Annotated in this window: 48 protein-coding genes and 1 pseudogene (1 of these 49 only partly in view); 18 read left to right on the top strand and 31 right to left on the bottom strand. The window is 33.0% G+C overall.

Annotated features, from left to right (window positions below):
- The 5 genes in view from AABD74_RS08880 to AABD74_RS08900 are tightly spaced (at most 38 nt apart) and all read left to right on the top strand, a layout consistent with a single transcriptional unit that may run on beyond the window.
- Nucleotides 1–1130, top strand: the 3' portion of a protein-coding gene (locus AABD74_RS08880) for a lipopolysaccharide biosynthesis protein (RefSeq protein ID WP_406845282.1). It extends 286 nt beyond the left edge of the window; 1130 of the gene's 1416 nt are visible here — the last part of the coding sequence; its start codon lies beyond the left edge, outside the window; it ends in the stop codon at nucleotides 1128–1130.
- Complete coding sequence (locus AABD74_RS08885; RefSeq protein ID WP_406845283.1) at nucleotides 1127–2020, top strand: RibD family protein; 894 nt, start codon at nucleotides 1127–1129, stop codon at nucleotides 2018–2020. The genes AABD74_RS08880 and AABD74_RS08885 overlap by 4 nt, the downstream gene beginning before the upstream one ends.
- A 3-nt stretch (nucleotides 2021–2023) precedes the next feature.
- The gene (locus tag AABD74_RS08890; protein WP_406845284.1) at nucleotides 2024–2971 is read left to right on the top strand and encodes a hypothetical protein; all 948 of its coding nucleotides are present in this window, start codon (nucleotides 2024–2026) and stop codon (nucleotides 2969–2971) included.
- 15 nt (nucleotides 2972–2986) lie between these two features.
- Nucleotides 2987–3361, top strand: coding sequence for a 6-pyruvoyl trahydropterin synthase family protein (locus tag AABD74_RS08895; protein WP_406845285.1), 375 nt, complete (start codon nucleotides 2987–2989; stop codon nucleotides 3359–3361).
- 38 nt (nucleotides 3362–3399) lie between these two features.
- The gene (locus AABD74_RS08900; protein ID WP_406845286.1) at nucleotides 3400–5094 is read left to right on the top strand and encodes a sulfatase-like hydrolase/transferase; all 1695 of its coding nucleotides are present in this window, start codon (nucleotides 3400–3402) and stop codon (nucleotides 5092–5094) included.
- 662 nt (nucleotides 5095–5756) lie between these two features.
- On the opposite strand, the gene AABD74_RS08905 is transcribed toward AABD74_RS08900, so the two are convergent.
- From AABD74_RS08905 to AABD74_RS08935, 7 genes are all read right to left on the bottom strand, one after another.
- Complete coding sequence (locus tag AABD74_RS08905; RefSeq protein WP_406845287.1) at nucleotides 5757–7730, bottom strand: KUP/HAK/KT family potassium transporter; 1974 nt, start codon at nucleotides 7728–7730, stop codon at nucleotides 5757–5759.
- 280 nt (nucleotides 7731–8010) lie between these two features.
- The gene (locus AABD74_RS08910; RefSeq protein ID WP_232681651.1) at nucleotides 8011–8652 is read right to left on the bottom strand and encodes a porin family protein; all 642 of its coding nucleotides are present in this window, start codon (nucleotides 8650–8652) and stop codon (nucleotides 8011–8013) included.
- A gap of 60 nt (nucleotides 8653–8712) precedes the next feature.
- A complete protein-coding gene (locus tag AABD74_RS08915) occupies nucleotides 8713–14841 on the bottom strand; it encodes a M4 family metallopeptidase (protein ID WP_406845288.1) in 6129 nt (2042 codons plus the stop codon).
- Nucleotides 14842–15216: 375 nt separating this feature from the next.
- A complete protein-coding gene (locus tag AABD74_RS08920; RefSeq protein ID WP_406845289.1) occupies nucleotides 15217–16830 on the bottom strand; it encodes a hypothetical protein in 1614 nt (537 codons plus the stop codon).
- A 191-nt stretch (nucleotides 16831–17021) separates the two neighbouring features.
- Nucleotides 17022–17216 (bottom strand): hypothetical protein, encoded by a 195-nt coding sequence (locus AABD74_RS08925; protein WP_406845290.1) that lies wholly within the window; start codon nucleotides 17214–17216, stop codon nucleotides 17022–17024.
- 31 nt (nucleotides 17217–17247) lie between these two features.
- Nucleotides 17248–17850, bottom strand: a complete 603-nt coding sequence (locus AABD74_RS08930; RefSeq protein ID WP_406845291.1) for a dihydrofolate reductase family protein — start codon at nucleotides 17848–17850, stop codon at nucleotides 17248–17250.
- A gap of 110 nt (nucleotides 17851–17960) precedes the next feature.
- Nucleotides 17961–18590, bottom strand: coding sequence for a hypothetical protein (locus tag AABD74_RS08935; RefSeq protein ID WP_232681656.1), 630 nt, complete (start codon nucleotides 18588–18590; stop codon nucleotides 17961–17963).
- A 405-nt stretch (nucleotides 18591–18995) separates the two neighbouring features.
- Here AABD74_RS08935 and AABD74_RS08940 point away from each other — a divergent pair, with 405 nt between their 5' ends.
- Nucleotides 18996–19790 carry a zinc-dependent peptidase gene (locus AABD74_RS08940; RefSeq protein ID WP_232681657.1) on the top strand — a complete coding sequence of 265 codons (795 nt, stop codon included), beginning with the start codon at nucleotides 18996–18998 and terminating at the stop codon, nucleotides 19788–19790.
- On the opposite strand, the pseudogene AABD74_RS08945 reads toward AABD74_RS08940, so the two are convergent.
- The 6 genes and pseudogenes from AABD74_RS08945 to AABD74_RS08970 form a co-directional block, all read right to left on the bottom strand.
- Nucleotides 19780–20139, bottom strand: a pseudogene (locus AABD74_RS08945) (MBL fold metallo-hydrolase); the annotation flags it as partial. The gene AABD74_RS08940 and the pseudogene AABD74_RS08945 overlap by 11 nt on opposite strands.
- A gap of 152 nt (nucleotides 20140–20291) precedes the next feature.
- Nucleotides 20292–21038 (bottom strand): hypothetical protein, encoded by a 747-nt coding sequence (locus AABD74_RS08950; RefSeq protein ID WP_232681658.1) that lies wholly within the window; start codon nucleotides 21036–21038, stop codon nucleotides 20292–20294.
- A gap of 70 nt (nucleotides 21039–21108) precedes the next feature.
- Nucleotides 21109–21573, bottom strand: coding sequence for a DUF962 domain-containing protein (locus AABD74_RS08955; RefSeq protein ID WP_406845292.1), 465 nt, complete (start codon nucleotides 21571–21573; stop codon nucleotides 21109–21111).
- A 58-nt stretch (nucleotides 21574–21631) separates the two neighbouring features.
- Nucleotides 21632–21937 carry a hypothetical protein gene (locus AABD74_RS08960; RefSeq protein ID WP_406845293.1) on the bottom strand — a complete coding sequence of 102 codons (306 nt, stop codon included), beginning with the start codon at nucleotides 21935–21937 and terminating at the stop codon, nucleotides 21632–21634.
- Between the two features lie 5 nt (nucleotides 21938–21942).
- Nucleotides 21943–23175, bottom strand: a complete 1233-nt coding sequence (locus AABD74_RS08965; protein ID WP_406845294.1) for a TMEM143 family protein — start codon at nucleotides 23173–23175, stop codon at nucleotides 21943–21945.
- 381 nt (nucleotides 23176–23556) lie between these two features.
- Nucleotides 23557–23787, bottom strand: coding sequence for a hypothetical protein (locus AABD74_RS08970; RefSeq protein ID WP_406845295.1), 231 nt, complete (start codon nucleotides 23785–23787; stop codon nucleotides 23557–23559).
- A 93-nt stretch (nucleotides 23788–23880) separates the two neighbouring features.
- On the opposite strand from AABD74_RS08970, the gene AABD74_RS08975 reads away from it, so the two are divergent.
- A complete protein-coding gene (locus AABD74_RS08975; protein ID WP_406845296.1) occupies nucleotides 23881–24279 on the top strand; it encodes a hypothetical protein in 399 nt (132 codons plus the stop codon).
- A gap of 213 nt (nucleotides 24280–24492) precedes the next feature.
- Here AABD74_RS08975 and AABD74_RS08980 read toward each other — a convergent pair whose 3' ends face one another.
- From AABD74_RS08980 to AABD74_RS09015, 8 genes are all read right to left on the bottom strand, one after another.
- The gene (locus AABD74_RS08980) at nucleotides 24493–24960 is read right to left on the bottom strand and encodes a hypothetical protein (RefSeq protein WP_406845297.1); all 468 of its coding nucleotides are present in this window, start codon (nucleotides 24958–24960) and stop codon (nucleotides 24493–24495) included.
- Nucleotides 24961–25314: 354 nt separating this feature from the next.
- Nucleotides 25315–25869 (bottom strand): REP-associated tyrosine transposase, encoded by a 555-nt coding sequence (locus AABD74_RS08985; RefSeq protein WP_406845298.1) that lies wholly within the window; start codon nucleotides 25867–25869, stop codon nucleotides 25315–25317.
- Nucleotides 25870–26389: 520 nt separating this feature from the next.
- On the bottom strand, nucleotides 26390–27286 hold the full coding sequence (locus AABD74_RS08990; protein ID WP_232681665.1) for a hypothetical protein: 897 nt from the start codon (nucleotides 27284–27286) through the stop codon (nucleotides 26390–26392).
- Nucleotides 27287–27549: 263 nt separating this feature from the next.
- A complete protein-coding gene (locus AABD74_RS08995) occupies nucleotides 27550–28146 on the bottom strand; it encodes a glycoside hydrolase family 19 protein (protein ID WP_232681666.1) in 597 nt (198 codons plus the stop codon).
- Nucleotides 28147–28311: 165 nt separating this feature from the next.
- The gene (locus AABD74_RS09000) at nucleotides 28312–29529 is read right to left on the bottom strand and encodes a hypothetical protein (RefSeq protein WP_406845299.1); all 1218 of its coding nucleotides are present in this window, start codon (nucleotides 29527–29529) and stop codon (nucleotides 28312–28314) included.
- A gap of 2 nt (nucleotides 29530–29531) precedes the next feature.
- Nucleotides 29532–29939, bottom strand: a complete 408-nt coding sequence (locus AABD74_RS09005; protein WP_406845300.1) for a hypothetical protein — start codon at nucleotides 29937–29939, stop codon at nucleotides 29532–29534.
- A 179-nt stretch (nucleotides 29940–30118) separates the two neighbouring features.
- On the bottom strand, nucleotides 30119–30829 hold the full coding sequence (locus tag AABD74_RS09010) for a LytTR family DNA-binding domain-containing protein (RefSeq protein WP_232681671.1): 711 nt from the start codon (nucleotides 30827–30829) through the stop codon (nucleotides 30119–30121).
- Nucleotides 30802–31563: a sensor histidine kinase gene (locus tag AABD74_RS09015; protein WP_232681672.1), complete on the bottom strand. Its 762-nt coding sequence runs from the start codon at nucleotides 31561–31563 to the stop codon at nucleotides 30802–30804. The genes AABD74_RS09010 and AABD74_RS09015 overlap by 28 nt, the downstream gene beginning before the upstream one ends.
- A 421-nt stretch (nucleotides 31564–31984) precedes the next feature.
- Between AABD74_RS09015 and AABD74_RS09020 the strand changes: the two genes are divergently transcribed.
- From AABD74_RS09020 to AABD74_RS09040, 5 genes are all read left to right on the top strand, one after another.
- On the top strand, nucleotides 31985–32974 hold the full coding sequence (locus AABD74_RS09020) for a hypothetical protein (RefSeq protein ID WP_406845301.1): 990 nt from the start codon (nucleotides 31985–31987) through the stop codon (nucleotides 32972–32974).
- Between the two features lie 30 nt (nucleotides 32975–33004).
- Complete coding sequence (locus AABD74_RS09025; protein WP_232681674.1) at nucleotides 33005–33217, top strand: hypothetical protein; 213 nt, start codon at nucleotides 33005–33007, stop codon at nucleotides 33215–33217.
- A 238-nt stretch (nucleotides 33218–33455) separates the two neighbouring features.
- Nucleotides 33456–34985 (top strand): SulP family inorganic anion transporter, encoded by a 1530-nt coding sequence (locus AABD74_RS09030; RefSeq protein WP_406845302.1) that lies wholly within the window; start codon nucleotides 33456–33458, stop codon nucleotides 34983–34985.
- Between the two features lie 651 nt (nucleotides 34986–35636).
- Complete coding sequence (locus AABD74_RS09035; protein ID WP_232681676.1) at nucleotides 35637–36545, top strand: AraC family transcriptional regulator; 909 nt, start codon at nucleotides 35637–35639, stop codon at nucleotides 36543–36545.
- Nucleotides 36546–36636: 91 nt separating this feature from the next.
- A complete protein-coding gene (locus AABD74_RS09040) occupies nucleotides 36637–37476 on the top strand; it encodes an oxidoreductase (RefSeq protein WP_406845303.1) in 840 nt (279 codons plus the stop codon).
- Nucleotides 37477–37885: 409 nt separating this feature from the next.
- Here the strand turns inward: AABD74_RS09040 and AABD74_RS09045 are convergent, their stop codons facing one another.
- The 10 genes from AABD74_RS09045 to miaB form a co-directional block, all read right to left on the bottom strand.
- Nucleotides 37886–39088 (bottom strand): ectonucleotide pyrophosphatase/phosphodiesterase, encoded by a 1203-nt coding sequence (locus AABD74_RS09045; protein ID WP_406845304.1) that lies wholly within the window; start codon nucleotides 39086–39088, stop codon nucleotides 37886–37888.
- A 304-nt stretch (nucleotides 39089–39392) separates the two neighbouring features.
- On the bottom strand, nucleotides 39393–41024 hold the full coding sequence (groL, locus tag AABD74_RS09050; protein WP_232681680.1) for a chaperonin GroEL: 1632 nt from the start codon (nucleotides 41022–41024) through the stop codon (nucleotides 39393–39395).
- Between the two features lie 137 nt (nucleotides 41025–41161).
- Complete coding sequence (locus AABD74_RS09055; protein ID WP_232681681.1) at nucleotides 41162–41518, bottom strand: four helix bundle protein; 357 nt, start codon at nucleotides 41516–41518, stop codon at nucleotides 41162–41164.
- Nucleotides 41519–41601: 83 nt separating this feature from the next.
- Nucleotides 41602–41877, bottom strand: coding sequence for a co-chaperone GroES (gene groES, locus AABD74_RS09060; protein ID WP_012023920.1), 276 nt, complete (start codon nucleotides 41875–41877; stop codon nucleotides 41602–41604).
- A 140-nt stretch (nucleotides 41878–42017) separates the two neighbouring features.
- A complete protein-coding gene (gene secG / locus AABD74_RS09065; RefSeq protein ID WP_232681682.1) occupies nucleotides 42018–42356 on the bottom strand; it encodes a preprotein translocase subunit SecG in 339 nt (112 codons plus the stop codon).
- 4 nt (nucleotides 42357–42360) lie between these two features.
- Nucleotides 42361–44070, bottom strand: coding sequence for a tetratricopeptide repeat protein (locus tag AABD74_RS09070; protein WP_406845305.1), 1710 nt, complete (start codon nucleotides 44068–44070; stop codon nucleotides 42361–42363).
- Nucleotides 44071–44174: 104 nt separating this feature from the next.
- Nucleotides 44175–44681, bottom strand: coding sequence for an LptE family protein (locus tag AABD74_RS09075; RefSeq protein ID WP_232681684.1), 507 nt, complete (start codon nucleotides 44679–44681; stop codon nucleotides 44175–44177).
- 100 nt (nucleotides 44682–44781) lie between these two features.
- Nucleotides 44782–46041, bottom strand: coding sequence for a sigma-54-dependent Fis family transcriptional regulator (locus AABD74_RS09080; RefSeq protein ID WP_232681685.1), 1260 nt, complete (start codon nucleotides 46039–46041; stop codon nucleotides 44782–44784).
- 120 nt (nucleotides 46042–46161) lie between these two features.
- On the bottom strand, nucleotides 46162–46533 hold the full coding sequence (locus AABD74_RS09085) for a GxxExxY protein (protein ID WP_232681686.1): 372 nt from the start codon (nucleotides 46531–46533) through the stop codon (nucleotides 46162–46164).
- Between the two features lie 95 nt (nucleotides 46534–46628).
- Nucleotides 46629–48074 carry a tRNA (N6-isopentenyl adenosine(37)-C2)-methylthiotransferase MiaB gene (miaB, locus tag AABD74_RS09090; RefSeq protein ID WP_406845306.1) on the bottom strand — a complete coding sequence of 482 codons (1446 nt, stop codon included), beginning with the start codon at nucleotides 48072–48074 and terminating at the stop codon, nucleotides 46629–46631.
- 689 nt (nucleotides 48075–48763) lie between these two features.
- Here miaB and topA point away from each other — a divergent pair.
- The 6 genes from topA (at nucleotide 48764) to gldN (ending at nucleotide 57443) form a co-directional block, all read left to right on the top strand.
- Entirely contained in the window at nucleotides 48764–51277 is a 2514-nt protein-coding gene (gene topA, locus AABD74_RS09095) for a type I DNA topoisomerase (protein WP_406845307.1), read from the top strand.
- A 3-nt stretch (nucleotides 51278–51280) separates the two neighbouring features.
- Complete coding sequence (locus AABD74_RS09100) at nucleotides 51281–52432, top strand: formimidoylglutamase (RefSeq protein WP_232683200.1); 1152 nt, start codon at nucleotides 51281–51283, stop codon at nucleotides 52430–52432.
- Nucleotides 52433–52695: 263 nt separating this feature from the next.
- Nucleotides 52696–54099 (top strand): gliding motility lipoprotein GldK, encoded by a 1404-nt coding sequence (gene gldK, locus AABD74_RS09105; protein WP_232683199.1) that lies wholly within the window; start codon nucleotides 52696–52698, stop codon nucleotides 54097–54099.
- A 71-nt stretch (nucleotides 54100–54170) separates the two neighbouring features.
- Nucleotides 54171–54815, top strand: a complete 645-nt coding sequence (gene gldL / locus AABD74_RS09110) for a gliding motility protein GldL (RefSeq protein WP_232683198.1) — start codon at nucleotides 54171–54173, stop codon at nucleotides 54813–54815.
- Between the two features lie 52 nt (nucleotides 54816–54867).
- Nucleotides 54868–56409, top strand: a complete 1542-nt coding sequence (gene gldM, locus AABD74_RS09115; RefSeq protein WP_232683197.1) for a gliding motility protein GldM — start codon at nucleotides 54868–54870, stop codon at nucleotides 56407–56409.
- 44 nt (nucleotides 56410–56453) lie between these two features.
- A complete protein-coding gene (gene gldN, locus AABD74_RS09120) occupies nucleotides 56454–57443 on the top strand; it encodes a gliding motility protein GldN (protein ID WP_232683195.1) in 990 nt (329 codons plus the stop codon).
- Nucleotides 57444–57671 lie beyond the last annotated feature (228 nt).

Here is a 57671-nt window from a genome sequence, read left to right on the forward strand (position 1 = left end):
ATCTGTGCGGCGATCTGTTCTTTCATTTAGCTTTTAAAAACAATTTTTCGTTTTTTCCTTATACTTTTATAATGATGTTATCGCTGTTTGTCAGCATGTTAAATGGCTTCTATTTTCTCTATTTGCAGAATAAATTTGAAGCTAAGAAGTATAGCTTATATTTTATTGTCAATATTTTACTTACACCAACCTTGCAGTTATTATGTATAAAAATATTTAAATTAGGGTTTTTATGGTTTTTGTTTTCGTCGCTTTGTGCTAACCTGATTATGCTTTTGTTGATTATTTTTAATAACAGGCAGCTTTTTAAAATTGAATTTTCAAAACCAGTTATTAAAGAAGCACTTCTGTTTTCGTTACCATTTATTCCGTTTTTGATATTATATAATTTAGAAAATCAATTAGACAGATTTTTTATAGAGAAGTTTTTGACACTTGAAGATTTGGTGCGTTATTCAGTTTTGTTAAGCATTTCAAGTACTATTTTTATATTGTTTAATAGTCTGGATAATGCAATAAGACCGGAATTATTTTCGATACTTTCTAAAAAAACGGATGGTTTTGAATTGTTAATTCAGGAAAAAATGGATTTTTATCTTTTAGTCGGTCTTATGGTATTAAGCTTTTTATCGGCTTTTGGCATAAATATTCATTGGTTTTTAAATCATCCAAAATATAATGGTATAAGTTTATATTTCCCGATAGTAGCCCTTGCATTTTTGCCGTTAATTTTATTGCGTTTTTTAGGACTGATTTTAATGTATGAAAACAAAATTAAAAAGATTAATTATTTTGCAGCTGGTAAAATAGTATTGATGGCAATTTTGTTTTATTTTTTAATACCTCTGCTGAAAATTAATGGTGCGCTAATGACGATTGGAATTTCAAATTTGTTGAATGTTTGTGTTTTTTACAAGATTATTCAAGCAAAAATACTTCCCGGTCGAAAGATATATTTTTATGTCAGCCTATTTGTATTATTAAATAGTGTGATATTATTTTTGGATAAATCAACACTTGCACCTACGATAGCTATTTTTCAATTTGGTCTTTTTGTTTTGATATTTCTGATGAAATATCAAAAAGAATTAAGAAAACAATGGCAACCATATAAAAATAATTTAACATGAAAGTTAAGCCTGCCTATTGGGATTTGTTATTAAATATAAAAGAAACCTATCAAAGCATTGATGTATCAACAGAAACGCTGAGCATTACTTATGAATATAATGTAATAAAAAGTACAGATTCATCTTTGTCAGAATATCTGGCAGTTATTTGTTTTTATCCTGATAAAGAAAAAGAAGCTTTTTTTAAAGTTTTATATAGTGAGACTTTTCCAAAACAGCTAAAAAAAGTTTTTAAACTGTATTTGGGCTATATATTAGTAAACAAATATTCTAAAATACCTTTTACCTGTGTTCATGTGGCACAAACTATTGATGGTAAAATTGCGACCATGTCCAGAAAATCCAAATGGATTGGCAATCAGGAAAACTTAATTCATAACCACCGAATAAGAGCACTGGTTGACGCAATACTTATTGGTGGTAATACATTTAGGATTGATAGACCGAAGCTGGATGTGAGGCATGTAAAAGGCAAGAACCCTATTAAAGCCATAATTGCAAATTCACCTTTGGAACTTGAAGATTTAACACCGGGCAAAACATACCTTTTTAGCTGTAAAAACTTGTCCTATAATCATATGCCTCCCGATGTAGAGGTAGTTAATATTAATGATGGAACGGAGTGTATACCTATAAAATCATTATTAGAAGTTTTGAAACAAAATGGTGTACATTCTGTTCTTGTAGAAGGAGGAGCTTTAACGATTAGAAGATTTATTGAAGATAAAATGCTGTCAAGAATAGAATTTCATATTGCTCCAATGTTATTTGGTTCAGGTAAAAATGGAATTGAATTGCAGGAAATTCAAGATTTAAACGAGGCAATATGTTTAAATAATCCAAAGTATTATAATATAGGAAATGCTATCATGATAGTTTCAAATTTATAATTTATGAGAGTAAAGGCATTTTGGCATAACGATAAAAACACATCAGAAATAAAAACTGAACAGCTTAATTTTAGTAATATAAATCAAGCTGTTACAATGCGCGCCAGGTATTCTTCAATAAGTATAGGTACAGAAAAACTCGTTGCTAACGGCGAAATACCCCTAGATCTTTATACTAAAATGAAAGTGAATTACATGGGGGGGAGTTTTGATTTTCCTATAAAATATGGCTATTCATTAGTGGGAGAAACTGATGACCATAGATGGGCGCATGTCATGCACCCGCATCAAGATCAAATTATTGTTAATGATGATGATTGTTATTTTTTCTCTCAGGAAGACATAGATCCTGTCGCCGCTACCCAGTTTTCTAATCTCGAAACGGTAATTAATGCCATTTGGACATCTAAAGTAAAACAAACAGATATTGTTTTAGTTTGTGGTACCGGAAGCGTTGGTATTTTATTGGCTCAAACAATAAAAAAATATATTGGAGCGACAGTATTTGTTCAGGAAATAAATCCGGTTAAAAAAGAAAAATTAAAAGACTTTGGGTTTGATTTATGTGCAGATAATCTCGAATATGATATTACATTTAATGTGTCAGCCAACCAAAAAGGCTTGCAATATTGTATTGACCATACAGTTGAAGAAGGAAAAATAATAGAGTTAAGCTGGTACGGAAATAACCCTGTTTTACTGCAATTAGGCGGAAATTTTCATTATAAAAGACTGCAGATTATTAGTTCACAAGTATCTTCAATACCACATGAGAAAAAAGAGGTTTATAACTTTTTAAGTCGAAAACAATTAGTAGGGCATTTACTTAAAACTATTGATTATAAGATTTTTATATCGAACACAATTCTCTTCGATGAACTACCTCTTTATTTTGATCAAATTAGAAAAAACAAACCTAATGAAGACTTCATAACTATAGTAAAATATTAACCCAAACATAAAAATATGTATTTTGTAAAAATTAGAGAAAGCATGATGATTGCCCATTCCTTAAAACATCCTTTTTTTGGACCGGCACAAAATGTTCATGGAGCAACGTTTGTAGTAGACGTAACATTTAAAACCACAAGCCTTGACAAACATAATGTTGTAATTGATATTGGTCTGGCGCATAAAGTAGTAAAAGACATATTGTCAAAACTTGATTATCAAAATTTAGACGATTTAGATATTTTTAAAGGTAAACTTACCACCACAGAGTTTATAGCCCGATATATCTATGACGAGGTAAGCTTAAAGGTAAAATCTTATTTTGAAGGTAAAATCAGCGTTTCAATAAAAGAAAACCCTAATGCATGGGCTGGCTTTGAAGAGAATTAATACAACGACAGGCCTTACAAGGCATAATAAACAATAATATGATTGCAGTTACTATTTATTTATTCCTTAATTTTTTGCTATTTGTTCCTTTGTATTTCTTCAATAAAGAAACCTCAACCTTTTTACCTATAAACCAAATATTCGGGCAAAAAAGCTTGCGATTAGCAGGTAGAATATTATTTGCACGAATGAATAAAGACATATTTCGATTAAACTTAGAGTTCACAATAGTTATACTCTTGCTGTCAATATTAAAAAAATATATTAATTTTCAATATGTAGCTACTCCATATCAAATATATTATATACTTACTTTAATCGTATTTTACTATCACTATAGTATTTATGGTATTTACTATACTTTTCCTGCTATAAATTCTGATTTTCAGTTAATTATGCAAGGTTTGAAAATTGCATGGGCTGGCTATAAAAAACAATTACTACTTGGTATTGGTGTTTTTTTAATTTTATTAGTTCTTATTATTAAGTTAAACACCATAATGCTTGCACAAATTCAAAATACAAATGTCATAATATTACAGATACTTGCATCAATTATTGTATTGATACCACTTAGACACTTTTTTTATCGTCGCATAAACTATATTTATTTGCAGACAGAGAGTAACTTTGTACACTATTCGGGCATGGGAATTCAGGCTCTTTTATTTTTAATTAGTTCTAATATCTTTTTTAGTAAAAAAGTAAAGAGTGAGATGGTTTTAATACCTCAGATTTATAACAAAACTAAGTTTATACTATCGCGAGATCAAACGCTAAAGCAAAGTCCTAACATCTATTTTATAGCCTTGGAATCCTACGGAGCCATTTTATACGAAAACGAAGCCTATACCCAGCCGTACATTCAACTATTGGAAACCATGAACCAAAAAATTCAAAGTGACCAATGGCACGCGGCAAGTTTCTTATCAAATTCACCTGTAAGCGGCGGCGGCTCATGGATGGCATTTTTTTCCGTTCTTAAAGGCATACAAATAAAAACAGATTCCCTTTACCGTAAATTAGTCCTGCTAAGGGATCAATATCCTGTGCAATCCATTTTCACCGTATTAAGAAAATTTCAATACAGAACCTTCTTAGTTTCGGGAATTGGAGGATTTGAAAATTTAAAAGTGCCATGGAAAGAATTTTTAGAATTTGCAGATGTACAAGATGTCGTTACCCACAAAGATCTCAATTATACAGGTCCATCATTTATTTTTGAGTCAGCACCAGATCAGTACTTTCTAAATCGTTCAATTCAAATTATGAAAGAAAAGAATCAGGGTAAGCCTCTCGCTTTTTTTGTAGAAACGCTCAATTCTCATTATGATTTTTATACCCCCACCGTACTTCTGGATCAATGGGAAGACTGTAATATCACTTCTTTAGAGCATTACAGACCAACTGATCCAAAAAACAATAATAAAGAGAATTACTTTGAAGCCATTAAATATCAATTAATGACCATTGAAAACTTAATTTTAAACGAGTCGGAAGATACTATTTTTGTCATTTTCGGAGATCACCAGCCGCCAATGATAACAACCGATCAAAACTCGTTCAAAACCCCTGTACACATCATTTCAAAAAACAAAGATTTTATTGCATTATGGCATCAAAAAGAATTTTCAAAGAGCCTCGTCATCGACACTGAGAAAACACCAATCGTCCATCATCACGAATTAAAAAACTTATTTCTAGAATGTTTTTTGAAGCAATATTCAGTATAAGGCCATGTGATTTCGGTAGATATAGTATCAATTAGATGTTTATAGATGATAAAAACAAAAACCTATTTCGTTACGAAATAGGTTTTTCATGTCTTTTTTAGATTCTATAAAAATTTTAAAAGGAAGAATAATTACATCTTATTTAGAATCTTCAAATCTTCAAGTAAATGGTTCGAACTCTGTAACCATCACGGGTGCAAAAAAATTAAAAAGCCCGTAAAATATTGATTTCACAGTTTTTCTCCATACTACTTACATTCTGAATGTTTAGCGTATGCGGAGAGACGTTCAAATTAATTGCTTATACCTATGATGTTATAGGCTCGCAATTTTTAAAATAGATGCAAAAAATAGTATAATAGTATAAGAAATAATTAACAAATGGGCAGATGTTAATTTCTTTCCCTTCCGGGTTAAATTTGTGCTGCCTTTTTTACTACCCCGAATGTCTTTTTTCTCTAGCTGATTCATAATGATTTAGGTTTTTCAGGATAATAACAAACATAGTACCTTTAATTTGTTTTTATTCTAAATCACTCATTATTAACAGTTTACTTTTTTGGATAATTTTCTGTCACCAAATAAATACTATCAAAATGATAATATGTTTCTCAAAATGAATGGTTTAAGAGGAAAGACTAAATTAATTTTCGATATAATCCTCAGATATTTGCTGGATGCTTTGTGGAAGATTTTCTTTTTAATTTAGAACCTTTATGAAGAGTTACAACTAATGGATATTTTTCTATTATAAGATTACTTTGATCCAAACCAAAATTAATTTCTTCTTTTACTGCCAAATATTTTAAATTGTAGTAGCTTTTCATAATAAAATTTTTCCAAAACGGCATATTGTTATCATAAGACAAAAAGCTGTCCCTTACAACAAATTTAAAATCTCCTATAGAGGAAGAGTGTTTGTATTTGAACTCATTACTTTCCTGAAGATTAACTTCTTTATTTTTAATCATTTCTTTTACCACTTCTCTAAAGAATAAATCAAGCCGTGGTTCTTCGCGAAATCCTAAATCAAAGTTTATAAAGTATATATCATCTTTTACAATTGTATCAATCTCATAATTTACTCCATAAGGTTCGTCCAGAACATTGACATGAACAAACCAATAATTGTCTGCGCGTTTTGGAGTACCATAATTAAATATAGAATTTATTAAGTTTTTCTCCAGTTTGTGCAGGCTTTTTGAATAGGTGAGAAATACAATATTAGTTGCATATTTTGGGATACTGGTATCTGTGCTTAATTGTTGGAGTGAAGGGAGATAATTTGCTATATCTGTGAACTCCATGAGTGCAGATTTTGTATTCTGGCCTTTCCACCAAATGTACATAATTATGAAAAGCGTAAATCCAATAACTAACGTAATCCATCCGCCTTCACCAATTTTTTGAAGATTGGCAATAAGAAAACTAAATTCGATGCAGACAAAGAGTGAAGTAATGAGTATTACCCAGACTATCGGTACTCTTTTAGCGCGTAAGTAGTAATAAATTAGTAGGGTGCTCATAATCATGGTAAGCGTTACACTTAATCCAAATGCAGCTTCCATTTTGGTGCTTTCCTTAAAATGGAGCACCATAAAAACACAACCCATCATTAAAAGCCAGTTTATGGCAGGAATATAAAGCTGTCCTTTAATGTTTCCTGGAAATAACACTTTATGCCTTGGCCATAAACCAAGACGAATAGCTTCATTAATCAAAGTAAAGCAGCCGCTGATCAGGGCTTGTGAGGCAATAATAGTAGCGGCTGTAGCAATAATCAATGAAAGCCAGAATATTTCCTGAGGAACGATATGATAAAATGGACTAACATTGCCAATAGTTTCTCCTACATGCCCCATAAGCCATGCGGTTTGTCCGGCATAACATAAAATAAGTGCTATTTTTATAAAAACCCAGCTGATACGTATGTTGTTTCTGCCGCAATGCCCCATATCACTATAAAGTGCTTCTGCTCCGGTAGTACATAAAAAGATGCTTCCTAAAAGCCAAAAACCTTTTGGTTCAAGAACTAACATTTTATATGCATAATATGGGTTTAGAGCTTTTAATACAGCAAAATTTTCACTTAAGGAAATGGCTCCGATTACGGCAATAAAACCAAACCAAACTACCATTGCAGGCCCAAAAACTTTACCAATTTTATCTGTACCAAATTGCTGGAATATAAATAGACCAATTAAAATTCCAATAATTACAGGTACGGTATTAAAGCCGGGAATTACATTCTGTACTCCCTCAATAGCCGATGCAACAGATATTGGAGGAGTAATAATACCGTCAGCCATTAAGAATGCGCCTCCGGCCATAGCAGGAAAAATAAGCCATTTTCCCCAGTATCTTCTTATTAGAGCATATAGAGATAAAATACCTCCTTCACCATTATTATCTGCCTGCAGTGTTATAATGACATATTTTAGGGTTGTCTGAAAAAAAAGGGTCCAAAAAATACAGCTTAAACTCCCGAGAGCTATGCTTTCAGTAATGATACGGTTATGAAAAACGGCATTGAGTGTATATAGGGGTGAGGTTCCAATGTCTCCAAAGACAATTCCTATAGCAATAAGTGAACCTGCGAAGGTTATTCTTTGGTGAAAAGTGGCTGTATTGTGCATTGATGGTTTTTATTCAAAAATAATAATTTTAACTAAAAACATTGAACTTTAATTAAATAATATAAAGACTTGTTGTTAAAAATAATAGTTATATTGCAAATTCAGGTGATAATTGATCACTCATTTCCAATAAAAAGTGATTAAACATGTACATACATAAACTCGCACCAGTAGTGCGAGTTTTTAATTAAGAAATTTGGATTTAGTTTGTTTAAATCTCATGACATATATTGAAAATCAAGTGTTTTTCTTTTCATACCTCTGAGAGTTTGCTTATATTTTATTTAAAAAAATACCCAATCGTTATTTGAAAAACCCTATTTTTCATATCATTGTTTATGAAACGATTAACATCACTTTCTTTAAAAACATTCGAATACGAAATATTATATCTTAAGTCAGTATAAAATTTATCTTTGAATTGATAACCTAATCCAAAATTTACTGAGGTATCTATACCGCTTGAATAATTAAGCAAATCAAAACTATCCTTGTTTTGATACCCTAAAAAATTATCCTCGTACTTGTTTTTAGCATTAAAAAGAATTCCTATTTGAGGTCCGGCTTGCAGACTTAATCCGTTTAGTACAAAATATTTTAGCATAACTGGAATGTTTAAGTAATTCAATTCGATAGTACCTTTATAGTTTGAATTTATTACATCTTCATCAGAAAAAGAATGCTTGGTTCCCTGCTGGCTGTACAGCAATTCTGGCTGAAGCGAAATTCTTTTCGTAAGCGGAATTTCGACCATTGCGCCTGCTGTAAATCCGGTTTTGGCTGATGAATTTAATTCGCTTTCATCACAAGTCAGACTTGAAATATTTAAACCTGCTTTTAAACCCACTTTAATTTTTTGATCTTGAGCTATAGCTGCGGCGCACAAAAACAGTGCGCTTAAAATTAGCATTGATTTTTTCATTGCATTTTGTTTTTTAGAATGGCAGCTCTAAAATAGTAGAGCTGCCACTCTGTATTATTTTTATTTTTTAATAATCTTGGCGGTATATTTTTTGCCTTGTACACTGCACTCTAAAACATAAACCCCGTGGCTTAGTGCGCTCACATTTATGTTAGAAGGAATATTCGCATATGCTTTACTAAACACAGTTTTACCATCTGTGGTGTAAATTTTGATTTGTGTTTCCCCTTCAGCTTTATCTGCTAAAAAGATATTTAGGTTATCTATAACAGGATTAGGAAATACTCTAAACGTTTTTGTTATTTTGCCCAGTATCATACCTTTTGAATCAAATGGTGCCGATATTGTACTGCTGCAGCCGTTCGTATTTGTAATTTGCAGGCTGTAATTTCCTTCCCAAATTGTAATAATTGATTTTTGGGTCGCATTTGGTATTGGTCTGTCGTTCAAATACCATTGGTATGAAGCTGCTTCGACTGAAGCGGTTAGTTTTTTCTCTCCCACTACCATAATTTCTGGTACAATGTTGTTTTCGAGAATAGAAATAGTGGTGTTGAATATTTTACCAATACCATTTTCATTGTAAACCGTTACATAATAATTACCGCTTTCTGTTGTAGTATATGTAGGTTCTGTTGAGCCGTCAAACCATTCGTATGATTTGTAATTTCCTGGAGATAAAACAACTTCTGGACCGCATACATTACCACTTACTAATTCAGATTCAAAAGTGTCGAATACAGCAGTTATGGTTCCTGTCAAGGTACATCCGTTTTCCATTACGGCGGTTACAGTATAATCTCCTGCTTTACTTATTTCTATACCGTTTGTGGTTTCTCCTGTGCTCCATTGATAAGAAAGGACATCTAATTTCTTACTGTTAAAATTAATTCCTGAATCAATGTATAAGCTTTTACCTGCGTACCCATATATAACGGGGTTGTCAAATATTTTAAAATCTGATGATACTTCCTGATAGATATAATTTTTTACTTCATTATTGTACTGAATAACGTCATTCTCTAATTTTGCTATAACATTAAAAACGTGAGAATCGCCGCTTGTATCGAGCTTAGGCTGTTTTTTGAAAATATATTCTATACTTTGACCAACCGGAATTGCAACGTTAATAGATTCTGAAATGGCTTCATCTGTATTAGCATATTCTAAATCTAATTGAATAGCGTTTTCTTTTATTGCAATTTGTCCCTCGTTAGTTAGTTTAACTTTAAATTCAGACCCGCCGCAAATATCCCTAGGCGACAGAATTTGAACAGATACATCTAAAAGAGGGTCGTTAATTACTTTTAAGTCATCAAAAACCATATAAGAATATCCGGCTGCTTTAGCATGTCTAAATCTAAACATTACAGATTTTCCCGCATATTTATGTAAGTTCACAGTTCCTTTTTGCCACTCCATATCAGCATAAATTCCTTGTTTAGTAATTCTCCATATTTCCTGCCATTCACCTCCAGTTGTTTTAATATCAACAATAAGGGCATTGTGATAATTACTTTGCATAGCATAATAAAATTCTAAAGCAGTTGTCTTTTCAGATAAGGTATATAATGGCGTTATCAATTCTCCATAAGCTGAATAATTTTCTAACTGATTATATAGCATAGTTGCAGCAGCATCGCCGGTATGGTCTTTTTTAGGGAGTGATAAATAGGTGTTATCAGGCTGAACAACTGCTCGCCACGGATAATTTTCATCACTTTGATTAGAAACAAATCCTTTTGATCCAAACAGGCTGCCTTGAGATACATTAGAAAAAGGTTCAAAATCTAAATTTGGTGTTTTTGCGATAACTTGAAACGCTTGTGTAAGACTTTCTGCTTTTTCTTTTGTTTGCCCGTTTCCAAATAATTTTACCGTAATCTCATAATTTCCTGCCGGCAGTTCTGGCAGACCATTTATTTGATAAGCAATTGTTTGATATTGCAATAAATTAGCATTTCTTTCTGATACAATTGGTTCTCCTATCGCTTTACCATTTTGTGTAATCTGGTATTCGATAGTAATTTTATCAACTACGTTGTAAAATAAATTTTTGGCACTTATAAAAAATTGGTGCGACGGTACATCTTGATATACGTTTTCTGCCACGCTTAAGTTAGACAACTGCAAATATTCGGCTTTATCCTTAATTTGAATATTATCTACAGCAAAACCGCTGGCAAACAATCCATTGTCATCATGCTGAAATGCTACAAGAACACAAGGATTTCCTGCATAAGCGCTTAAATCTACCTGATATTGTATCCAATTATTGATATAAGGCATTTGAAATATAGTTTTCCAGTTTTTACCTCCATCTGTACTTACTTTTACATATCCATCAGAAAGTCCTGCACCATCACCAAAACCATCAAATGTTAAATGTGCTTCTTTATAATTGCTTAAGTCAAACACAGGAGAAATCAACATATCGTTTGATGAGTCACAATTACATTTATCGTCATTGCTGGCCATAAAATATGTATGCTCTTTGATACGCCATCCCGGAGAATCTAGATCAGTATTTGTTCCATGTTTCCAGCCGCCGCCGTTTTTGTTCTCAGAAGTTCTCCATCCTTTGTATTTAGAAGCATCTTCAAAATCCATTATGTACGGAAGAACAGATACTTTCATATCGGCATTACTCCAATTATCATAATCAAAAGTAGTCGTGTTATTATCCGGTTTAATGTCTTTACTCTCAATATCAGGAAAAACAGAAACTGAAATGGTATTTTGTCCTATATTTTTCAAATTAATATTTGGCATAGAATAGGTTATAGTATCTCTGAATTTAGCAAAAACTAATTTGGCTTTTTCGGTTTTAGAAAAGACCTCTTTTTGTTCACTATCCAATATTTTTACAGTAACATTTACCAGTTCATTTGTTGTCGCAAAATTATTAATGATTTGAGCTTTTATAGTAGCATTATCATTGGTAATAGTACAAGTTCCGGCATCTATGTTTGCAGTAATAAGTTCTAAATCATAAGGGGCATTACCTACAAAAATGTTATCTATAAATGCCCCTAAAAAGCCATCGTAATAATCATCTGTAACTACGCGAAAACGAATTGCCCCTTTTTTACCAGCAAGTTCATTTAAATGTACTCTTATTGGCGCTTTTTTAAAGTCATTGTTTATTCCTGTAAACCAAGGCCCAGATAGTAAATTGTTGAGATGTATTGTTTCTGGATAATCTATACCAGTAACTTTTTGCCAGTTTTTGTTGTCTTCAGAATACTCTACAATTAACCCGTCATATCCTTTGTGAAATAGTGAAATTATATCAAACTCAACATACGGAAAAGTGACATTGGTAAAATCAAACATTGGCGATTGTAATGTAAAATCAGCATTAAGGGCCATTCTCTCTCCATAATTAGCAAGATTAACAGTTACCCATAAATATTTTGAGTTGGTATCTCTAAATGAATATGGAGTTGGCTGCCATATAAATTTTTGATTGGTAAGTATCGATTTTGAATACCATCCGCCAGGAGTTCCCTCAAAGCCTTCATGATATGGAAATGCAGTTACCATACCGCTGTATACTGCATTAATTATGCTGTTATTTGTTGTTACGGGATCTAGGCTGTATGTTACAAAAGCTTCATAAGTATGCACGCCCGCTGCAGATAAATCGATGGTTCCATCAAAAGGAATTGTCATTTCTGAGTTCATTTTTAGAGCTGTTTCCAGCGTGATCTCTTTCCAGATTATTTCATTTGGCTGAAGTGTGTTATGATATCCTATTTTTAGTGGAGAACCTGCAGGTATGTCCTTACAGCCCAAATTATAGATAGTAATAGCTAACGGATGGCTTGCTGAAAGTGCTGATCCTGAGGATTCTGGTAGATTTAGTCCTGTCACTTTAAGATCAAAATCCTTTTGACCGGGAGGAACTTTTAAATCCGTAACAAAAGAAACCCCATTTTTTAGACCAAACTCCTCAATAGGTTTAAAGTCAAGTTTAACTTCGATATAATTTACAGTTGTGGCGCTTACTTCGTACGGAAGCTGATCCTGTATTTTTATAATCGTTTCTTCACCTATACCCAGATCTTTATCAAAACTAATGGTACTGTCATTAGTATAAAGAGATTTAAATCTGCCCCCAAAAGATTGTATCATTAATCTTAATTTATAATTCAGACTTTCATTTGCTTTAATGACAACAGATCCGGTATTTTTAATTGTAATATAAAATGGCTCATCACCTTTTAATGGACCGCAGCTAGCAGCAGGCTTTTGAACAGAAACCAGTGTTATTTGTTTTTTTGTAAATGGAGCTCCAACACCAACTGCGTACCATGCATTGGTAACTTGTTTGTATTCTTCAGAACTTAATCCGTATAAATCTTCTACAACCATTAAAGTTGCCTGACGCATATCGTTAAAGTTTGAAGAAGGAGATAAGTATTCGGTAAGTGTTAAATAAGCAATTTTTTCTGCCTTAGCAAGACCAATAGCTTTTATATCATAACTATTATTAAGGTCGTTTACCCCTTGACCACCTTCACTTAAAAGATAAAACCAGTAATTTGTAATACCACTGTTAATGTGTACGCCTCCATTATCTAGGACAATGTTAAATGGATCTGCCCAATTTTCCCCTCCATAAGTGTCAGGCTGTCCTTGCGCTTTTGGGTTCGACATATTTCGCATGCTTCCATGTTTATACATTTCATTGCCCAGCATCCAAATGTTTTCTTTAGTATCTTTTCCAACATAAAATTCAACAGACACACCAAAAATATCGCTGAAAGATTCATTTATAGCACCCGATTCTCCTTGATAAATTAAACCTGCAGAAAATTGTGTTACAGCATGTGTCAGCTCATGAGCAGTAATACCCAGACCAACAAAAGGTGAGTTATTGTTTCCGTCTCCAAATTGTGCCCAGCCGCCTGTCCATGAAGCATTGTCGACATTAGTACCCAAATGTGCAAGACCAATAACTTCCATTCCGTTGTTATCAACACTATTTCGGTTAAACTTTTCAGCATAATAATCAATGGTTTTTTGCATACCCCAATGAATATCTATAGCCGCTTCGTCATGATTTTTATTGTAGAGTTCGTTCCAGATATTATCTTCATCAATAAACTCAGTAATTACTTCATCTGATGCACGGTTGGCATGATTCATATTTAAAGTAAAAATGGGAACTTTATATTTTCCTTGAATTGCTTCTAGTCTGTAACCATCAGAATATTGTTTCGTATTAAAAGTCACATCTCCGGCATATCTTGCCCTTCCTTTACCAGGGCTTTGTCCCGGAATATTAACATCACGGTTTAAATCTAAAGTCAATATTGTTTTTCCTGAATTGGCATCTACATAGATAGTCTGGCTCGACTGTGGATTAGTTGCATAAATATCAAATTTCCATGCCAGATGATATTTTGTTAATTGAGAAGAAAATTCAGGACCAACATACACGAGTTCCCCTTTTGGTTTTGTGCTTATTTTTTTATTAAGTAAAGAACCTAATTTTGTACTCTCCCAAATATATTGTGTGGCATTTATGGTTTTAAGAGCATTTTGTAAAGCTGTTGCAGCGCTTATTTTATAATTACTGTTTACGGGTAATTTTTTGGCAGCAGAACCAAAGGCCTCAATTTTGGTTTTATTTTCCCTAACCTTATAAATTGCTCCTTCAACCGGGATTGAGTTGTGTAGCTGCTGATAAGTAGCAAGGGTTCTGCCATGATTATCAGAAATTGATTTTAACTGCATTTTATCGGCTCCAGTTAAATCAAAGTCTTCCTTTTTAACTTCAAATATATTTTTTGCAGTTAAATTGGAGGATTTGGCAAATGATTTAACTTTTGTACTGACTGAATCTTGCGTTTTGCCAGCAGAAGGGGCAGCAAGTTTTTTTTCAAATAATTTTTGGCTTTGTTGTACTTGTTTTTTGATTGATTCGCTTTCTGCTGCAGAAAGTTCAATACCTTTTATATTTTCATCTTTTTGAGCAAAGAGATTATCTGCATCATTGTCCGGGCCTGAATTCGATTTTTTGTCACTTTTTTTTTCTGTATTGTTTGTAACAGACATTGCTGCAGTGCTTGTACTGCTTTTATTTGTATTTTGAAAAATTGACTGTGCCGTCCCTACAGAACAGGTAAAAAAACTTAACAAAATAAACAAATACTTGATTTTTAAGTAAATGTGGTTCATTTCTTTTAAATTTAAATTAATACTATAGTTTGTTGGTAAATAATAATTGCGTTGAATAATAGTTTATTAGGAAAACCATCTTCATAAACGCAGGTTTAAAAATCAACTTGGGGGTTGACTTTTGTAATTTTTCAGAATTTTCAGGAGAGCTAATCTTTTTGGCAGCTGTTTCTTCTAAAAAAATGGTATAAGCTTTTGGAAGCTTTTTCTTTTCATGATTTAGTAAATATAGAACGGATGCCAGTTTTTTTGAAAAAAAGCACTATTACAAAAACACTCGCAGATAAAAAAATACTACTTAAAAAACACTCAATAAAAAATAAACCAAACTAAATCAGTCGATTAGTTTGGTTTTTTATCTTTGCTTAAATAGAATTATAATGTGTTTAGATAGGTAGACAGATTTACTTTTTCGTTAGTTAAATCAAACTTTTTGCGTAGTCTGGTCCGCGCATTTTCGATCGATTTAAAAGACTGCCCTGTAATTTGAGAGATTTCTTTTGTAGTTAAATCAAGGTACAAAAGAGCGCATAATCTGCGGTCTTTTGGGGTAAGAGAAGGATAATCTACGATTAATTTGTAAAAAAAAGATTTATGAACTTGTTCAAAACTTATTTCAAATTCCTGCCAGCTATTTGTATTTAAATTTTTTTCTAAACGCTTTAAGACTAAATCTATAGCTTGCTGTATCTCTTTACTGACGGTTTTGAGTTTTATCTTTTTAAGATCATTCAGGATTTCATTAATACTGTCTGTACGATGTATTTCTGACATTGCTTTTCCTATAAGAACCTTATTTTTAGCATCCAGATTTTGATTTAATATTTTCATCTTTGTTTTTAGTTTCTCTTTTTCCAGCTGATTTTTAATATTTGTTTTTCGGTATTTTATTAAGAGAATAATTAAAACTAATGTGGCTAAAATTAATATCAATCCAATTATAAAGTATTTGAACATTTTTTTTTGTTCAATAAGTGATTTTATCTGGCTGCGTGCTTTGTACTCCTGTTCCAGCTTAATCTTCTCCAGATTTATTGCCTTTTCTTCGATATGTATACTGTCATTGATCGTATTGTATTTCTGAAAATAGAAAACAGCATTTTTATAATCCTGTTTATTTATATATGCTTGATAAAGTATTTTGTTAAGGTTTAAACCCGAAATACTATATTCATTTTTCCTGTATAATTCCAGCGCCTTTTTTGCATTTAGAATTACAGCATCATATTGTTTTTCTTTTAAATTATAATCAGCAAAAGATTCATAGACAAATGCCTGTACTAAATTATTATCTGTGGTTTTTACTAAAGAAAAAGCTTTATTAAAATAATACCCGGCATTTGCCTGATCCTCTTTTAGCGCATAAGCTCTTGCCAGATTGGTAGAGACATATATTTTTAAATTATTGTCGTTTATGGTTTGGTTGACTACTCGGGCTTTATGGTAGTAATATAATGAAGAGTCTAAATTTTTACTTAAATAATTAGTGCCTAGGTTGTTTAAAATTTTTACAAACTTAACAGGATCGTTTTTTGACTTTTGATAGCGATATACTTTTAAGAAATATTGTAATGCTTTTTCTTTATTTTTTCCCTGGCTGTAAATAATTGCGAGATTATTTTCTAGTTTGGCCGTTTCTTCCGGGCTGTCATTATTTTTGTAAATGTCATGGGCTTTTAAATAATATTGCAAAGCAACATCTAAAACTTCTTTTGACGAATACATTTTAGCGGTCGTAACATAAACCTGGGCCAGAGTTAGTTCTGATTTTTCTGATTTTTTTGCTTCAGTTTCAGCAAGTTCTATATATTTTATGGCTCTGTCCCAATCAGAATTTTGAAGTTTTAATGCAATTTTACTGCACAATGCCACTTTTTTTTCGTGATTGCTAATAGTATTTAAACTATCAATCATTTCTTTGGCTGAAGATTGGGAATGAATGTTAAATGAAATAATAGTAAAGAACAATAAAAATATTCGTAACCTCATATAATATAATTCTGAATGATTAGCCTCAAATTTATATAAAAAAATAAGATTAGTACTATAAATTTTAAAAATCAAAATTTATTATTGTAAAATGTTACTTATAATTTATTTTAATAAATATCATTAAACGCAAAAAACTGTTTCGTAAAGAAACAGGTTTATTTGTTGAGTTTTTTTTAGCCGGATTTCGTTTATTTTCCTGCTCGTTTTTTGAAGTTTTTAATTAGAACAAAAATTGAAAAAGCAAAAACTATGAAGTAAACAATTGCCAGCGCCGGTTTCTCAAATTTTAGTGTCACAAAGTCAAATTGCTTATACAGCGCTGCGCCTACAATGATTGCTGCGATGGCAAAAGTAAAGACAGGTACATTATTTTTATTCTCCATGTTTTGTTGTTATTTTTCGATTTATAAATTATTATTTAATAGTTTCTCCGGCATTTCCCGTTTTTACTTTTCCGGCTCGTTTATAACTGGCCAAAATAACTCCGGTTGTTGTAACAGTACTTTCTGTTAAAGTAAATCCTGACGGGTGCGCAGTATTGTCAAACAGCTTTTTTCCTTTACCAAGCAGTAACGGGTGAATCTTTAATCTGAGTTCATCTACTAAATCATTTTTCAATAGTAAATGAATAAGTTCACTGCTGCCCCAAACCTGAATGTCTGAACCTTCAGAATTTTTGAGTTTCTTTATATCGGCCAGACTTTTGATGAAATTAGAATTTTTCCAGTCTGATTTTTTTCTGGTTTTAGAGAAAACATATTTATTGCCTTCATTAATTCCCGGCCAGAATCCAGCGTTTTTAGGCCAGTATTTTTCCCAGATTTCAAAAGTTTTTCTGCCCAAAAGATAATCTGCGGGTTTTAGTTCATTTGCTACAGCTTTACTATAAGCTTCGTCGCCAAAGGGTGCCGTCCAGCCGCCATATTTGAACCCGTCTGATTTATCTTCTTTTGGTCCGCCCGGAGCCTGCATTACTCCATCTAACGAAATCATCGACAAAACAATTATTTTTCTCATAATATATTGGTTTTGTGTGTATACAAAATTAATTATCTATGCAAAAATATTGATGAACTAAGAAATACAATCGTCAAAAGCTTTTCGATTTTTGTCTTTAATAAAATTAATTATCTTAAGTTTGAATAGTCTGTCTTTTGACTAACTTCATTATAAAATTGAGCTTTTTGGTGCGTGTTTTCAATAGGCTGATCTATGTTTTTAATTTTATCCCTGATAATAATTATAACATATAAAATTAAAATAAAGGTTATAAATAAACCAAAAATATTTAAAAGCAGCATTCCAATGCCATGTTCATCGACTTTCTCTTTTGCATACTCATATTCTGCTTCGGCATCAATTTGATTAACGTCTGGATCTTCGGGTAAATAGTGTACTGTTAGGTATTTAACTAGTCTTTTGGGGTCTTGTGGTATGAATTCTTCGGTTGTGAATACATTATTATAAACTTTATCATTTATTTTAAAGCTGTATTTAAATTCATATGTGAATTTATAAGAATTACCACTTTTAATTTGTGTTGTGACATAATCATTGTCGAGTTCTGCAAGTACAGTTTTTCCATTTTTTAATAAATTTTCTATTTTGTTTTTATAATGGCTGTCTCCATAAATTCTGTTGTATGTATTATTACAGCAAATTGCAAATAGTATAAGTAATACAAATAAGAATCCTAGGTTTCTAAGTAAAAAAACACCTTTTATTAGCGGGTCAATTGAAGATTTTTTTTGGTTCATTTTAAATCGTTTATAGGTTGTGTAAATTTGGGGTATATTTAAGGGGAATGATTATTGAATTTAAAAATGTACGACTAGAGAATTCATTCAGACTATTTAATGGTTTACTTAATTTTAAAAACTGGTATTTTGCCAGACCAATATAAGAAATGTTTGCTTAAATAATTAAGTCATTATTTCAAGAAGCAGAAACTGATATTCACTTATTAATTCTCAGGGTTAAGAATTTTTTATGGTACTATTTTAACTCTCAAAAAGTTTAGTCAGCATTTAGTCAGAGAGTGTAATTAACTTGACTGACTGTTTTTTAGAAAATAAAAAAAACACGAAATCTCAATTTTTAATTTTTATTTTAGCCAAACAGAGACCAACAAAGTTTTCTGTTTCAAAATTGAAATTAAAACTATGCTTTTTCTTCTCCTTATTGCAGTCTTATTTGGCGGTTTATTTATTTTAATAATTATATTCAGGATTATTGAGCCGGCTTATTTACTAATATTTAATAAACCATTATTCTTATTCTGGTATCCGGTTTTAAAAAAATTAGATCCCCAGGATAAAGATATCCTGCGCAGAGAATTTTCATATTATTTAAACCTGTCTGATAAAAAGAAAAGCTATTTTGAACATCGTGTAAAAAGTTTTATTAAACACTATAATTTCATCGGAAAAGATATTGAAGTTACTCAGGAAATGAAATTGATCATTGCCGGAACTTACATAATGCTGACTTTTGGAATGCGGAATTATCTGCTCGAATTATTTGAAAATATTATTGTTTATCCGTCAGCATATTATTCGATAATTAGTCAGGAATATCATAAAGGAGAATATAACCCAAGGATGAAAGCAGTGGTTTTTTCGTGGGAAGATTTTTTAACCGGACATCAAACAAAAGACAATATCAATCTCGGGCTTCATGAATTTGGGCATGTGCTGCATTTTTATTCCAGAAAAAGTTCAGATCCGGGAGCGGTTATTTTCTATGATGAATTTACTGAAATTGAAAAGTATTTTGATGAAGATGTTTTAACTAATCGGCTTAAAGAAAAACATTATTTTAGAGATTATGCCTACACCAATAAATTTGAATTTCTTGCAGTGATTCTGGAACATTTTTTTGAAACTCCGGAAATCTTTAAAAAAGAGTTTCCAGAGTTGTATGAACATGTAAAAGCCATGATTAATTTTAAAGAATAGGCTTAGAACAATAGAAATTTCCGTCAGCAGTTGTGAGTACAAAACCAGCTGCAATTTTGCCATAACTTCCGTCTATAAAACTACTGGGATACTGTGCGATCACACATTTTACAGTTCCAAAATCAAAGCTGAATTTTCCGCCCGGATTAATCGGATGTGCATTTTCGATTCCATTTTTTAAGAGCCAGCTGTAAATCTCAAAATTTCCAAGAACCTTCGCTCCGGTGTTTTTTGCAATTCTTTCAACATCAAGAATATGATCGTAATGTGCGTGCGAAATAAAAATATAATCAGCCTTTATTTCGTCGACATTGATATGTTTTGCTAATTCGTTTGGAGTAATAAAAGGGTCGAAGAGAAGATGTTACTTATTTGCATAAACAGAAAAACAGGAATGTCTGTAATGAGTAAGTTTCATGATATAAAAATTTTAGAACTGATAACAGTTAAGTTGTTGAATATCTAAAAAATATACCTGCAGAATTTATTCTTAATGCACCATTATTCTTCGAATACTTTTTCAGTATCAACAGGATTGTTTTCCTGATATAATTTTTGCCCAATTTTACCATGATCTCCTAATGCACGTCCTTTTATAAGCCAAGCGGTTCCAAACGCAAAAAGAGCCAGCGCTTCAAAAACCAATGTAGAATGCATAAATAGTTTTAAACTCTCTGAAACGGGAACCAAAACAATAGAAATCAAAATAATATAACCGCAGGTTCTGTAAATATTATTTTCGTTTAAAATGCTTTTGGGCGTTTCAGTTTCTTTTTCCTTTGTAATCGTAAAAACATTAATAGCCAGTAAAGCTAATATCAAAAAAAGCAACGCCGCGAAACCATAATGCAGCCAGCCGAGCCATTTTTCGGTAAATGGAATAATGGTATAGATTTTTTGTGAAATGTTTTCGGGATTTGTGGGAACCAGCGCAACGCCAATTGCCATAATTCCGGCAATATTAGTTAGTAAATTATCGTTTTTTAAAATCGATTTATTTCCCTGGCCTTTGTACCGAATCAAAAATAAGCCTACGGCACATAGAGTTCCGGTAAAAATTTCCCTCAAATTTGTGTAGTAGTAATGACTGACTGAAGGCTGTATTTTGGTTTGAAAAAAGGGAATTAAAGAAAAACCAACCAAAAATACAGGCAGTAAAAACCCTAAATAACCAATAGCCCGCCTGATTCTTCGGTATGTAAAAATATCATAATTCTCAATCTTTATTTCTTTGGTATCTATTTTCATAAACCTGGGGCTAAAGTTCTGAACAATAAAAATAAATCAATTTTGTAATGGGTTTATACTCAGAGAATGCTTATTTTCTCGAAAACAAATTCTCTACAACCCAGGCCGGGCCAATTAATAAAAACTGAAGATCTTTTAAGAATGAAGGTTTTTTGCCTTCGATATTATGACCGTAGAACTGCCCGATCCAGGCGATTACAAAGACACCGATAGAGAATATCCACAACGGAAAAATCTGCCCGATATAATAATTGACAACTAAACAGATTCCTGAAAAAATTGCAATTTTTACAGCCATTGAAATAGAAAGCCTAATGTAAAAAACAAGAACAAAAAGTAAAACAAGGAAGGCCCAGTTTTCAATAATTGGTGCATTTAGTTTTAAAGTATCTGCAATAATACCGCTCGGAATACTCATTAATAAACCAACAATAGAAAAGTAAATTGCCGGAACACATATATAATGTATTGCTTTGTTTTTTGGGTTTTGATGACTTACGGCATATTCTGCAAACCATTGATCTAATGTTCTCATTTTTTGTGGTTTTAAAGGTTAGTTAACGTAAATCTAGTAAAAAAAATCGAAGCTTTTATTACATCTTAAAACCAACAATAAAAATTGTAATTAGTAACCAAAATAATAGAGGAAATAAGCCAAGAGCAATCCAAATGAATTTATATTTTATGTTTAAATTGAAATCTTTTTTTAAAGCAAAAATTAAAAACATAAAAGATAAAACCAAAGAAATAATTTGAAAAGTATAACATGAAATCCAGCCAACGTGATAAAGCCATCTCCATTTATCAATATATCTAAATTGCTGTGTATTTTTAGAGATTATAAATGCAGATACAAAAAGCAATATTACAGAAATTGAAAAAGGTTTTAATTTATTCATTTATATTATTTGGTCATATTATACTCAAAAACGTTATCCCACAATTCATCAATTGTAACAAGCGCTTCGTTTAACGGAATGACTTTCCATTTTCCGTTGGTTTCTATTCCTAAGCCGGTGTTTTTTAGCTTTAGTAAAGCATCATTTACATCAAAATCTAATTCGGTATTTAACTGAGAGGCAAACCAGGATTCAATTTGAAAATCCAGTTCTTGGGCAGTTAACGGATTTTGGCTTTTATTTAAAAAGGTATAAGCTAAAATAGTTTCTTTTAATGCTTCTTCTTCAGATGAATTTAAAAGGGAATAAAAGGCACCGCTGTTGTTTCCGACATTTTTAAAATACAAACTGTCTGAAAGCATTTTAGAATATCTGATTTTCTTGTTTATGAAATTATTGTATTGACGAAAGCAGTAGGCAGATAAAATTCCTAAAGCAATTAAACCTTGATTTAAGGAGGTTTTACTGTTTAATAAATCGATAGCTTCGCCGGTTTGATAAGCATTGTACATTTTTATTAAGGCCGGTATTACTTTGGCACTTAATAATGAAATACCTCCAAAAACTCCCGGAACCCAAAGCAGCAGTTTGTCTTTTAAAGACATTTTTGGAACTGCGTTTGGAAAAATTGTTTCAAGATCGTTTTTAGGAACGCGCTTAAAGATTTTTAAAGCTATAGAACCCGGATCAATTGGCATTTTTCCTAATTTGACTTTCTTCTGGGTCAAATAATCGGCATCGCTGTAATTGAGGTAAATAAGAACACGGTCATAATATTCGATTTCAACTTCTTTCTTCCAGAAATAATATTTTTTAACGGTTTCTTTTGCTTTATGATGGCCGCGAACATACAATTCGTAATCCTTAAAAGCGTGAAAATCAATTGCGAGATTTAAACCTATTAAATCAGATTCTGTAAAGGCTTCTTTTAAGGTTTCCTGATCGATTCTGTAATAATTACCGCGTTCTAAAACAGTAAGCAGTGTTTCTTTAAAAACAGAAAAATTGCTCTTGCCAATAAATCCTTCGCGTTCTTTTTCGCTCAAATCCGGATCATAGAGCGCGTAGTTATGTTTTAAGTTTCGATTAAGGTTAAAAGATTCATAGTGATAATAATGTTCGATAATATCGAATAATTTTTTAAAATCATCAACCTTTTGTTTGTCATCGGCGAAAGCTGCAATTTGCTGTTCGAGTAAGAATTCTTTATTAAACGGAATATATTGTTCTCGAGTCATATCGATCCTGGACTTTAATTTGTTTTTTGGCGTGGAAGCGCAAAGGTACAAAGGTTGTAAATAATTCAGCGGTTGATTATTGCTAAAAGATCTATAAAATTAAAACGCTTTGCAGGTTTGCTTATTTTGATAAAAACAAAAACCGCAAAGATATTTCTTTACGGCTTAGTTTCTTAGGGGAAATACATTAGATTATGCCCGGATCAGCTGCACAACTAATATTGTATCTATTGTATGAATAGATGTTTGGCGGCCCATTGCATAAACTTAGATATAGAGAGTTGGGATTCTTCTATTTCAGTCTTTTGCCTGCTCCCGGAGAAAAGAGCAGGGCCGCTCTTTTTGGTAATTTTGATCCAAATATTCTAATCGTATATACTTTTATTTATTCTGGTCTTTTTCTTTTTTTAATCTGGCAGCCTGATTCTCTCTCACGATCTTATATTCATTGTCAAGCTTCTTATATTCTTCCTTTATTAGATCGCAGATAATGCCTGCACGATCGCCTCGAATTGATTTGCGAATGTAATCGTAAGAATAACCGTGTTTTTCTTTGATAATCTTTAACACATCTTGATTGTAACTTGGCTTAGATTTTATATTTTTGTTCATTGCTTAATTTGTATTAAAAGTAAGACAAATATAGTAAGATATTTCTTAAGAATGAGTATAAATTAGATTATTTCTATAAAAAAACGACGCATTATGGCAGAGAATACTATAAATAGAATCAAACAGTATTTAGATTACAAAGGTATTAGAGTGGGTGCCTTTGAAAAAGTGGTGGGTATGTCTAACGGTTCTTTTGCAAGCCAGTTAAAACATAATAAAACAATAGGTGTAGATAAATTAGAAAATATCTTAAAAAAATATACCGATATTGATATTGAATGGCTTTTAACGGGAGAAGGGGATATGATTAAACTGGATATCCTGCGTGATACCGGTGAGATTTATAAAAAGACAGAAAAAATTACTGAGCAGGCTGTTAATTATAAAGACCTTGCTGAAGCCCGAAAGGAAACGATTGAAAGCCTGAAAAAGATTATTCAGCATTTAGATGAGCAAATTGCGGTTTACAAACAAAACAGCAATAGTATTTAAGTACTGATAAAATAAAAAGTGAGATTTCTAATCGTTACCAGCGATATGAAATCTCACTTTTTTGTTCCAAAAAAATTGACAAAATTTAACAAGTTTCCTTGCGGAAGACTATATTCTAAAAGAAAAAATTATTCACAGCAATTTTACTACTTATTAAAATTCTGGCAATGCGTATTTATACCTGTTTTTAGTTTTTCTTGAGGTTCAAAGGTTTTAATTGAGTTCGGATTTTTTTAATTCAATTATTTCCTGAATATATTGTATTAAGTTTTCTCTTTCTATCGAAAATAAGGCATTTTCATTTTCGGTGCGAAGGTATAAATCTGCAATAGTTTCGGCATCCATATTGTTGTTCAGGTAATGATCCTGGGCATATTTTATAAGATTTTCTAAAAAAAGTTCTTTCTGTCTTCCTTTTTCCAGGGTTTCTTCATCGCCATTTTTTATTTTTTCAATTTCAGATTCAGGTAAATCAATAGTAAGGTAAGTTATATCGACGGGAACTTTTGAAAGCATTTCTTCGGTAGTTTTTCCAGAACCATTGCAATAGGCACAGGGAGCCGGAACCCATTTTAATTGTTTGTTTAAACGTCTAATATCATCCCAATCAACAAAGCCTTTCCCAAGACATCTGGGACATTCTAAATTTGATTTTTTAAACAGGAAATTAAAAATGGACATTTTCTAACAAATTATATTAACATTTCTTAGGTCGCTAAGGTAATTATTTATGTAAGAAAACTATTTTCAATGTGATTTTTTTTTAAAAAGAAGAAAATTTTTCTGATTCGATTGCTTCCCGAAAATAGTTTTTAAATTTATCAGACAGGTTTTTGTCTTTAAATTTTATTATAGAGTATGTACTATCAAAAGCAATAATTTCAATTATGGAATTTTCAATTTGAAAGTTTTCATTTTCCCAAATCAGACCCTTTCCTTCGGCAGAAGGCAGGTTATTTTAATCAAAAGATATTTGCTCGTTTTCCGAAAAAAACGAAGATAGCGCGGATTTGTAATCCGTGCCCGCAAAGAGAATCAAAACAAGTCTAAAACAATTACGTCTAAATCATTACTTAGTCCTGCGTAATTTCTGGCTGAACTAAAAAAATAATCCTCAGGCAGTGTAACAATTTTTGAATTGACAGGATTATTATGAATGTAATTTACTTTTTGTTTAACAAACCAATTACTTTCTACAACTTCTGCATGATAACCATCTTGCCAAACCTTATATTTTTGTGCTCTTTTAAGATGTTCGCAGGCATTTTCGAAATGTTTTAAAAGCCATTCTCTCCGGCTTTCAGGTTCTTCAATTATAGTTTGGATAATTTTCTTTGAAGTGAATTTTTTAAAGTCACGGATAATATCAGATAAAACAGTACCATTAACTGCCCTGCAAAGCATATGAATGTGACTTGACATTATACAATAAGCATATATTTCCAGATTTTTGCTTTGCTGGCAATATTGCAATGCATTGATGATTACATAATTTTGATTTAATCGTGTAAAAATATCAACCCATCCTACGGTTGTTATGGTTATAAAATAAGCATTTTCAGGAGTTGTGGCTTTATATTTAGTAGACATTTTTTGATTCAAAAATAGTAAAAAAGCTACAATTTTTTATTTTGCAGCTTTTTTTACTTTGTGTCTTATTGTTGCGGGCACGGATTGCAAATCCGCGCTATCTTTGTCTGTAGATCAAAACCTGATCTCATTCGGCAGATATACGCAGCGATAGCGCAGATTTGCAATCCGTGCCCGCAAAGAAATTCACTTTACAAGGTTTTCAAGTTTGAGGATCTAATGCAAATACGTGCTATCTGATTTATTTATCAAAGCAAATTTCTTATTTATTTAATTTTTTATTTTATGAAAATCCGTAACTTATTAATTTTATTTTCAGGTAATTATATCGGTAAGTACAAACTAAACTCCTAATGTTTTTACCGGATTTAATTTAAAAGTTTACTTAATACCCGTAGACTTAGTATTGAAATAATTATATTAAAGTTTAGTCAGGAACTTTTTAGAGAAATATAGCCTGTACAAAATACCTGCAAATTTGCACAGGCCTATAATAGTTGTTTCGCTACGTTCTTAAATATTAGATTTTTTTGACACTTATTGGCTCTTTTTGAGTGTCTAACCAAACTCTATGATTTGTCTTAAAGAGCTTGAACAACGGAATTCCATATGATACAGTTATGAATGTTCGTTCTTGATTTTGTGGCACTTTTCCATAATCATAACCAATTCCTACTTGTATATCTAGTACTGATAAAGATAATGTTGGAGCAAATACGTTTTTTTGATTTTCTCCTGTAGTTGCTTGATACAAAACACCTAAATAAACACCTAATGTATTTGAGAAAGAGTCGTCGATAATTATTCCGTTACTATCTCTCGTAACTTCAGAACGTCCACCACAAATTCCAATTCCAAAACCAAAAGATGAAAAAAGAGAAATACTGCCTTTAGTATCACTTATTAAATTTCCACTTGAGTCATATTCTGGTTTAGTTATATCAAAACGTGCTACGGGTATAGTGAAGTTAGTATTAACAATTGTTCTTTTATAGGTGGCAACGGTACTTTTCATTAATAAATCTTCTGCAATTAATCTTTGAGAGGTATTAAAGTTCTTTCGTGCCGTATTCCCAACATATTTTGGATTACTTAATAATGTTACCATTTCAGAATCCGATAGTATTGGTTCTACAATTTTAGTTGATTCTTTTCCTGCGAGAGATTCCCAAATTATAGCATCAACTCCAGCGGCAACTCCTTTTAAAGGTGAATTTATTATTCCATCGTCAGGAATAGTAATATCAATTACTGCAGTTGCATTTGCGGGCTTAATATGCAGTATTGCATTTGGAGTTCCTTGTCCAATAACTTTTGTTTCTGTTAGCGATGTAATTTCAGGAATGGCTTGCGACCATATTAGAGAAGATGTTAAAGTAAAGAACGAAATTAATAAAAAGCGTAAAGTTGTTTTCATAATTAGTAGTTTTTTGATAGTTTATGGGTTAATTAGATTTTTTAACATTTGTTTAAACAAGATTACCACAATTTGAAAAAACAACACCGCGTATTTATACGGTATTTTATTACTAAAAAAAACAAAAAAAACACTCAACTAATTTAAGTTGAGTATTTTGTAAAATCTGTTAAACAAAAAAAAATTATTTCAAAAAACTATCTAATAAAATTGGATATTTCCTCCCAACAAGAATAATTTTCCCATTAGACACCGTAAGATTTTTAAACCGTATGGCTAATTGCGGAGTAGTATTTTAAGGCATGATCTTTTATTAAATCCCATTTATCAGTACCATTAATTATTTTTCGGGCATTTTTCCAGTCTTCAGTTGTTGGGTTGAAAAAAGTAGAAAGTTTTGCTCCGGTAAACCAGCCTTCTGTCATGCCCAAAAACATAATTTTGGTAGCATTGGAGGGTTTCATAACACCAGCAGCATTGTGTAAAAAATCCTGCCCTAGTTTTTTTCCGGCTTTATCATAATTTTCGTACCAGGTAAGCTGTACAAAACCACGGCCATAAAATATTTCTGTAGTATCTGTATATGGGATTCTTTTTCCGTTTTTACCTTTTGCCATTTTTAATCTGGTTCCATATGGGCGGTCTTTCCCTTTTCCCCATTCTTCAATAGGCTGCATGGTGCGTCCCGTTTCATGATGTGCAGTGGCCAGCATGTAAGCCAGCCAGCGATCGTCATTTTTGGCATAGTTAGCCTCCCATTCCTCTAAAATGGTATTTAATCCATTTACTTGTTTTGTGTTCATGCTGCCGCCAAAAAGACGGAGCTTTACCTGGTCGAAGAAAAATTTTTTGTTTATCATGATCGTTAGTTATTAATTAATTTATACTTCTGGCTGACATTTTTAGCAGCATTTATAAATTCTAAACCAGGGATGATAAACCGAAGCTGATTAACAGCAAAAAACTATACTTTTATATGAGTCGTAAACAGGCGTTTATGTTGGTTTGTTTTCCCGTGTTTTTTATTATTCCGTTTTTAATGAAGATTTCCCAAAACCATAGTTTATCCCAAATAGGGTAAAAAGATTGTTTTCCTGCCCGAAATTTTTACCGTAGGTACCGGTAAAATAGAGATTATCGTTTAGTTTGTATTCCAGAACACCAACTGTTCTTTCACTATTCAATGCACTGTTTCCTGAATATTCCCTTTTTAAATATTCGATTGAAATCGAAAAATCTTTAACGGTATATTCTGCTTTGAATCCATAATCAAAAGCTTTGTTCTTTTTAAACTCATCGAGGGTGTTTTCGACAAGGGCGTTATCTCTTATAAACCTTAAAGTTCCTAATATTGAAAGGTTGTCTTCTAATTTTTCTTTATCTATGCTAAAAGCATTTAATGAAGCATTGAACCAGAAACCGCTTCTGTTGAACCGGTTGTTTTCATATTTATTTCCAGGAATAGCTTCTGAATAAGCAAAAGCACCATCCAGCTGGAATAAAGGAAGTTCTTTTAGTGATTTCATGTTTTTTTGAACATCCTCGTCTGCGTCCAGTTTTTTTTCCATTTCTTCGGGTGAAGCCTCAATCAGGTTGTCAATTTGGGTTTCTATTGAAGCGATTTTAGATATAATTACAGCCTTTTTGTCCTGGTCTGGTTCATTATTTAAATCATTTCTGTATTTAACACGCAGCCCTAATAGTTTTTTCTTTTCGACATCGTTGCTCTTGATCTCTTTTATTTTTTCGGTAATATTTTTTAGGGATTGCTGTAATTTTTCGTTTTGCGCCGCTGTTCGATATGTGAATAAGTTAGTACGGACACCAAATGAAATATAATTAGTGTTCTTTATTAAACTTCCGGAAGTTGAATCACTAAATACAGAAGCTATAGAAATGCTCATTTTTCTCAGGATTCCGCTAAAATCAGATGTTTCTTTGTTTTCGGTATTAATACTAAGATATTGATAAACACTTGCGTTGTCTGATTTTGTGTACCAATAAGGTGAAATTTCCATTGCAAAATTCTTTGGTATTACCGTTCCGCTGCTGGTTAAACTAAGCAGGCTTACTGCCAAAGCTTTTGGATTGACCGGGCGCTCAATAGAAGTTGGCGCTATATCAAGAATTTGAAAACCAGGCGAATTAGGCGTCTTTAAGTCTTCAATATTAATTTCTTTCTGAGCACTTACATTTGATGTGATAAAGAAAATAAAAACAATTAATTGAATACAATTTTTCATGCTTAAAGAGTTATGTCAATAAATTTCTCAGCTCCAATCGTTTTTCCAGATGCACTTTTATGTTTGTCTGCCGGAAGACAGAGAAAAGGCTGCTGCTGTTCTTTTTTTCCTCCTTCCAGATAATATTTAATTTGTAAATTTTTGTAACAGGCAGGCCAGTCATCTTTTGGAATATGGTCCAAATAAATGTCAGTATCAATTTCGATAGATTTTCCAACTAAGTCCTTAGCTGTACCTAATAATGTTCTGGGGATAATACCAGTAGCATTTGGAGAATTTGCAATGATAATATAACTTCCATCAGTTAAATATTTGGTTACTTCAGTTTCAGCAATTCCAGGTGTTGATACTGTAACTGTAATAAAGATTGGATTGTCATTATTTTCTACTTGGTAAATTTCAGATTTCATAGTTAATACTTTTTAATGGAACTTAATTTTCGATTTACGAGGAATAATCTTTCTGTTTTTGTTTAAGCTAAATTACCACATTTTCAAAAACATCTGGTACGTATTTACACGGTATTTTATTACAAAAATAAGTTTCAACTAATTTAATTTGAGGTTCTTGTAAGCTTTGTTCAATAAAACTATTTCAGAAAACTATCTAGTAAAATCTGGTATTTCCTTCCAACGGGAATAATTTCGCCATTAGACATAGTGAGGTTTTTAAACGTAACTGAGGAGATTTTGTTTACGTTTACAATATAAGAGCGATGCACCTGCACAAAATTTGAGCTGTCAATTTCTGAAGCGATGCTTGAGAGCGAACCATAAACAATATGCGGCAAATTAAGTTTTGCGGAGTAAAGTTTCATGTAGTTGCCAAGGCTTTCGATATAAATAATATCACAGAGCGGCATATCGATTGTCTGTCCGTTTAAGCGGTAAGTGAGTACTTTTGTTCTGGTGTTATTTTCTTTTTTCAGGCTGTTACCAGAAAAATAAGTTTTAGCTTTTTCAATCGCTTTGGTGAATTTTTCAGGCGAAATAGGTTTTAGTAAATAATCGATAGCATCGTTTTGGTAAGCCGAAAGCGCAAAATCAGAATAAGCAGTGGTAACAATCGTGAGCGGTCGGTTGGGCTGGAGTTCCATTAATTCGACACCAGAAATTACAGGCATATTAATGTCTAGAAAAATAATATCATATTGGTTGGCATTAAGCAGTTTTAATGCTTCCATACCGCTAAAAGCACTGCCGGAATGTTCCAGTTCGTCAAACTTTGAAATATGTGAGGCAAGCGCCTTATGCGCCGGCGATTCATCGTCGATTATAAGACAACGGTAGGTAAGTGCCATATACTTAATTTTACAACAAACATATTTTTCTCTTTTTCACAGCTTAAATCATGCTTTAAACCATGAACTTCCAAACGTCTTTTTAAATTTTCAATTCCAATTCTTGTACCCGAAAGCCGTGATCCGGATTCGAGATAATTGTTTTTTATGGTAAAAGTCAAATTTCGTGATTTTACTTTTAAATCTAATGAAATAAAAGGCATTGAAGTTTCGGCAGAAAATTTAACTGCATTTTCTACTAAAGGCAAAAAGAACAAAGGCGGAATCTCGATTTCGTCAAAAGCACCTTCAAAATTCTGCGTAATGTTTAAACGATCATTCCTAAAAGAATAATATTCAATGTATTTTTTAACGAAAGCAATTTCTTCTTCAACTAAAACATAATCTTTTTTAGTGGCTTCGATTTGGTAACGCAGCATATCTGAAAGATTTAGGATTCTGTCCGGAACTTTATCTGGTTCTGTTAGCGCTTCTCCGTAAAGATTATTCATGGCATTCAATAAAAAATGAGGGTTCAGCTGTTGTTTTAAAAATGAAAGTTCAGACTTGAAATTCATAATATCCTTATCAGTATCCATAATTTTTTTAGTAATAACTACATGGATAAAATAAAAAAACATTCCGTTTATAATCAGCGATAATATCTGGAGGGTTTTAAAGTTTCCTAAACCTACCAGAGGAAAAAACCAATTCATAAAAAAATAAAAAGCTGTCCAGTAAATGGCAAAAAGCATAAAGAAAGTTTTTATCTTTTTTTTAAATAGAAAACACTTAATGATACACAGGTTAAAAATGGTAATCCATATAATGCAGGGAAAATATCCAACAGATATTTTACTGAGCATATAATACAAATCGTGGCCGTCTAATCGTACTTCGTCATATACACAGGCAAAAATTACCACAAATATAAAGCTGTGTACGATGAGGTTTCTAAGGAAAAAGTTCTGATAAATTTTAAGAATCGTCATAACGGCAAAATTAGTCTAATATTATAGTTTATAACTATTTGCGGCCGATAAATTATACAAACGCCATTCGTATAAATGATACGCCACTGGTATAAATATCCTGTTATAATAGGAATTGCTCCATTACTTTTGAACCCGAATTTCAATTATTATCCAAAACAAAAGTTTATATAATCCAAAGTTTATGAAATCACGAATCATTTCAGTTTTAATTGTATTTACATCTTTGCAGGCTGCAGCGCAGGAAAAAGAACCGGGCATGAAAACCCTTGGTAAAGCACTGGTAGATAAATTTCCAACGACAAGAACTTTTGATGTGCAGTATGAGCAGTTAGGACCGTCAAATTATGATTCGGATTTAATGGGGAATAATTTTGAAAGAGGCCGAATTGAAAGCCATAATCGATTTAAAGCGGCCTTTAATATGCCTTTTTATGCTTCAAAATCTAAAAGGTTTGTATTGACGACTTCGCTTCGTTATAAATTTGAAAGTTATGAATTTGGCAATATTTATAACTATAATAGCACTGAAACTTATACGAAAGAGCGTCAGGAATTTCATTATTGGGCTGGTGCTTTGAGTGCCACTTATATGTCGTCGCTTTTTAAAAAGCCTGTTATATATAACGCAACAGCAATTGTTGATGGAAATAAAGATGATTTTCAGCGTATAAAAGGTTTTGTTTCGGCTGCTATTGTGCTTAAGCGAGCGCAGAATACAACAATTACGGCCGGAGCCCTGGTTTTGCTGGATCCGTCGTCAATTGTGCCGGTAACACCGCTTTTTACACTGAATCATAAATTTAAAAATTCTAAATGGGATATGGATTTTATTTTGCCGCAGCGCCTTTTGTTTAGAAGGGAATTATTAGAAAATGGAAGAATTTCGCTGGGAACTGAACTGAATACTGAAAGTTTTTACTTAAATTTAAATACCTCAAATTTAAAAGGCATTTATGAACTCAATCAGTTAGAGTTAAAATCCGGAATTACCTACGAATACTGTTTTACACCCAAAATAATTGGATTTGTAAAAGGTGGTATCAATAATGTTTTAAGTACCCGTATTACCGAAAAAGGAGAACGTACCAATCGATATGTGTACGATCAGAAGGAAGACCCGCAGGGATATTTTAAAATTGGAATCTCTTATAATCTTTTTCAACGAAATTAATTCAGCAGTTTAAAAGTTAAATAAAAAGTTATGGTTGTTGAAATTTTTAAAACAAACGTCTGTAAAGAATCAGATAAAAATTATATCATTGCCGTTATCCAGGCTCAGTTCCCGGATTATAAAATCAATTTTGATCTCGAAGACTGTGACAAAATATTACGCGTTGAAGGAGTTGAACTTCAGTGTGATAATATAATAGATTATGTAAACTGTCTTGGTTACACCTGTATCCGTTTAGATTAACATTTTATTAAATAAAACAGGTAGAAATACGCAGCTGAATATATCAGTTTATAAATAGTTTTGTGTAATAATTTATTTCTAAAAATTAAACAAATAAGATGATAAGTTTCATACTTTCGGTTTTCGTTTTTCTTTTAAAACAGTTTTGTTAGAATAACTGTTTGGTTTATTGTTAATACTTTTTCAACATGAGACAGTTAATTCTGTTTTTGGGCATTATTTTCTACATTTGTGCCTTATGAAAAAAGCTTTCCAACTCTTTGATTTTACCCAAAAGGTCAATTATAAAAATGAAATTTTAGCCGGATTTACTGTCGCCATGACGATGATTCCGGAATCTTTGTCTTTTGCTATTTTGGCCGGATTTCCGCCTTTGGTTGGATTATATGCCGCTTTTATTGCCGGATTAGTTACCGCAGTTTTTGGCGGAAGACCCGGAATGATTTCTGGTGGAGCAGGAGCAACGGTAATCGTTTTGATTGCCTTAATGAAATCGCACGGAATAGAATACGTGTTTGCAGCCGTCGCACTTGGCGGTGTCGTACAAATTTGTATCGGGCTTTTCAAACTCGGAAAATTTATTCGGTTAGTACCGCAGCCCGTAATGTTTGGTTTCGTAAACGGTTTGGCAGTCGTGATTTTTATGTCGCAGTTAGAGCAGTTTAAAACCATTGTAAACGGTCAGGTTTCCTGGCTTCAGGGAACACCTTTATATATTATGCTGGGTTTGGTTGCGCTTACGGTTGCTATTGTTTTGGTTTTTCCAAAAATAACAAAAACAGTTCCGGCATCGTTGGTTGCTATAATGATTGTTTTTGCTTTGGTAATTGTGTTTAATATCGAAACCAAAACGGTCGAAGATATTGCATCGGTTCAAGGCGGATTTCCTCCATTTCATATTCCGAATATTCCAATTTCTTTTGAAACTTTAAAAATAATCTTTCCCTATTCTGTAATTGTTGCGGCGGTTGGTTTGACCGAAGGTTTGCTTACGCTGAATTTAGTCGACGAAATTACCGGAACCAGAGGCAACAGCAATCGAGAATGTATTGCACAGGGAAGCTCAAATATTTTAAATGGTTTTTTCTACGGAATGGGAGGCTGCCCAATGATTGCGCAGACTTTAGTAAATCTGGGCGCAGGTTCAAGAGCAAGACTTTCAGGCATTATTGCCGCTTTGACAATTTTAATTATTATACTTTTTGGTGCGCCTGTAATTGGAAAATTACCAATGGCGGCTTTAGTCGGCGTTATGATGATGGTAGCGATTACTACTTTTGAATGGGCAAGTTTCAGGATTATCAACAAAATGCCAAAACATGATATTTTCGTCGGAATTCTGGTTGCCTTAATTACAATTGTATTGCATAATCTGGCTTTGGCGGTTTTAATTGGCGTGATCATTTCGGCCTTAGTTTTTGCCTGGGAAAGTGCCAAAAGAATCCGTGCCAGACATTTTTTTGATGAAAATGGAGTAAAACATTATGAAATTTATGGTCCGTTATTCTTCGGTTCCATAACTGCTTTTTTAGAAAAGTTTGATGTGCAGAATGACCCAAATCATGTAATTATTGATTTTAAAGAAAGCCGTGTTTCTGACATGTCGGCAATTGAAGCATTAAACAATCTGACCAAAAAATACAATCAGGAAAATAAAACCATAGAATTACAGCATTTAAGCCCGGACTGCAGACAATTACTTAAAAATGCCGACGCCGTTATTAATGTCAATGTAATTGAAGATCCTACGTACAAAGTAGTGTCTTAATAATGGTGAATTGTTAATTATTGATTGTTGAATTAATTTATTCGTCCCAATTTTCTGTAGAGGCGCACAGCATTGCGTCTCACGCAACGTAACCACAATATTTGATATACGTGATGTAGACGCACTGCTGTGCGTCTCTACGGATATGCGTTGTGTTGATTTTTTTCTAATTATAGCAATTTATCATCCCAATTTTCTGTAGAGGCGCACAGCAGTGCGTCTCACGCAACGTAATCACAATATTTGATATACGAGACGTAGACGCACTGCTGTGCGTCTCTACGGATATGCGTTGTGTTGATTTTTTTCTAATTATAGCAATTTATCATCCCAATTTTCTGTAGAGGCGCACAGCAGTGCGTCTCACGCAACGTAACCACAATATTTGACATACGAGACGTAGACGCACTGTTGTGCGTCTCTACGGATATGCGTTGTGTTGATTTTTTTGTAATTATAGCAATTTATCCATTCCAATTTTCTGTAGAGGCGCACAGCAGTGCGTCTCACGCAACGTAACCACAATATTTGACATACGAGACCTAGACGCACTGTTGTGCGTCTCTACAGATATGCATTGCGTTAAATCATTACCTCAATTCTCTAATTATCAAATTATCTAATTTTGTTTGATTTTCGTAACTTTGTAAAATGAAATTAACAGAAACCTTAGAAGATTTTTACACGATAAAAGTAAACGGAATGCCCGAGAATCTTAAAAAAGAAATCGGACATTTTAATGTTTTTAAATTGGATGATTTTGTTGGAAGCATCTGTAAACCATTTCCATACACTCGGAAAGACTTTTATAAAATCAGTTTGATCATCGGGAAAAACAAGGTGCATTATGCTGATAAAATCTCGGTAATTGAAGATCAGGCTTTGTTTTTTGCCAATCCGCAGATTCCGTATAATTGGGAGCAGGTTGATGAAAACCAAACAGGATTTTTCTGCATTTTTACCGATGCTTTTTTTAGTCAATATGGTAATTTAAAAGAATATCCATTGTTTCAACCGGGCGGAAATCCGATTGTTCCGATTTCTATGGAATTGGCCGAATCTTTAAAAACGGTTTATTTAAGAATGTTTGATGAAATTAATTCTGATTACGCATTTAAATATGATGTACTCCGAAATCTGGTTTTCGAAATTATTCATCTTGCACTCAAAACCCAAACGGTAACTACTTCATTATATAGTAAATCAAACGCCACAATAAGAATTTCTTCCTTGTTTCTGGAATTACTAGAACGTCAGTTTCCGATTGAATCGATTACGCAGCAAGTTAATTTTCGCTCGCCTTCAGAATATGCAAACCAATTAAATGTACATGTGAATCATTTGAATAAAGCATTAAAAGAAACCACAGGAAAAACAACTTCGCAGATTATTTCTGAAAGAATTGTTCAGGAAGCGATGATTTTGCTCAAACAAACCAATTGGAATATTAATGAAATTGCATGGTGTTTAGGCTTCGAAGAATTGTCTCATTTTATCAATTTCTTCAAAAAAAATGTTCAGGTTTCGCCCAAAAACTATCGTTTAACCGAAATTGTTTGATTTTCGTAACTTCTTGCTTGATTACTTTAATTTTTCAGAAGCACTTCACCAGTAACTTTGTCCTGTAATTAAAACGTAAAAATTTAAAATCATGGGAAATAACAAAGTTTGGTTTATAACAGGTGCCTCAAAAGGCATTGGATTAGAATTAGCTAAAAAACTATTGGCAGAAGGTTATAAAGTAGCCGCAACATCAAGAAGCGAAGAAGCTTTAGTAAAAGTATTAGGAAATCCATCTGAAAATTTTCTTCCACTGGAAATGGATTTAGTTAATGAGAAAAGTGTAAAAAATGCAATTGAATTAGCGGTCAGCCATTTTAAAACAATTGATGTTTTAGTAAACAATGCAGGTTATGGTTTATTAGGAACATTAGAAGAATTGACGGATGCAGAATCAAGAAAAAATTACGAAGTAAATGTTTTCGGATTACTGAATGTGATCAGAAATACAATGCCGTATATGCGTGCTGCGAGATCTGGACACATTTTTAATATTTCTTCTGTTGGAGGTTATTATGGAGAATTTCCGGGCTGGGGAATTTACTGCTCTACAAAATTTGCAGTTGCTGGTTTAACGGAATCTTTATCTGCAGAAATTAAACCTTTTGGGGTTCACGCGACTATCGTTTATCCGGGGTATTTTAGAACGGATTTCTTAAAAGACAGTTCGTTATTACTGCCAGAAAATCCAATTGCAGAATACAAAAACGTAAGAGAATCTGAAAGTGCTCACAAAGATGATATCAACGGAAATCAGCCTGGAGATCCTGTAAAATTAGCAGAAGCTTTAATTAAAGCAAGTCAAGATCAAAATCCACCGTTACATTTGTTTTTAGGAGAGGATGCATACAATATGGCAAATCAAAAAATAGCAAGTGTTCAGGGTGAATTGGAAGAATGGAAAGAAGTTTCAGTATCAACTGGATTCTAATTTGACAATGAGAGAATGTGCCAATTTGAAAATTAGATAATTTTTGAATTAGTTAATTCTGAGGTTAGATTGTTGTAATGATTTCTAATTTCAATTGCCTCCAGATTTATCTGGAGGGATAAATAAAGCAAAGCAAAAGGCTTTAGCCAAAACTTTAAAAGTTCGGCTAAAGCCTTTTATGTATTTCATAAAATAAACCTCCAGTTAAAACTGGAGGCAATTCATTTTTTAATGATTGAAAAAATAAATAGATTCCAATTTTCTGTAGAGACGCACAGCTGTGCGTCTACGTCTCGTATATCAAATATTGGGGTTACGTTGCGTTAGACGCACAGCTGTGCGTCTCTACAGAAAATTGGGACGTATAAATCAATTCAAAAATTATCTAATTTTCAAATTGACACATTATCTAATTGACCAACATCGATTTTACATCACTCAACTTCCCATCAACCTGATCAATCTGCAATCCTAAAATATGGGCAATTAGCGGATAAACTGAAACGTTTTGAAATGTTGGAACTATTTTGTCTACTTTAAAAGCTGGTCCTTTTGCATAAAAAATGGCATGCATATCTTTCTCGTCATTGTCATATCCATGTGTACCGCCATTTATGTGAGTACTTTCTTTACCAACTAAACTCCATCCTTTATCTGCTTCAATAACGAAATCATGAACACGCGGATTTGTTCCATAATGTAACCTCTTCGGAACTTCTGTTGATTTCCAAAATTTGATATGCGGTACTTTTTTTAAAGTTTTTGCGATTGAATCCTGAAAACCTGGTTTTGCCTGAAGACTCATAATTGGATTAATTACGTCTTTGTAACCCAGCCATTCCGGTTTTAAATAATCCAGAACAGCAACTTTTTTATCATTGCTGATATCAGCCATTCCGTGATCTGAAACAATAATTAAATTGATTTGTTTTCCGATGGCTAATTGATCTAATTTTTTAGACAATTCACCCATAATAGAATCCATTTTAATGACCATTTTTTTGTTTTCAGGAGAAAGCGGACCAAAATTATGTCCCGTATGATCTGGTTCATCAAAATATAAAGTCACTAAATGCGGACGTTGTTTCTCTGGAAGCTGTAACCATTTTAAAACGGTATCGATTCTTGCTCCATACGGAATTTTATTATCGTAATTTTTAAAATAACTAGGATTTCTTTTGTCAATATCAGAACCTGGCCAGAAGAATGATGCCGCTTTTACACCTTGCTGCTCAGCCACATTCCAAATAGGATTTCCGCCATAAAAACGTGAATCATTTTTTGCTTTGGATGACAATGAAAATATTTCATTTAGTGATGCGTCATAAAAAACATTATTGATGATTCCGTGATGATCTGGATAAAGTCCCGTCACAATAGAATAATGATTGGGAAAAGTTTTACTTGGATAAGAAGGTTTCATTGATTTTGCATGAACGCCTTCTTTTGCAATCTGCTTTAAATTTTGAAGATTAAATTGTTTTTGATAATCCCAGCGAAATCCATCCATAGAAACTAAAACTACATAAGTGTCTTTATTAGATTGGGCTTGTAAAATAAAAGAAAGTGAAAGAAAGATTAAAGACAGGAGAGCAGTTAAATACTTTTTCATTATTCAGAATTATTGAGTTGTAAAGTTATCAATAACCGCTTTTATCAGCAAAAACAGAATGTTAAACAATCATAAAATAAAAAAAGTTTGCCACGAATTACACGAATTTCCACGAATTATTTTTTTTAGCCACAGATTAAAAGGATTAAAAAAGATTATAATCCGTGAGAATCTTTTTAATCTGTGGCAAACTTTTTTTACATAAATAATTCGTGGCAAAAGAAAATCCTTTTAATCAGTGAAATCTGTGGCAAAAAAAAACGCCAGATGAATATCTGGCGTTTAAGTTTTAAGAAAAGAACGATTACATCATTCCTGGCATACCGCCGCCCATTGGCATTCCGCCTCCGGCACTTTCTTCTTTAATATCAATTAATGCACATTCTGTAGTTAAGATCATTCCAGAAACAGATGCAGCATTTTCAAGAGCCACACGAGTTACTTTTTTAGGATCGATAATTCCAGCTTTAAGCATATCTACATATTCGTCAGTTTTAGCGTTGTATCCAAAATCACCTGAACCTTCACCTACTTTTGCTACAACTACAGAACCTTCAAGACCAGCATTTTCTACAATTGTTCTTAATGGAGATTCAACTGCACGAGAAACAATCTGGATTCCAGTTGCTTCGTCAGCATTATCAGCGTTAAGTTTAGCTAAAACAGCTTTTGCTCTTAATAAAGCAACGCCGCCGCCAGCAACAATTCCTTCTTCAACAGCAGCACGAGTTGCGTGTAATGCATCATCAACTCTGTCTTTTTTCTCTTTCATTTCAACTTCAGAAGCTGCACCAACATAAAGAACAGCAACACCACCGGCTAATTTAGCCAAACGCTCCTGCAATTTTTCTTTATCATAATCAGATGTTGTAGTTTCCATCTGACCTTTAATTTGGTTTACTCTGTTTTTGATGATATCTGCTTCACCAGCACCGCTTACGATAGTTGTATTGTCTTTATCGATAGAAACTCTTTTTGCGTTTCCTAACATTTCGATAGTTGTATTTTCAAGAGTATATCCTCTTTCTTCAGAAATTACAGTTCCACCAGTTAAGATTGCGATATCTTCTAACATTGCTTTTCTTCTGTCTCCAAAACCAGGAGCTTTTACAGCAGCAATTTTAAGAGCGCCTCTTAATTTGTTTACTACAAGAGTTGAAAGAGCTTCTCCGTCAACATCTTCAGCAATAATCAATAATGGTTTTCCGGATTGTGCTACTGGCTCTAAAACCGGTAATAATTCTTTTAAAGAAGATACTTTTTTGTCGTATAATAAAATGTATGGAGAGTCTAATTCAACTTCCATTTTCTCTGGGTTTGTTACAAAGTATGGAGAAAGATATCCTCTGTCAAACTGCATTCCTTCAACAACGTCAACAAAAGTATCAGTTCCTTTAGCTTCTTCAACAGTAATAACTCCTTCTTTTCCAACTTTAGCGAAAGCCGCAGCAATCAATTCACCAATAACTTCGTCGTTATTTGCAGAGATAGAAGCAATTTGTTTGATTTTGTCAGAATCACTTCCAACAACTTTAGCTTGTTTTGCTAAGTCAGCAACGATAGCTTCAACTGCTTTATCGATTCCGCGTTTCAAATCCATTGGATTTGCACCGGCAGCAACGTTTTTAAGACCTTCTTTTACGATTGCCTGAGCTAAAACTGTAGCAGTTGTAGTTCCGTCACCCGCTAAATCATTGGTTTTAGAAGCAACTTCTTTAACCATTTGAGCGCCCATATTTTCTAATGGGTCTTTTAATTCGATTTCTTTTGCAACCGAAACACCATCTTTAGTAACCGTTGGTCCACCAAATGATTTTCCAATAATTACATTACGACCTTTTGGTCCAAGCGTTACTTTTACAGCATTTGCTAATGCATCAACACCACGTTTTAATCCGTCACGTGCTTCAATATCAAATTTTATATCTTTTGCCATTTTTTATTTTTGCTTTAGGCAGTAGGCTTTAGGCTTTAAGCCTTTCTACTGCGGGGTTAATATTTTTTTAATTGTTTTAAGCTTTAGGCAATACGCTTTAAGCTTTTTGTTGGAGCTTAAAGCTTACGGCTTACGGCCTATTGCTTAACTAGTACTTGTTTTAATTTGTAAATTTTGCTTTTTATACTGTTGATTTTTTCTATTTGGCTTTCAGCAATCTCATTGTTGAAATACTGTAGGTCTTTAGCTAAAATCAATAGATATTCTGTTTCACTGGCAGAACCCAAAGCTATGTTGAGAAATTGATTGAATTCTTTGTCGCTGTTTCTTCCACAACCTTCACTAATGTTAGTTGGAATTGATGAAGAAGCTCTTCTTATCTGACTTGTTAATCCATAAAGTTCTTCTTTTGGAAAAATAGAAGTTATTTTATAAATCTCTAAGGTAAAAGAATGGCTTAGCTGCCAAATATCATACTTCTTAAAATCTCTCATTCTTTTTTGGCTTTATGCTTTAGTCAATAGGCTTTAAGCTTTTGTTGGAGCCTATAGCTTACGGCTTAAAGCTTACAGCAAATTTAGATTATCGCTAAGATGTCATCCTCACGCATGATCAAATAATCAGTTCCTTCTAATTTTAATTCTGTTCCGGCATATTTACCGTACAAAACTGTATCACCAACTTTTACAGTCATAGTATGATCTTTAGATCCGTTTCCAACTGCTACTACAGTACCTTTTTGTGGTTTTTCTTTGGCAGTATCTGGAATAAAAATACCTGAAGCAGTTTTAGTCTCAGCTGCAACAGGTTCAATAAGTACGCGGTCTGAAAGCGGTTTAATGTTTAAAGCCATGATTTTATATTATATTAAGTTATACGTTTTTTAATGTTCAATAAACTTTCAGAAATTGTGCCATGCTCTGTAAACTGACATTATTTCCTAAAAAAAATGCCAGCTTTGACAGGCTGGCATTTTAATTTATATCAAAATTATTATTTTGCCGCAGGTGCTGCCGGAGCAGGAGTTTGTTGAGCTGGCGCAGCTGGTGTAGATGCAGGTGCTTCTGATTTTTCAATAATTTTAGATCCAGTATCGCCTAAAGCTCCAGTAAAGCTTAAGCTTGAAAGCAGGATCAAAGCAATCAAAATAGTAGCTAGTGTCCAAGTACTTTTATCTAAAAAGTCAGTTGTTTTTTGTACACCGCCTAACATTTGAGTTCCGCTGATAGTAGAAGATAATCCTCCTCCTTTAGGGTTTTGTACCATAATTACTACGATCAATAGAAAGCAAACTATTGTGATTAAAACTAAGAAAATTGAAAATGTGCTCATTGTATTAAATGTTATTGTTATTTTGTTGTAAAATCTTTATATCCGAAATGCGGTCTGCAAAGAAACTAATTTTTTCTGGATATTTCAAAATTAATATTTCATATGCCTGTATGGCCTTTGTATATTTTTTTTGTTCCAAATATACTCGGGCTAAAGTCTCTGTCATTAGGTATGAATTCTCTTCTTCATTAATATTAAATTGAATAGGGGGAGTAGCCATTGTTGGTTTTATAGGAGAAATTTTTGGATTTGCTTCAATAAAACGGTCAATTATTTCGGCTTTTTTCTTCTTTTCTTCCTCAACAGAAACTATTTCAGTCGTTTCAATTGTTTTTTTTTCATCGTTTTCTATATCTTTTGGAGCTTCTGCAGTTCTGTCAATAGGTTCTGCTCTGGACAATTGCAGCCATTCCTGAAAAGAATGTTTTTCACGTACAAAATCTATCGGTTTTCCTATTTCTAAATTTTCCTGCGCTTCTTTTACAGATTCAGAAACTTCAATTTTTGGAACTTCAATTTCTAATGGTTCTGCTTCAGCTTTTGGTTCTTCAGTAATTACTGGTTCTTCAAAAGAAACTGTCGATGCTTCTTTAATAGAAACTATAATAGATTCTTCAATTGGATCAGCATGTACTTCCGGAATTTCATCATCTTCTACTATTTCATCAAAGAAAGTTATTCTTGTAACAGGTTTTTCGATAATAAGATCGGTTGTTTTTTCTTCAACTTCTGCCACTTCCTTAAAAGTATTTAGTATTTCTTCTTCGCTGGGAGTCAGGATAGTTTCGACTGTTTCAGTTTCAATTATTTTTTCTTCTGTTTCTGTTACTTCTCTAAATGTATTTAGTATTTCTTCTTCGCTTGGGGTAAGAACAGATTCATTAACAATTGCTTCAACTGTTATATCTTCAATTTCTGCTGTGACATTAAGAGGACTTTCTGTTTTTTCTTCTTCAAAAGCTGAGATTGGCTCCTCTATTATAAATGCTGGTTCAATTATTTTTTCTTCAGCTTCAGTTACTTCTTTAAAAGAGTTTAATATTTCTTCTTCATTAATAATTGCAATTGTCTGCTCATTAACTAAATTTTCAATTGCTTCTTCACCTGTTACTTCTTTAAAAGTGCTTAGTATTTCTTCTTCCGTAGGAATTACAATTGATGGCTCTGCGGTATATTCAATTGTTTGTTCCTGAATTTTTACAGGTCCTTCAAAAGTTTTGGATTCAATTTCTTCTATTTTGGCTAATAGCGATTCTTCAATAAATAGTTCAGCTGCTTTTTGTTCAATTTTAGACGGCTCTTCAAAAACAACAGTTGTAGCTTCTTTGATCGATTTTAAAATAGATTGTTCGATTGGATCAATTCGAATTTCTGGAATTTTTATAACAGGTTCAAATGAAACAATTTCGCTGTCAAATACTTTAATCTCTAAAAGTTCTTTTAGTTTTTGATCGTAAAAATCATTCTGAATAGAAGTAAAAGTTTCAGAAGTTATAAAATCAAACAAAACCGAACGATCTGCTGTATGTGCCGCCGTTACTTTTAAAGCATAATTATACTTAAAGCTGTTTTGATTGTAAAGTCCTTTTAATCGAAGCGCTCTGGCACTTTGAAAATATGGGAATTCATTCAAAACACTTCCTAATGCTTCTGCCTGATTTTCTGTAATAGCATCAGGTTTGTTCATTAAGTATGTATAATCAGTAACGTTCATTATTAATTGTTTAATCGTTTTTTTGTTTATTCGTTTAACCGTTTATTTGTTTAATTGCATTTCAAAATCGATTAAACGATTAACCGATTCAACAAATAAACATTTTACCATTTTGCCAGCGATTCATTAAATATATCCTGCGTGATTCTTTCGTAAATTGTTTTGATAGCAGAATTTAAAACAGATCCAGTTGGAAGATCCCTTCCTTCAAAATCATAGTAAAATTCAAAAGGTTTCTCAAAATCGTCAGTTTCTTTCTTTTTATTGGTAAACCTTACATTAATACGTATTGTTAAACGGTTTTGCGCCGCTTGCTGATCAGCTGTTGCCGTCATTGGCGTAATTCTGTAATCTACAATTTCTCCTTCATATATCAAATCTCCGCCATTACTAACCAAGTTTAAATTGGTTTGATTTTGGATTAAATCCTGCAATGCAAGTGTAAAATCTCTGTCAATTCCAGGTTCTATCAAATCAGCATTATTATGGAAAAAGTTAACCTGAAAAGTTTTAGCATCAATTTGCCCCGTTGAACCAGTAAAATTGTAAAACCCACAACCGCTAAAAGTTGCCGCAATTAAAAGAATTAGAAGATATTTTAAGTGTTTCATTTTATTTTATATGATTACTCCGTCAGTTTGCTAACGTTCGGGTCAAAGATATTCAATTCGTTTAAAACATTTTTGTGTTTTAACTTCTTTACAGGAAAAATTACAAATCGAATTGTTTAATTTTTCGGTACAAAGTCCTTTCAGAAATCCCTAATTCATCTGCTGCTGCTTTTCGTTTTCCTTTATTTTTTTCTAATGACTTTTTGATCATTTCGATTTCTTTTTGTTCTAAACGCAGAATTTCTTCCTCCTCAATAGTTTCGGCAAATAAATAATTATCATCCGGAATCTGCTGGTAGTTTTCTTCCCGAACGTTTGGTGTCATAACCGCAGTTCTTGGTTCTTCTTCAAAATCAATTTCGCTGTCATTTTCCTGCGATCCGTATATCTTCTGAATCAAATTCGGATTAATATCCTGCATTTTTGAAGTGCCGTTTTTCATCAATTCCAAAGTCAGCTTTTTCAAATCGTTTAAGTCACTTCTCATATCAAAAAGCACTTTGTACAGAATATCTCTTTCGGTACTAAAATCGCTGTCTTTTTTCGTATCACTTATTACAGATGGCAGATTACTTCCTTCTGACGGAAGGTAAGAAGATAAAGTTGAAGCCGAAATATCGCGATTGGTTTCTAAAACCGAAATTTGTTCTGCCACATTTCGAAGCTGACGAATGTTTCCGTTCCATCTGAATTTTTGCAGTAATTGAACCGCATCGTCGTCTAGTTTTAATGGAGGCATTTTATATTTATGGGCAAAATCGGCCACAAATTTTCTAAACAATAAATGAATATCGTCATTTCGCTCACGCAAAGGCGGTAATGTAATTTCGACTGTTGTTAAACGATAATACAAATCTTCACGGAATTTCCCTTTTTCGATTGCATTAAACAAGTTTACGTTTGTTGCCGCTACAATACGAACATTGGTTTTTTGAACCTGAGACGAACCTACTTTTATAAATTCGCCATTTTCAAGAACACGCAGCAATCTAACCTGAGTTGTTAATGGCAGTTCACCAACTTCATCAAGAAAGATAGTTCCGCCGTCGGCTACTTCAAAATAACCTTCACGAGTACTTGTAGCTCCGGTAAAAGCTCCTTTTTCGTGTCCAAAAAGTTCACTGTCAATAGTTCCCTCCGGAATCGCTCCGCAGTTTACGGCAATATATTTACCATGCTTTCTGTGTGAAAGCGAATGTATAATTCTGGGAATATTTTCTTTACCAACACCACTTTCCCCAGTTACCATAACCGAAATATCAGTTGGAGCAACCTGAATGGCTTTTTCTATGGCACGATTTAATTTGGGGTCGTTACCAATAATCTCAAATCGTTGTTTTATTGCTTGAACTGTTTCCATTTGTGTTTTGTTTCAAGTTTTTATTAGTTTCAGGTTTCACGTTTAGCGTTTAACCTTAAAACTTTAGGCTTATATTTTATTTTGCCACAGATTAAAGGGATTAACACAGATTATTCTAAATTATAAAATATATCTTTTATATTGAAGAGATTTTGTTTGAAAATTTACAAGCAATCCTACTTCTGAATCTGATAGTTTTATGTAATTTAAAATCTGAGCAATATGTTCATTTGAAAATTCTTTTATTGCTTTTACCTCTAAAACAATATCTTCATTAATAATGAAATCAGCATAAAATTTATGAGGTAAAATTTTACCCTTGTATTCGATTGAGTATTCCTTTTCTCTTTCAAAAGGAATATTATTTTCTTTAAATTCTAATTCTAAAGCGTCTTTGTAAACTACTTCTAACAGACCCGGTCCAAGATTTCGGTGTACTTCCATACAAATTCCAATAATCTTGTAAGTGTCTTTTTCTCTATGATGCTGCATGAATATTTATTTTACCACAAATCTAAAAATAAATAAAGTAAGAAAATTAATTCAAAAAAATCATTTTAATCCTTTTAATCTGTGGCAAAAAAAAATTAATTCATGCTGCTTAATCCAACAGCTTCACCTTTTAGAGTTCCACTAGTACAGCTTGTAATTTTTACGTTTACAAAATCACCAATTTTATAATTTTCTTTCGGGAAAACAACCGTAATACTTTGAGAATTTCTTCCTGAAAATTCGTCTTTTGATTTTTTAGAAACTTTTTCTACTAAAACTTCAACTGTTTTTCCAACAAATTCTTCGCTTCTAAACCAGGCATGTTTTTGCTGTAAATCAACAATTTCCTGTAATCTTCTGGCTTTCGTTTCTTCTTCAACATCATCTTTCATTTTTCTTCCTGCCAAAGTTCCTGGGCGTTCAGAATACGAATACATATAGCCGAAATTATATTTTACATATTCCATTAAACTCATCGTATCTTGGTGATCCTGCTCCGTTTCTGTTGGGAAACCGGCAATCATATCCTGCGAAATCGAAGCATCCGGAACAATCGCCCTGATTTTATCAATCAAAGTCATATATTCTTCACGAGTGTGCAGACGATTCATTTCTTTTAAAATTCGGTTACTTCCAGATTGAACCGGTAAGTGAATGTGTTTACAAATATTTGGATATTTTGCAATAACATGCAGAATGCTTTCGTGCATATCCTGTGGATTTGAAGTCGAAAATCTAATACGCATTTTAGGGAATCCAACAGCAACCATTTCCAACAATTGATCAAAATCAACTGCAGTCGCTTTTTGCATATCCGAAGCGTTTACGAAATCCTTTTTCAAACCGCCGCCGTACCAAAGGTAACTGTCAACATTCTGACCTAAAAGTGTAATTTCCTTAAAACCTTTGTTCCATAAATCCTGAATTTCGGTCATAATACTTTGAGGTTCACGACTGCGTTCGCGTCCGCGAGTAAAAGGCACAACGCAAAACGTACACATATTATCGCAGCCACGAGTTATGGAAACCAAAGCAGTAATTCCGTTACTCATTAAACGAACCGGCGAAATATCTCCGTAAGTTTCTTCTTTCGATAAAATTACATTAATGGCGTCACGGCCTTCTTCAACCTCTGCTAATAAATTCGGAAGATCTTTGTAAGCATCAGGGCCAACAACAAGATCAACTATTTTTTCTTCTTCCAAAAACTGACTTTTCAAACGCTCTGCCATACAACCCAAAACCCCTACTTTCATTTTCGGGTTCGTACGTTTTACCGCATTGTATTTTTCAAGACGCTTGCGAATCGTTTGTTCTGCTTTATCACGAATTGAACACGTGTTAACCAAAACCAAATCAGCTTCTTCTAAAACCGAAGTAGTATTATATCCGCCTTCAGATAAAATGGAAGCTACGACTTCACTGTCCGAAAAATTCATCGCACAACCGTAACTTTCTATAAATAGTTTTTTAGTATTCTCAGGTTTATTTTCTAAAACAAGACTTTCGCCCTGTTTACTTTCTTCAATAATCTTTTCCATTGTAAAATTTCAAAGTGCAAAGATAGCGTAAATACAGTCAATATGACAAGATGGCAGAGGAGAAATTTTAGATTTTAGGTTTTAGATTGCAGATTGATAGAAAGAAAATCGATTCGTGAAAAATCTAAAATCTAAAATCAGCAATCTAAAATATTCAAACAGCCACAGATTAAAAAGATTAAAATGATTCTTCAAGCTTTGTGAACTTTGCACTGAATTTTCAGCTCATAAAAAAACCTTGTGAACTTTGCGGTTAAAATTTAGATTTAGGGGAGAAGATTTTATATTGATAGAATCTAAAATCTAAAATCAGCAATCTAAAATATTCAAACAGCCACAGATTAAAAAGATTAAAATGATTCTTCAGGCTTTGTGAACTTTGCACTGAATTTTCAGCTTACATTAAATCTTTGCGAACTTTGCGGTTAAATTTTTAGTTTTAGCGCTTAGATTTTATATTAATAGAAATAAATTAAGATTGATGAGAAATCTAAAATCTAAAATCAACAATCTAAAATAAAAGAATTTGACGGTCATAATCCTGTAAAACTTATACCTATATATATTATCGAGAATATTACAGATAAATCTGCAATTTTAAGTTTCATAATATCAAAATACCTCAAAAATTCAATCGCGAGGTTAATATTTAAAAAAAATAAATACTTTTGTTGCAGAAAATAAGAGCAATGGCAAAGAATTTAGTAATAGTGGAATCACCTGCAAAGGCGAAAACGATCGAGAAATTTCTTGGGAACGATTTTCAGGTGGAGTCAAGTTATGGTCACATAGCAGACTTACCATCAAAGGAAATAGGGGTAGATGTAGAGAATGGTTTTAAACCTAAATATGAAGTTTCTCCGGATAAAAAGGCCTTGGTAAGTAAACTTAAGACACTATCTAAAAATGCCGAAACGGTTTGGTTAGCAAGTGATGAGGACCGCGAAGGAGAAGCTATTTCATGGCACTTGGCGGAAGAACTGAAACTGGATACAAAAAAAACAAAGCGAATTGTTTTTCATGAAATTACCAAATCTGCGATTCTTAAAGCAATCGACAATCCAAGGGAAATTGATTATAATTTAGTAAACGCACAACAGGCACGTCGTGTTCTGGATCGTTTAGTGGGTTACGAATTATCTCCGGTTTTATGGAGAAAAATCAAAGGCGGACTTTCTGCTGGTCGTGTACAGTCTGTTTCTGTTCGTTTGATTGTGGAGAGAGAACGTGAAATTCAAAGTTTCAATGCTGTTGCAACCTATTCAATTGTTGCCGAATTTGTAAATGAGGCAGGGAAAGCTTTTAAAGCAAAACTTCCCAAAAATTTCAATACTAAAAAAGAAGCCGAAGATTTCTTAAATCAAAACATCGGTTCAAAATATACGGTAGCCGATTTAGAAACTAAACCTACCAAAAAATCGCCAACAGCACCTTTTACAACTTCTACACTTCAACAGGAAGCTGCAAGAAAATTGTATTTGCCAGTTGGAATCACAATGCAGTTAGCACAGCGTTTGTACGAAGCGGGGCTTATTACTTATATGAGAACTGACTCGGTGAATCTTTCAAAAGATGCAATGGACGCCGCTGAAGCTGAAATCATAAAATCGTACGGAAAAGAGTTTTCGAAACCGAGAACTTTTGCAACGAAAAGTAAAGGAGCGCAAGAAGCGCACGAAGCAATTCGTCCGACTGATATGTCACGTCATACTGTGAATATTGATCGTGATCAGGCTCGTTTGTATGATTTGATCTGGAAAAGAACATTGGCTTCGCAAATGAGTGATGCACAATTAGAAAGAACAAACGTAAAAATTGAAGCTGATAATCACAGCGAAATTTTTGCAGCTTCGGGAGAGGTTTTACTTTTTGAAGGTTTCTTAAAAGTATATCTTGAAGGTCACGATGATGACGAAGAAGAACAAGAAGGAATGCTTCCGGCATTAAAAGTAAACGAAAAACTAGCTAATAATTACATTACAGCTACAGAACGATATTCAAGACCGCCTTCAAGATATACTGAGGCATCTTTAGTAAAAAAACTAGAAGAACTTGGAATTGGACGTCCGTCTACTTATGCACCAACAATCTCGACAATCATCAACAGAAATTATGTTGAAAAAGGTACACTTGAAGGTCAGGAACGTAAATATACGCAGCTTACTTTGCAAAACAGTAAAGTAGGAGAGAAGGTTTTAAAAGAAAACACAGGTTCTGATAAAGGAAAATTAGTTCCAACAGATATTGGAACTATCGTAACAGATTTCTTAGTTAAGAACTTCGGAAATATTCTAGATTATAATTTTACTGCAAAAGTAGAGCAGGATTTTGATGAAATTGCCGAAGGAAATATTGACTGGGCAATCATGATGCAGGATTTTTACAATAAATTTCACCCGAATGTAAAAGAAGTTGAAGCAAATGCTGAACGCGAAAGTGGTGAAAGAATTCTTGGTAAAGATGCTGACGGAAGACAGGTTTCTGTACGTTTAGGAAAATTTGGGCCAATGGCTCAAATTGGAGAAGCAGACGACGAAGATAAAAAATTTGCCAGTTTAATGGCAGATCAAAATATTGGAAATATCACCCTTGAAGAAGCTTTGAATTTATTCTTACTTCCTAAAACTTTAGGAGATTATAAAGGAGAAGAAGTAGAAGTTAGCAATGGTCGTTACGGTCCTTATGTTCGTCATGGAAGTGTGTTTATTTCATTACCTCGAGGAGAAGATCCTTTGAGTGTCACCAAAGAAAGAGCTCAGGAATTAATTGATGAAAAAGCTCTTGCAGATGCTCCAATTGCTGTTTACAAAGGAGAAGATGTTCAAAAAGGTGTGGGACGTTTTGGTCCTTTCATTAAATGGAATGGTCTTTTTGTAAATGTGAGTAAAAAATACAATTTTGATAATTTATCACAGGCTGATGTTGAGGAGTTAATTGAAGATAAATTACAAAAAAACATAGATAAAGTTCTTCACAATTGGGAAGACGAAGGAATTTTGGTTGAAAAAGCCCGTTGGGGACGCTCGGTTATTACAAAAGGTAAAATCAAAATTGAGCTAAGCAAAGATGTTGATGCAGCAAAGCTAACATTGGCCGAAGTTCAGGAAATGATCGAGAAAAAAGCACCAGCGAAAAAAACCGCCGCTAAGAAAACAACAGCAGCAAAAAAAGCACCGGCAAAAACAGCAGCAAAAAAGAAATAAAGAATGGAATTTGATTTTCTAGAGCCTTTAAATGATGGAATTTTAAAATTCATTAGTTCATTGTCTTCACAAGAACTGGGAAGTAAAATCGTTCTGCATACTCAGGATCAATTTCCGGATATTAGTAAAATTAACATTGCAATTGTTGGGGTTTTAGAAGACCGACGCAATATTAACATGGTTAATGAAGTTAATCTTACTACAGTTCGTAAAAAGCTTTATGGAATGTTCCCCGGAAATTGGGATGCTTCAATTGCTGATTTAGGAGATATTCTTGCTGGAGATTCTGTAGAGGATACTTATTTTGCGGTAAAAAAAGTTACATCGGCATTAATTAAAAATAAAGTCATTCCTATAGTCCTGGGAGGTTCGCAGGATTTAACATACGCTTTATATCGCGCATACGATGATTTAGAGCAAATGGTAAATATGGTTGCCGTAGATAACAGATTTGATTTTGGAAAAGAAGATGAAACAGTTTCGGCTAATTCGTACTTAACAAAAATCATAATTGATGAGCCTAATAACCTTTTCAATTACTGTAATATAGGATATCAAACGTACTATAATTCGCAGGAAGAAATTGATTTAATTGAAAAATTGTTTTTTGATGCTTACCGTTTAGGTGAAATCTCAAACAAAATAGCGTTGGCAGAACCCGTTTTTAGAGATGCTGATTTAGTTAGTATCGATTTAAATTCGGTAAAGTCTTCAGATTCAGGTAATGTAATTTCATTTGAACCAAATGGTTTCAACGGAAAAGAGATTTGTTCTTTGGCAAGATATGCGGGAATTAGTGATAAAGTATCTTCGTTAGGAGTCTTTAATCACAATAGTACTGTTCAGGAATCGCCTATTGTGGCTCAGATAGTATGGTATTTTATTGAAGGATATCATTATCGTTCAAAAGAATACCCATTTGGAAGCAGAACAAATTATTTAAAATATATTGTTCCTTTAGAAGAGGAAGAACTAGTGTTTTATAAAAGTGATAAAACAGAGCGTTGGTGGATCGAAATTCCATTTGAAACAAACGGCAGCAATAAACTAAAAAGAAATACGTTATTACCGTGTTCTTATGAAGAATATTTGAGTGCTTGTAATCAAGAATTGCCAGAAAGATGGTGGAAAGCACAACGAAAAAACGCTTTGTAGAAGAAAATTTTAATGAAAATCTTAATTTTTTCAAGTTTTTCAAAAAAATGTTAAAAAATTTAGTAAGATAAGGTTTATATATTGTAAAATTTAACGTTTTACGTCGATTTTTTTAATCAGTTTATCGATGAAATATTTTTTTTTTATTTTATTTAACATTATTTTTGAACGGTAAAATAAATTTCGCAAGTAGTATTGTTTTTTAGATAAATAATAAATACGTTTACGGACTTTTAATAATGAATAGATAATCCCAAATTTATATGAAGAAGTTTATTGCATTTGCAGCAATGTTAACACTGGTAATCGGCTGTGGTAAGTCAGGTGACAAAGGTGAATTAGTTGGTGTTACAGGAGGGAAATGGCATCCCGAGAAGCCTTATGGAATGACATTAGTTCCTGGTGGATCTTTTATTATGGGTAAATCAGATGCTGATTTAGCCAATGTAGAAGATGCTCCAACTAAAACAGTAACAGTTAGATCATTTTACATGGACGAGACTGAGATTACTAACAGTGAGTACCGTCAATTCGTAGAATGGGTAAAAGATTCTACAATGAGAGTGCGTCTTGCTATTTTGGCTGATGAAACAGGTCAAAAAAGTACTGGTGGTAAAGGTGCTAAAGGTGGAAGTATCGCTGATTATGCATTTAATGATTCTGAACCAGATAAAATGACAGCTTACGATAAGTATATGTATGATAACTACTATAGTGTAGGTACAAAAGACGATCCGTATGCTGGTAGAAAACTAAACAAAAAAATTAAGTTAATTAGAGATACTAAAGCTTATCCAGACGAATATTATGCTGAAGTAATGGACTCTATGTATTTGCCAATTGAAGAATCATACAATGGTTTAAGAACAATTGATGTAAATAAATTGAAATTCCGTTATTCTTGGATGGATATTCAGGCTGCTGCAAAAGCTAAAGTTGGAAAAAGAAAAGATTTCGTTAAAACTGAACAAGTTAATGTGTATCCAGATACTACAGTTTGGATTAAAGATTTCGCGTATTCATATAATGAGCCAATGCATAATGATTATTTCTGGCATAAAGCCTATGGAGATTATCCAGTAGTAGGTGTAACTTGGAAACAAGCTAAAGCATTTTGTGCATGGAGAACTTTAAACAAAAACAGCTATATTAAATCTAAGAAAAAAGGACGTGACCTGGTTAACGCATTCAGACTTCCAACAGAAGCAGAATGGGAGTATGCAGCAAGAGGCGGTCTTGAGTCTGGTACTTATCCTTGGGGAGGTCCTTACACTAAGAGTGACAGAGGATGTTTCATGGCAAACTTTAAGCCTAACAGAGGAGATTATGCTGCCGATGAAGCTTTATATACTGTTGAAGCAAAATCTTACGAGCAAAACGGATACGGATTATATAACATGGCAGGAAACGTTTCAGAGTGGACAGATTCTGCTTACAATCCAAATGCATACGAGTATGTTTCTACAATGAACCCTAACGTAATTGATGGAAACAACCAAAGAAAAGTGGTTCGCGGAGGATCTTGGAAAGATGTTGCTTACTTCCTACAAGTAAGTACACGTGACCACGAATATGCTGATTCTGCAAGAAGTTATATTGGTTTCAGAACTGTACAAGATTACATGGGAACTCAAGTAACTGGAAATGGAACCGGTAAAAAGAAATAGTAATTTATAATTAAATCAATACAATAACCAAATCGAATCTATTTTAAAATTAAAACCTAAAAAAAATTATTATGGCATTATTAAGTAAAAAAGCAATGAATTTCGCTTATGGTATGGGAGCGGCAGTAGTAATCGTTGGAGCATTATTCAAAATTACTCACTTTGAAATTGGACCATTAACAGGAACAGTTATGCTTTCAGTAGGTTTATTGACTGAGGCATTAATCTTTGCGTTATCTGCTTTTGAACCAGTTGAAGACGAATTAGATTGGACTCTTGTTTACCCAGAATTAGCTAACGGACAAGCTAGAAAGAAAGCTGATAAAGAAGAAACAACTGATGCCCAGGGATTATTATCTCAAAAATTAGATGCAATGTTAAAAGAAGCTAAAGTTGACGGTGAGTTAATGGCAAGTTTAGGAAACAGCATCAAAAACTTCGAAGGAGCTGCTAAAGCAATTTCTCCAACAGTAGATTCTATTGCAGGACAAAAGAAATACTCTGAGGAATTATCAGTTGCTGCTGCTCAAATGGAATCATTAAACAGTTTATATAAAGTACAATTAGAAAGTGCTGCAAGAAATGCTGAAGCTAATAAAGAAATCGCTGATAACGCATCTAAATTAAAAGAGCAAATGGCGTCTATGACTGCTAACATTGCTTCTTTAAATAGTGTATATGGTGGTATGCTTTCTGCAATGAGTAACAAAGGATAATTAGTTTTTAACTATTATATTAAAATTATTAATAAGAACTAATTAGAAAAAAATGGCAGGAGGAAAATTAACCCCTAGACAGAAGATGATTAACCTGATGTACCTGGTTTTCATCGCGATGTTAGCAATGAACGTATCAAAAGAAGTAATTTCTGCTTTTGGTTTGATGAATGAAAAATTTGAAGCTGCAAACACTACTTCAGTTACAACAAACGAAGGCTTACTGCAATCTTTAGATCAAAAGGCTGCTGAAGCAAAAGGAGAGTTCATTACTGCAGCAGAAACTGCTCACAAAGTTGAAGGAATCTCAAAAGAATTTTACGATTATATAGGTACTTTAAAAGCTCAGTCTATCAAAGGATTTGAGGTTGAAAAAGAAACTGGAAAACTACCATACGAAGCTATGGATAGAGGTGATAATATCGACGACTGGTTTACAGGAGACGGTTACACTAAAAAAGGTAACGAAATTATCGCTAAAATTCAAAAATACAAAGCAGACTTAAAAGCTGCTTTAGGAACAGATAAAAAGTATGCTAACATTATTGCAGAAGTTGAAAAGAAATTTGATGTTTCTGAAGTAAAAAACAAAGAAGGTATAAAAGAAAAATACTTAGCTTACCACTTTAAAGGTTTCCCTGCAATCGCATCAGCTGCTAAACTTTCAGCTTGGCAGAATGACGTTAAAAAAGCAGAAACTGATGTTTACAACAGTGCTTTAGGAAAAGCTGCGGTTGCTGCTGCTTCTTATAGCAACTATCAGGCAATTGTTGTTTTAGATAAAAATGCTTATTTCCAAGGAGAAAAAGTTACTGGTAAAGTAGTTTTAGGTCGTTATGACGAAAACACAAAACCAACTTCATTCCAAGGTCCTGGACAAATTGTTAACGGACAAGCTGTTATCTCTTTAACTGCTGGAGGTGTAGGTGAGCAAAATATTAATGGTCAATTTACATTCTTAGAAGACGGTAAAAATATTCCACTTAAATTTAAAGGAACTTACGTTGTAGTTCCAAGACCAAACTCAGCTACAATTTCTGCTGATAAAATGAATGTAGTGTACAGAGGAGTTGTTAACCCAATCTCTGTATCATTTGCAGGAGTTGATGCTAACAAAATTGTTGCGAGTGCTCCAGGATTATCTTCAGCGGGTAAACCAGGTAAATATAACATGAACCCGGGTTCAGGTACAGAAGCTACAATTTCTGTAACAGGAACATTACCAAACGGAGATAAAGTTACTGATAAGAAATCATTCAGAATTAAAGGTATTCCTGGACCAACAGGAACAATCAGAGGAGAAATGGGAGTTGTTAAAGGTCCTAAATCTAACTTAGAGATTGCTACTATTGGTGCTAAATTACTTGATTTTGATTTTGAAGTTGGTTTAGATGTTGTTGGATTTAATATGAAAATTGCCGGACAGCCTACAGTTGTTGTTAGTGGTAACAGATTAAATGCACAATGTAAACAAGTACTTTCAAGAGCAGGTAAAGGAGATCAGGTTACTATTTCTGAAATTAAAACTAAACTTGTTGGGGCTGGTAGTTATTTATTGCCAAGAACTGCTCCGGTAATTTATGAAATACAATAATTAAGTACTGAAATCTTCAGTCAATATCTTATAATAATACCACGATGAAAGTAAGAAATTTTTTAATAGCTATTGTTCTAATCGCTGGAGGTTTTGCTTCTAATGCGCAATCAAATTTGCTAAATGCAAAAACGCCTGCCCAAATTGGGCTTAAAACTCCTGCGCAACTTATCTCTGATAATGATAAGCCTTTAGCTTACGGTTATGTAGATGATAGAGATATCTTGATGGGTAAAACAACTTGGGAGATTATTGACTTAAATGAGAAAATCAATTTTCCTTTATATTTTCCTGTAGATACTGCTAATATTGGTTCTGACAGACGCTCATTGTATGATGTCTTGACGAAAGCCGTTAAAAAAGGCAAAATAACTGAGGTGTATTCTGATAGTTATTTCAATACTAAAAAATCTATGAAAGACATCGAAGGTGCATTATCTCGTATTGACACAACAGATGCTGGTAGAGAACTTATCAACCAATATCCGGATGACTATAAAACACGTGTTGTTAAGAAAAAAGTTGTTACTGGTACTGGTAAAAAGAAAGTTGTTACTTATGTAGACGAAACGGTTGGGCCTACTAGATCAGTTCCTGCTGAATATATCTTAAAGCAAGATCTTACTGCTGCAGATGTTACTCAGTATAAAATTAAAGGATACTGGTATTTTGATAAACGTCAAAGCGAATTAAAATATCGTTTACTTGGGATTTGTCCTGTAACTCCAGACGTTTACACAATGAATAGTGATGAAAAGGATTATATCGAATTATTCTGGGTTTTCTTCCCTAATTCTCGTGAAGTATTACATGAAGCAAAAGCTTTCAATGACAGTAATTCAGCTCTTCCAATTTCATTTGATCAAATTTTAAATTCAAGACGTTTTAATGCGATTGTCTATAAAGAAGAAAACTTGTACCAAGATCGTGAGATCAAAGATTACATGAAAGATAACGCACAAAATCAGTTATTAGAATCTGAAAGAGTAAAAGAGAAGATTCGTAATTTCGAACAAGATATGTGGAACTACTAAGTTCTAAAATTAAATTATAAGAAAAACTCTTACTGCTAATGTAGTAAGAGTTTTTTTTTGGACATACCGGCAGTATTTAAATACTATTTTATATGAAATTTTAATAAATTACAGATTTTTCAAAAAAATTGAACAATAGAGAAAGATATTAAGTAATTCACGATTTTATTTTGTAATTCTCACGTTTATAGTGTTTTGTAATTGATTTTAAGCATGTTAACTGATGGT

This window comes from Flavobacterium soyae, from assembly GCF_045348165.1.
GTDB classification, from domain to species: Bacteria; Bacteroidota; Bacteroidia; order Flavobacteriales; family Flavobacteriaceae; genus Flavobacterium; species Flavobacterium soyae.

Excerpts from the sequence above, each read along its gene's own strand:
- AABD74_RS08885 (WP_406845283.1), top strand. The coding sequence starts at position 1,127 with ATGAAAGTTAAGCCTGCCTATTGGGATTTGTTATTAAATATAAAAGAA.
- AABD74_RS08890 (WP_406845284.1), top strand. The coding sequence starts at position 2,024 with ATGAGAGTAAAGGCATTTTGGCATAACGATAAAAACACATCAGAAATA.
- AABD74_RS08895 (WP_406845285.1), top strand. The coding sequence starts at position 2,987 with ATGTATTTTGTAAAAATTAGAGAAAGCATGATGATTGCCCATTCCTTA.
- AABD74_RS08900 (WP_406845286.1), top strand. The coding sequence starts at position 3,400 with ATGATTGCAGTTACTATTTATTTATTCCTTAATTTTTTGCTATTTGTT.
- AABD74_RS08905 (WP_406845287.1), bottom strand. The coding sequence starts at position 7,730 with ATGCACAATACAGCCACTTTTCACCAAAGAATAACCTTCGCAGGTTCA.
- AABD74_RS08910 (WP_232681651.1), bottom strand. The coding sequence starts at position 8,652 with ATGAAAAAATCAATGCTAATTTTAAGCGCACTGTTTTTGTGCGCCGCA.
- AABD74_RS08915 (WP_406845288.1), bottom strand. The coding sequence starts at position 14,841 with ATGAACCACATTTACTTAAAAATCAAGTATTTGTTTATTTTGTTAAGT.
- AABD74_RS08920 (WP_406845289.1), bottom strand. The coding sequence starts at position 16,830 with ATGAGGTTACGAATATTTTTATTGTTCTTTACTATTATTTCATTTAAC.
- AABD74_RS08925 (WP_406845290.1), bottom strand. The coding sequence starts at position 17,216 with ATGGAGAATAAAAATAATGTACCTGTCTTTACTTTTGCCATCGCAGCA.
- AABD74_RS08930 (WP_406845291.1), bottom strand. The coding sequence starts at position 17,850 with ATGAGAAAAATAATTGTTTTGTCGATGATTTCGTTAGATGGAGTAATG.
- AABD74_RS08935 (WP_232681656.1), bottom strand. The coding sequence starts at position 18,590 with ATGAACCAAAAAAAATCTTCAATTGACCCGCTAATAAAAGGTGTTTTT.
- AABD74_RS08940 (WP_232681657.1), top strand. The coding sequence starts at position 18,996 with ATGCTTTTTCTTCTCCTTATTGCAGTCTTATTTGGCGGTTTATTTATT.
- AABD74_RS08950 (WP_232681658.1), bottom strand. The coding sequence starts at position 21,038 with ATGAAAATAGATACCAAAGAAATAAAGATTGAGAATTATGATATTTTT.
- AABD74_RS08955 (WP_406845292.1), bottom strand. The coding sequence starts at position 21,573 with ATGAGAACATTAGATCAATGGTTTGCAGAATATGCCGTAAGTCATCAA.
- AABD74_RS08960 (WP_406845293.1), bottom strand. The coding sequence starts at position 21,937 with ATGAATAAATTAAAACCTTTTTCAATTTCTGTAATATTGCTTTTTGTA.
- AABD74_RS08965 (WP_406845294.1), bottom strand. The coding sequence starts at position 23,175 with ATGACTCGAGAACAATATATTCCGTTTAATAAAGAATTCTTACTCGAA.
- AABD74_RS08970 (WP_406845295.1), bottom strand. The coding sequence starts at position 23,787 with ATGAACAAAAATATAAAATCTAAGCCAAGTTACAATCAAGATGTGTTA.
- AABD74_RS08975 (WP_406845296.1), top strand. The coding sequence starts at position 23,881 with ATGGCAGAGAATACTATAAATAGAATCAAACAGTATTTAGATTACAAA.
- AABD74_RS08980 (WP_406845297.1), bottom strand. The coding sequence starts at position 24,960 with ATGTCCATTTTTAATTTCCTGTTTAAAAAATCAAATTTAGAATGTCCC.
- AABD74_RS08985 (WP_406845298.1), bottom strand. The coding sequence starts at position 25,869 with ATGTCTACTAAATATAAAGCCACAACTCCTGAAAATGCTTATTTTATA.
- AABD74_RS08990 (WP_232681665.1), bottom strand. The coding sequence starts at position 27,286 with ATGAAAACAACTTTACGCTTTTTATTAATTTCGTTCTTTACTTTAACA.
- AABD74_RS08995 (WP_232681666.1), bottom strand. The coding sequence starts at position 28,146 with ATGATAAACAAAAAATTTTTCTTCGACCAGGTAAAGCTCCGTCTTTTT.
- AABD74_RS09000 (WP_406845299.1), bottom strand. The coding sequence starts at position 29,529 with ATGAAAAATTGTATTCAATTAATTGTTTTTATTTTCTTTATCACATCA.
- AABD74_RS09005 (WP_406845300.1), bottom strand. The coding sequence starts at position 29,939 with ATGAAATCTGAAATTTACCAAGTAGAAAATAATGACAATCCAATCTTT.
- AABD74_RS09010 (WP_232681671.1), bottom strand. The coding sequence starts at position 30,829 with ATGGCACTTACCTACCGTTGTCTTATAATCGACGATGAATCGCCGGCG.
- AABD74_RS09015 (WP_232681672.1), bottom strand. The coding sequence starts at position 31,563 with ATGCTTTTTGCCATTTACTGGACAGCTTTTTATTTTTTTATGAATTGG.
- AABD74_RS09020 (WP_406845301.1), top strand. The coding sequence starts at position 31,985 with ATGAAATCACGAATCATTTCAGTTTTAATTGTATTTACATCTTTGCAG.
- AABD74_RS09025 (WP_232681674.1), top strand. The coding sequence starts at position 33,005 with ATGGTTGTTGAAATTTTTAAAACAAACGTCTGTAAAGAATCAGATAAA.
- AABD74_RS09030 (WP_406845302.1), top strand. The coding sequence starts at position 33,456 with ATGAAAAAAGCTTTCCAACTCTTTGATTTTACCCAAAAGGTCAATTAT.
- AABD74_RS09035 (WP_232681676.1), top strand. The coding sequence starts at position 35,637 with ATGAAATTAACAGAAACCTTAGAAGATTTTTACACGATAAAAGTAAAC.
- AABD74_RS09040 (WP_406845303.1), top strand. The coding sequence starts at position 36,637 with ATGGGAAATAACAAAGTTTGGTTTATAACAGGTGCCTCAAAAGGCATT.
- AABD74_RS09045 (WP_406845304.1), bottom strand. The coding sequence starts at position 39,088 with ATGAAAAAGTATTTAACTGCTCTCCTGTCTTTAATCTTTCTTTCACTT.
- groL (WP_232681680.1), bottom strand. The coding sequence starts at position 41,024 with ATGGCAAAAGATATAAAATTTGATATTGAAGCACGTGACGGATTAAAA.
- AABD74_RS09055 (WP_232681681.1), bottom strand. The coding sequence starts at position 41,518 with ATGAGAGATTTTAAGAAGTATGATATTTGGCAGCTAAGCCATTCTTTT.
- groES (WP_012023920.1), bottom strand. The coding sequence starts at position 41,877 with ATGGCTTTAAACATTAAACCGCTTTCAGACCGCGTACTTATTGAACCT.
- secG (WP_232681682.1), bottom strand. The coding sequence starts at position 42,356 with ATGAGCACATTTTCAATTTTCTTAGTTTTAATCACAATAGTTTGCTTT.
- AABD74_RS09070 (WP_406845305.1), bottom strand. The coding sequence starts at position 44,070 with ATGAACGTTACTGATTATACATACTTAATGAACAAACCTGATGCTATT.
- AABD74_RS09075 (WP_232681684.1), bottom strand. The coding sequence starts at position 44,681 with ATGAAACACTTAAAATATCTTCTAATTCTTTTAATTGCGGCAACTTTT.
- AABD74_RS09080 (WP_232681685.1), bottom strand. The coding sequence starts at position 46,041 with ATGGAAACAGTTCAAGCAATAAAACAACGATTTGAGATTATTGGTAAC.
- AABD74_RS09085 (WP_232681686.1), bottom strand. The coding sequence starts at position 46,533 with ATGCAGCATCATAGAGAAAAAGACACTTACAAGATTATTGGAATTTGT.
- miaB (WP_406845306.1), bottom strand. The coding sequence starts at position 48,074 with ATGGAAAAGATTATTGAAGAAAGTAAACAGGGCGAAAGTCTTGTTTTA.
- topA (WP_406845307.1), top strand. The coding sequence starts at position 48,764 with ATGGCAAAGAATTTAGTAATAGTGGAATCACCTGCAAAGGCGAAAACG.
- AABD74_RS09100 (WP_232683200.1), top strand. The coding sequence starts at position 51,281 with ATGGAATTTGATTTTCTAGAGCCTTTAAATGATGGAATTTTAAAATTC.
- gldK (WP_232683199.1), top strand. The coding sequence starts at position 52,696 with ATGAAGAAGTTTATTGCATTTGCAGCAATGTTAACACTGGTAATCGGC.
- gldL (WP_232683198.1), top strand. The coding sequence starts at position 54,171 with ATGGCATTATTAAGTAAAAAAGCAATGAATTTCGCTTATGGTATGGGA.
- gldM (WP_232683197.1), top strand. The coding sequence starts at position 54,868 with ATGGCAGGAGGAAAATTAACCCCTAGACAGAAGATGATTAACCTGATG.
- gldN (WP_232683195.1), top strand. The coding sequence starts at position 56,454 with ATGAAAGTAAGAAATTTTTTAATAGCTATTGTTCTAATCGCTGGAGGT.